This is a genomic window from Pantoea phytostimulans (assembly GCF_046118715.1).
In the GTDB taxonomy this organism is placed as follows: domain Bacteria; phylum Pseudomonadota; class Gammaproteobacteria; order Enterobacterales; family Enterobacteriaceae; genus Pantoea; species Pantoea phytostimulans.
This window is the reverse complement of sequence record NZ_CP173698.1, coordinates 2,704,785-2,762,455: the sequence shown is the minus strand read 5'-3', so window position 1 is coordinate 2,762,455 and position 57,671 is coordinate 2,704,785. Positions and strand designations below refer to the sequence as shown.

Here is a 57,671-nt window from a genome sequence, read left to right as displayed (position 1 = left end):
AAAAAGCCCCGGTGTTTGCCGTCATCAGCCGCCTGACGCGGCAGAAAGGGCTGGATTTAGTGCTCGAAGCGTTGCCCGGCCTGCTGGCGCAGGGTGGACAGCTGGTGCTGCTTGGTCAGGGCGATGCGGAATTGCAGCAGGGCTTTTTAGCGGCGGCAGCGGAGCATCCTGGCAGCGTAGGGGTACAAATTGGTTATCACGAAGCCTTCTCCCACCGCATTGTTGGCGGTGCAGACGTCATCATGGTGCCAAGCCGTTTCGAACCCTGCGGACTTACGCAACTTTATGGATTGAAATATGGCACCTTGCCGCTGGTAAGAAGAACCGGTGGTTTGGCGGATACGGTTAACGACAGTTCTCTGGAAAATCTGGCAGACGGCATCGCCAGCGGTTTTAGTTTTGAAGACAGTAACGCCTGGTCACTTTTACGGGCGATTAGACGCGCTTTTGTACTGTGGTCCCGTCCCTCGCTCTGGCGTTATGTCCAGCGTCAGGCGATGGGAATGGATTTTAGCTGGCAGGTGGCAGCGCAAGCCTACCGCGACCTTTACCAACGTTTGTTGTAACGGATGGGATACTGGATATGAATGCACCTTTCACTTACGCCTCACCGACGTTGACGGTTGATGCTTTAAAGCACTCGATTGCCTATAAGCTGATGTTCACCATTGGTAAAGATCCTTCCATTGCCAATAAGCATGAGTGGCTCAACGCCGCGCTGCTGGCGGTACGCGATCGCATGGTTGAACGCTGGCTGCGTTCCAGCCGTGCTCAGCTATCGCAGGATGTACGCCAGGTTTATTACCTGTCGATGGAGTTTCTGATGGGCCGCACGTTGGGGAATGCGCTGTTGTCGATGGGCATTTATGACGATCTTAGCCAGGCATTAGACGAAATGGGTCTCGATCTGGCTGAACTCATGGAAGAGGAGAACGATCCGGGCTTAGGTAATGGCGGGTTAGGCCGTTTGGCTGCTTGCTTCCTCGATTCTCTCGCCACTTTGGGCATGCCAGGCCGCGGTTATGGCATTCGCTACGATTACGGCATGTTCAAACAGAACATTGTGGATGGCGAGCAGAAAGAGTCGCCCGATTACTGGCTGGAATATGGTAATCCGTGGGAATTTCAACGTTTCAACACCCGATACAAAGTGCGTTTCGGTGGACGTATTCAGCATGAGGGCACCAAGGTGCGTTGGCTGGAAACGGAAGAGATCCTGGCGATGGCTTACGATCAAATCATTCCTGGTTTTGACACCGACGCGACCAACACGCTGCGATTGTGGGGAGCGCAGGCCAGTAATGAAATCAACCTGGGCAAGTTCAATCAGGGTGATTACTTTGCGGCAGTTGAAGATAAGAACCATTCAGAAAACGTCTCGCGCGTGCTCTATCCCGATGATTCAACCTATTCTGGGCGTGAGCTGCGTTTACGTCAGGAGTATTTCCTGGTGTCGGCAACGGTGCAGGATATTCTTAATCGTCACTGGCGCATGCATCAAACGTGGGACAATCTCGCGGATAAAATCGCCATTCACCTCAATGACACGCATCCCGTGTTAGCGATTCCTGAACTGATGCGCCTGTTAATTGATGAGCACAAGTTCACGTGGGACAACGCGTTTGAAGTGATTTGTCAGGTCTTCTCCTACACCAACCATACGTTGATGACGGAAGCGCTGGAAACCTGGCCAGTGGACATGATCGGCAAAATTCTGCCGCGCCATCTTGGCATCATCTTTGAGATCAACGATTACTTCCTGAAAACCATTCAGGACTATTACCCAGATGACTGGGAATTGCTGTCGCGCATCTCCATTATCGATGAAAAAGATGGCCGACGAATTCGCATGGCGTGGCTGGCGGTGGTGGTGAGCCATAAAGTTAACGGCGTCTCGGAATTGCACTCTAATCTGATGGTGCAGTCGCTGTTTGCTGATTTCTCGCGTCTATTCCCTGGGCGTTTCTGCAATAAAACCAATGGTGTAACGCCGCGTCGCTGGCTGGCGTTGGCTAACCCAGCGCTGTCTGACGTGTTAGATGACGAGATTGGTCGTAACTGGCGTACCGAACTGAGCCAGTTAAATGAGTTGAAAGCGCAGATTGATTACCCGGCCTTTATCAAAAAAGTGGCTGATGCCAAATACCAGAACAAGCGTCGCTTAGCGGATTGGGTTGCCAAAAATCTTGATGTGGTGCTCGATCCTAATGCGCTGTTTGATGTGCAGATCAAGCGTATTCACGAATACAAACGTCAGTTGCTCAACGTGTTGCACGTGATTACCCGTTACAACCGAATTAAAGCTGAGCCGGATGGAGATTGGGTGCCGCGCGTCAATATCTTCGCCGGTAAAGCCGCGTCGGCCTATTACGTCGCGAAGCACATTATCCATTTGATCAACGATGTCGCGAAGGTGATCAACAACGATCCGCAGGTAAAGAACAAGCTGAAAGTGGTGTTTATTCCCAACTACAGCGTGAGTCTGGCGCAGATCATTATTCCCGCCGCCGATCTCTCTGAGCAGATCTCTACCGCAGGAACAGAAGCCTCGGGCACCAGTAACATGAAGTTCGCACTCAACGGCGCGCTGACCATTGGGACGCTGGATGGCGCCAATGTTGAAATGCTCGACCATGTTGGTGAAGAGAATATCTTTATTTTCGGTAACACTACGCCGCAGGTCGAAGCGTTGCGCCGGGGAGGTTATAACCCGCGTAAATATTATGAAGAGGATGCGGAGCTGCATCAGGTGCTGACCCAAATTGCCTCGGGCGTATTTAGCCCTTCCGATCCGGGTCGTTATCGTAATCTGTTCGACTCGTTGGTGAATTTCGGCGACCACTATCAACTCCTGGCCGATTATCGTAGCTATGTGGATACGCAGGACAAAGTGGATGCGCTGTATCGTCAGCCGGATGAATGGCAACGTCGCGCCGCGTTAAATATTGCTGGGATGGGTTACTTCTCGTCGGACAGAACGATTCAGGAATATGCGGATGAGATTTGGCACATTGCGCCGGTAAGGTTGTAATCTTGCCGCGTGGATGAGAATCCAGAAGCGTAAAATGCAAAACGCAGAGGACAAAAAGCGTCCTCTGCGTTTTTTTATCGTCTGAATACTCTTCGGCTAACCGAAGAGTGGACGACTCACATTATCATGAAGCCAGCGACAACGCCGGTTTAGCCGCCAGCCACTCAGCCACACGCGCCTGCTGCTCTTTGGTCAGCCACATGCCTTGCTTGGTGCGGCGCCAGATTGCATCATCCAGTTCGCGAACCCATTCGTTCTGCACTAAATAACGCAGCTCTGCTTCATAGAACTCATGACCAAAGTTCTCACCTAAATCTTCCCGGCTTTTCGCGCCTTCTAACAAAACTTCAGTATTGCTGCCATAGGTACGTGAATAATGACGCGCCATGTTTTCACTGATAAACGGATAACGACGACGCAGGCTAGCTGCATAATCTTCACGCGTTCCCGCGATGTTACCGCCTGGCAATACGCAGGTTTTGGTCCAGGCTGGACCCGCATTCGGGAAATACTTGGTCAGTTTTTCCAGCGCATGCTCCGCCAGTTTGCGATAGGTGGTCAGCTTGCCACCAAACACTGACAGCAACGGCGCCTGGCCATTTTCATCACGCACGTCCAGCGTATAGTCGCGAGTGATGGCCTGCGGTGAATCAGATTCATCATCACATAACGGACGCACACCGGAATAAGTCCAAACGATATCGTCAGCAACCAGCTGTTTTTTGAAGTGACCGTTGTACACCTTCAACAGATAATCGATCTCGTTATCATCGATCTTGACGCTTTTCGGATCGCCTTTGTATTCGACGTCGGTGGTGCCGACAATCGAGAACTCATCCATCCACGGAATGACAAATACAATGCGGTTATCTTCGTTCTGCAGGATATAAGCCTGTTTCTCAGTATGAACGCGCGGCACCACAATGTGGCTGCCTTTGATTAAGCGAATACCGTAAGGCGATTTTAGCTTCAGGCCGTCGTCAAAGAACTGTTTCACCCACGGACCCGCCGCGTTCACTAATCCTTTAGCGCGCCAGGTGAAGGTTTTTCCGCTGTCGACATCTTCAGCTTCTACCATCCACAAACCGCCTTCACGCCAGGCACGCGTCACACGAGTACGCGTTTTAACTTCACCGCCGTGCTTCACCACTTCCTGCGCATTTAAGACAACCATGCGCGCATCATCAACCCAGCAGTCGGAATATTCGAATCCGCGCGTGATCTCAGGCTTCAGGGCGGAATCCGCGCCAAAACGCAGGCTTTTGCTGCTGGGTAAGCTGGTGCGCTTACCGAGGTGATCGTACATAAACAGGCCGGTACGAATCATCCATGCTGGACGCAGGTGCGGGCGATGCGGCAGACGAAAGCGCATTGGAAACGCAATGTGTGGCGCCATTTTTAACAGCACTTCACGCTCAGCCAGCGCTTCGCTCACTAAGCGAAACTCGTAGTGCTCAAGGTAGCGCAGGCCACCGTGAATCAGTTTTGAACTGGCAGAAGAGGTCGCGCAAGCCAGATCCCGCGCCTCCAGCATCAGCACCGACAGTCCGCGTCCTGCAGCATCCGCTGCAATGCCGGCACCGTTGATGCCGCCGCCGATCACGATCAGGTCTTTGGTTTCCACGTCATCTCCTCCGATGTTCGGAATAGTTCATTAATGTTCGTTTTCGAGCATAATAATAATCGTAAACCAACATTGATGCCAGCTTTTAACCCGGTAAAAACATTTTTGCGTGATATAGCTAACATTCTGAACGTGAAAAAAATACAAGTCCGCAGTGTTTGTCAGGTTATTGGCGCTAATTCTCGGGTTACACTAAGCGCTAATTGTGACGCAGTAATGAGAGACACCATGGAAACCTTCGAATGTATTGATGTTCAGCAGGCACAGGCGCAGCTGGAGCAGGGCGCGCTGCTGGTGGATATACGCGATCCACAAAGTTTCGCGCTTGGCCACGCTGCGGGAGCCTTGCACCTGTCAAACAGCAACCTCAACGCCTTTATTGCGGATGCCGATCAAACATTACCGGTGTTGGTGATGTGTTATCACGGCAACAGCAGCAAAAGCGCAGCACAATATTTGTTGAGTCAGGGATTTGCGGCGGCTTATAGCATTGATGGCGGTTTTGATGCCTGGCGTGCTGCTTTCCCGATGCAGGTCGCTAACGGCAGCGTTTAAACAGCACATCGTCACATGGAGAGTTACGTATCATGCGCATTACCCAATTCAATCAGCCGCGCATGGCGCAGGCGTTCGTCGATTACATGGCAACGCGCGGCGTTACGCTGCGTATTGAGCACGAAAGCCATTACGTCATCATGTTGGATGATGAAAGCAAACTGTCGATGGTCGAAAACGAACTTCAACAGTTTGTGCACGATCCGAATCATCCACGGTATCGAGCAGCCAGCTGGCACAGCGGCAAAACCGACAGCGGTTTGCGCTATGAGCGCACTAACTTCTGGGCGAATATCCGCGAGCGAGCGGGGCCGCTAACGCTTACTGGAATGGTGGTCTGTATTGCGGTGTTTATTCTGATGCAGATCGTTGGCGACCGTACCGTAATGTACTGGCTCGCCTGGCCAGATGGCCCGGATCAATATCTGGAAGTGTGGCGCTGGTTCAGCCACGCCTTTTTGCATTTTTCGCTGCTGCACATTTTGTTCAACCTGATGTGGTGGTGGTATCTCGGCGGCGCCGTCGAAAAACGGCTAGGCAGCGGTAAGCTGTTTGTCATCCTGCTGATTTCCGCCCTGCTTAGTGGCTGGATGCAGGCTAAATTCAGCGGTATCTGGTTTGGTGGTTTGTCGGGTGTGGTTTACGCCTTGATGGGATATTGCTGGCTACGCGGCGAACGCGATCCCGACAGCGGTATTTACCTCGAACGAGGTTTGATTGGATTCGCCCTTGTCTGGCTAGTGATTGGCTGGTTTGGCGCATTGGGTCTGGCCATTGCCAACGCGGCGCACGTTGCCGGTTTAGTGGTGGGATTAGCCATGGCTTTTGTTGATACGCGCAAAACGAAGCGCCGTCAGGCGTAATAAAAAGAACAGCGGCCACCGGCCGAAAACAGGAGAGCAATGTGAAGCAGACGCAACGTCATGACGCCATTATCGATCTGGTTCGGCGCCAGGGTTATGTCAGTACCGAAGAGCTGGTAGATCACTTCGAAGTGAGCCCGCAAACCATTCGTCGCGATTTGAACGACCTTGCCGATCAAAACAAAATTCAACGCCATCATGGTGGCGCGGCGCTGCCCTCCAGCTCTGAAAATACCGCCTGGCAAGATCGTAAAATGATGTTGTCGGAAGAAAAAGCGCGTATTGCTCAGCGTGTTGCTAGCCAGATCCCGGACGGCGCTACGCTGTTTATCGACATCGGTACCACGCCGGAAGCGGTAGCGCATGCGCTACTCAACCATAACGATTTGCGGGTTGTGACCAACAACCTTAACGTAGCGATGCTGTTAATGGGCAAACCTGATTTCCGGGTGATTATTGCGGGTGGCGAAGTGCGCACCCGCGACGGTGCGGTCATGGGTGAAGCCACGCTGGACTTCATTTCGCAGTTCCGCCTCGATTACGGCATTCTCGGTATCAGCGGCATTGATATGGATGGCTCGCTGCTGGAGTTTGATTATCATGAAGTCCGTACCAAGCGTGCCATCATTGAGAACTCACGCTGCGTCATGCTGGTGGTGGATCACTCTAAATTCGGTCGCAACGCGATGGTTAATCTGGGCAATATGAGCCTGCTCGATTATCTCTACACTGACCAAGCGCCACCTGCCAGCGTATTAAAAGTGATTGAACAACACGAAGTTCACCTCGAACTCTGCTAATCCCCTCAGCGCCAGCATAATGCTGGCGTTTTTCTTTGATTGCTGTCGCTTTTTTTTGCACTCGCGTCTTTACTTAACTCTTCGCTGGCTCGTTGTGGTCAGCCCGTGCGCATGCCGGTTTCGCGTAACCTCCAACGGATTCAGAAGGGAGTGATATGTCGCTGCAAAATCTCGAAAAAGCACATTTTGAAGCCGCTCTAATCCATCAATGGCAACACTCAAAGCACGCTAAATGCTAAGGAGCGGCGATGAAAGAAAATGCACTTGATAAGGCAGCGCGTGCTGCTGGAATTTCGCTGGAATATATCAATGCCAAAGGTCAACCCGAAGCGATCAGCGATGAAACCAAACGCGCTTTACTGGCGGTGATGGATAACCCCGATAAAGGCAAAAAAACGCCCTTACCGCCGGTTGCGGTATTCAGTGGTAGTCGCAAACGTCAGCTGACACCGCAAGGGCGGGGCGAGTATCACTGGCAGCTGCGCAGTGAAGCAGGGAAGAAGTTTGAGGGAACACTTGTTGGCGGTGAACTTTTTACCCTGCCTTCGCCGCTCGGACAGGGTTATCACCAGCTGACACTCAGTAAGGGCAAGCAGCAATGGCAAACGCGTATTATCGTTACGCCGCGCCGTTGTTATCTGCCGCCAGCACTGCGTGACGGTGAAAAGCGTTGGGGCGCGCTGGTGCAGTTATATACCGTGCGCTCAGCTAAAAACTGGGGTATCGGCGATTTCGGTGATTTACAGCAGTTGGTGCAACAGCTTGCTGCAAACGGCGGCGACTTTGTAGGGTTGAATCCACTGCATGCGCTCTATCCCGCCAGTCCCGACTTCGCCAGCCCTTACAGTCCTTCTTCACGACGCTGGCTGAACATCATCTATATAGACGTGTCGCAAGTGGTGGATTTCCAGCAGAGCGCGGCGGCACAAAAGTGGTGGAAAAGCGCCAAAACACAGCGTGCGCTGGCTGAAGTTCGTGAAAATGATTTGGTTGATTACGAGGCGGTGATGGCGCTGAAACTGACGGCGCTGCGCCATGCGTGGACAGAATTTCAGCCACGTGATGAAGAAAATGAAGAGAAGCGCGCCTTTGCGGCTTTCGTACGTGAAGGCGGAGATAGCCTACGTTATCAGGCGGTATACGAAGGTGTGCAGGCAGAGCGTCGTGCAGGCAATGCACAGCATTGGGGCTGGCCGGCCTGGCCAGAAGGGTGGCGCAACAGCCAGCTTCCTGACGTGCAACATTGGTGTGAACAGAACGAAGATGAAATCGCTTTCTGGCAATGGCTGCAATTTTTGGCGCAGCAACAGTTTTCCCAATGCTGGCAAGTCAGTCAAACATTGGGCATGAGCGTTGGGCTGTACCGGGATTTAGCCGTTGGCGTGGCGGAAGGCAGCGCGGAAACCTGGCACGACCCGGAGCTCTATCGCCTGAAAGCTTCCATCGGCGCGCCGCCCGATCGGCTGGGGCCGCTGGGTCAATATTGGGGATTACCGCCGATGGATCCGCATGTGATGAAAGCGCGGGGTTATCAGCCGTTTATCGATATGCTGCGCGCTAATATGCGCGATTGTGGGGCGCTGCGTATTGATCACGTCATGTCGCTACTGCGGCTCTGGTGGGTGCCCGCTGGAGAAACCGCGGATAAAGGCGCTTACGTCGCCTATCCCGTAGACGATTTGCTGGGCATTTTAGCGCTGGAAAGCCAGCGCTTGCGCTGCATGGTGATTGGAGAAGACCTTGGCACCGTGCCGAAAGAGATTATCAGCCTGCTGCGCAACAGCGGTATTTTTTCCTGGAAGGTACTGTGGTTTGAACAACAGCGCGACGGGGAGTATCGCTCACCCGAGGAATATCCACGGCAGTCGATCTCCAGCGCCAGCACCCACGATCTGCCGACGTTAAGCGGTTTTTGGGATGCCGGTGATTTGCAGTTGGGCGAAAAGATAGGTTTGTATCCCGCTGACGCGGTGCAGCCGCTGCATGAACAGCGAACGGCGCAGAAACAGGCGCTGCTGAATGCGCTGCATAAAGCCGGATCACTGCCGGCACGCAGTGCAAAACAGGCAGATAAATTAGCGATGTCGCCGCAGCTTAATCAGGCGATTCATCGATTTTTGGCCGATACCCAAAGTGCATTACTGGGATTGCAGCCGGAAGATTGGTTGGGCATGACCACGCCAGTCAATGTGCCGGGCACGGTTGAGCAATATCCCAACTGGCGACGCAAATTGACGCAGCCGTTAGAGGAAATCTTTGCGGATAAAGAGGTGCAGAAATTGCTGAAAACGGTGAGTCAGCGACGTAAAGCGAACTGAAAATGAAAGCGCGACAGCTAAACTGTCGCGCTTAATGATCGTTAAATCTGATCAGTAATAAGAGTGTTCGCCACGCTGGTGTTCGGTCAGATCACGCACGCCTTTTAACTCTGGGAAAGCCGCCAGCAGCTCTTTCTCAATGCCATCTTTCAGCGTCACGTCGATCATTGAACAGCCGTTACAGCCGCCGCCAAATTGCAGAATCGCATAACCATCTTCAGTAATTTCCATCAATGAAACCTGGCCACCGTGACCGGCGAGCTGCGGGTTGATCTGCGCCTGTAGCAGGTATTCAACGCGCTCAATCATCGGCGCATCGTCAGAGACTTTACGCATTTTAGCGTTTGGCGCTTTCAGCGTTAACTGCGAACCGAGGTTATCGGTAACGAAGTCAATTTCGGCATCTTCTAAATAAGGTTTGCTCAGCTCGTCTACATAGGCAGAAAGTTTTTCGAACTTGAGTTCGGTATCAGTAGATTCAACGGCATCTGGCGGGCAGTAGGAAACACCGCACTCCGCTGTTGGCGTACCCGGGTTAATCACGAATACGCGAATCTGGGTGCCGTCTTCTTGTTTGGACAGCAGTTTTGAAAAGTGCTCTTGGGCAGAATCAGTAATTCGGATCATGTCGATTGCTCAATAGTTGACTAATTTAGTTGGTTATAATACGCCCATCACGGATGCTCTACAAGGTACGGCACAGGCACCAAACCTGCACACTGGCCGCGCCCTGCGCCAGTAAAAAACGGCTAATTTCTTCTACCGTGCTGCCTGTGGTGATCACATCGTCGATAAGGGCGATATGGCGTCCGCGTACCGCAATTTCAAGACCGAATGCACCTCGCAAATTGGTGCGGCGCTGCTTTGCGCTGAGTTGATGCTGCAATGCGCCTTGATAATGACGCCGCAAGCCTTGGCTAAATTCACATCCCAGCCAGCGCGCCAACGGTTGAGCTAACAGGGCAGTTTGATTGTAACCACGCTGCCAGCCACGTCGATGATGCAGCGGCACGCACAGCAATAAATCGGGCCGCGTGAGTAAGCGTGTGCGGTATGCATACAACCAGCTTAGCAAAAGCAGCCGCGCCAGCATCACCTTGAGTGCGGTAACGCGAGAAAATTTCAGCTGATGTATCCAGTGACTCAGCGGCGCGTGATAGCCGGTAACGCACACCAAGGCTTGCCACGCGGGCGGCTCACGCAGGCATCGGCCACAAGGCGAACGCAGGGAGGAAGCGGGTAATCCACAGCGCGGGCAAAGCATGGGCAGCTTAGGTAAACCGCGTAAGCAGCAACTGCAAATACCGTGATGGGCAAAACGCAGCGGTAATGCGCATAGCCAACAAAGGGCGGGCATTGGTAGCATAGCGACCTCCTTATCAATTTTGGGATAGTAACTGATGACGTCGCTTTACTGGCACACCTGCGGAGAAGGGGATGCAGATCTTGTGCTGCTGCACGGCTGGGGACTGAATGCGGAAGTGTGGCAAAGCATTGTTCCGCGGCTCAGTGCACAATTTCGCCTGCATCTGGTGGATCTGCCGGGATATGGCCGCAGTCAGGGTTTTTCCGCACTAACGTTGGATGAGATGGTGCAACAGCTGCTGCCGTTGCTGCCGCCACGCGCTGTGGTGCTGGGTTGGTCATTAGGCGGCTTAGTAGCGACGCAGCTAGCATTAACTGCGCCGGAGCGGCTACGTGCGTTGATTACCGTTGCCTCCTCACCTTGTTTTACCGCCAACGATGAATGGCCAGGCATCAAACCAGAAACGCTTCAGAGCTTTCAACAGCAGTTGAGTCATAATTTTCAACGCACTGTTGAACGATTTTTAGCGCTGCAGACGCTGGGAAGTGAAAGCGCACGCGCCGACGCACGTCAGCTCAAAGAGATCGTATTGTCGCAACCGATGCCCGCAGTAGAGGTGCTTGAAGGTGGATTGGAGATTCTGCATCACGTGGATCTGCGCAGCGCATTACCTGAGATTAATGTGCCGTTCCTGCGCCTTTACGGATCGCTGGATGGCCTGGTGCCGCGCCGTATTGCGCAGCCGCTAGACGACGCGCTGCCCGCGTCACCTTCTATCGTGATGGAGAAGGCGTCCCATGCTCCTTTTATTTCCCATCCCGACACTTTCGTTCAACATATCCTGTGTTTCATCAAACATTTGCCGACATAGCGTGTTACAAAACTGGCAAAATCGCAGGTAGCGGCAATACTTCATTCGTGAGCACAGCCGCTGCACTTATACCCTAAATAATTCGAATTGCAGGAAGGCGGCAAAGGAGTGAATCGCGATGCGCTGACTAAAGTCAGTGATTCGGATGAGCGAGAACAGCCAACACGCCTGCGGTTCGAAATATGAAGAGTATTTATATGTGAATAGTCATGGATTGGACTATGCCGTTCCATATTGCCTTATCGCATTTTGCGGCTGCTTACATCTCAACAATGGATAATGAATGAGGGTAAACAAATGAAGGTTATGAAATGGGTTTTGGCTTCAGTGATGATGAGTGCCGTTTCGTTTTCTGCTCTGGCGGCTAAAGAAGTAACCAAAGAAGATGTGCAGAAAATGAATCTTGAGAAAATTGCTACGGTAACCACTACGGCAGAAACCACTTCGCCGATGGATGCAAAAAAAGAACTCTCTAAAATGGCTGACGAAAAGGGTGGTCGCTATTATCTGGTGATTGCGGGTCGTGAACATGGCAAATTCAGCGCCGTTGCTGACGTCTATAAATAATTAACCTCGTAGCCACATAAACTGCCAGGCATCCAGCGTTAAAGGCTGGGTGCCTTCTATTTTTTCCCCGCTGATTACGTCCTGCAATGTACGCGCCTCTGGCAAACGCGTTTCTACTTTTCGACTGCTGAGATTGAACACGCACAGTAAACCCGCTTCGCTATCAGGCAGATGGCGTTTCAGCACCAGTAAAGCATTTTCACTGTCGAACAGCGTCATGGCGTTATCGGGATGAAAGGCGGGTTGGCGTCGGCGCAACTGAATCAGCTGGCTGAGTTGGGTATAAACCTGCTGCCGCAACCAGTCGCCACCCACCAGCGCCGATTCGATCTCGTGCAAATCATACTTTTGACGGTTGATGGCGCGGTTATGACCTGCTGCCCGCACGCCGTCGTAATCATTTCGCGACCCCAACATGCTTTGAATGTAGATCGCCGGCACGCCAGGAAATGCCAATAAAATAGCGTGTGCCAGCAGGAAGCGCTTGAGGCGAGTTTCGTCGTTATCTTCCTGACGATTCAACGCATCGAGATAGGTAACATTGATTTCATAGGGGCTGGTGGTGCCATCAGCATTGTTTTTATACGAGACCAAGGCGCCTTCCAGTGCCAGATCGCGCACCAGCGCTACAATCTCTATCTCCGTCAAAATGCCACGAGCTGGGTTCAAACCAATCCCATCATGCGAAGCCAGAAAGTTAAAAAAAGTTGTACCGCGATGACTTAAATCGAGCGTGCCAGCCCACTGACGCAGCGCACGACCTGAGCCAGAATGGATCGCATGCAGCACCAGTGGCGGGAGTGAAAATTGATACACCATCTGCGCTTCATCTTGGCCGTTACCGAGATAGCTGATGTTATCTTTATGCGGCACGTTAGTTTCAGTGATGATCACCGTGCCTGGCGCGACCACATTAGAAATTGCACGGAACAGCTTAACAAGCTGATGCGTTTTTTCCAGATGGATGCAGTTGGTGCCAGGTGTTTTCCACATATAGCCCACCGCGTCCAGCCGCACGTAATCGGCACCGCGCGCCAAATAATCGAGCAGGACATTCACCATACGGATCAATACTTCGGGATTGGCGAAATTGAGATCGATTTGATCGGCGCTGAAAGTGGTCCAGATGTAGCGTGTTTCGCCATCCGCCATCTCAAATGGTGTGAGCAATGGTGACGTTCGCGGCCGCGTTACGGCGCTGAGATCGGTGGCGGGCGGCATGCTGATAAAGAAGTTGTCCCAACCGGGATCCTGTGCCAGGAAGTGTTTAAACCACGCACTGTGCGCCGACATATGGTTGCAGACGAAATCAAACATCAACCGGGTTTCCTGATGCAGCGTGGCGACATCCGACCATTCGCCACACAGCGGGTTAACCTGGTGATAATCAATCACTGAAAAACCATCATCGGAAGAGTAAGGAAAAAATGGCAGCAGATGCACCAGCGGAAAGGTGGATTGCAGATGCTGCTGATAAAAGTGTGAGAAACTGCTGAGCGTAGGTTTATCCGGCTCGCGAAACTGATCGGCGTAGGTAATTAACACCACATCCTGTTCATCCCAATGCGCTTTTCGCGGCAACTTTACTGCGTCGCGCGCCTCGGCAATATTGGCAAGCAGGCGCTCACGCGAGGCCTGTGGAAAGGTGTCAGCATAAATCTTATCGATTAAAGCAGTGATCGTTTCCATCGCAAATTGGGTGCCACAGCAGGTGTTGTTTTTATGACAGGCGTGTTTTTAGCGTAGTGTGCTAGCGAGGATTTTCCACTTCGGCAATGAGATTTGGGTTGGATTGGGTGGTGGTATTGTCCCCACTTCGGTCCTTTATTGTGCGGGGTCGTTTGTCCCCCACCTCGGTCCTCCCCCATACATGGGGGAGGAAGACGCTGCAACATGCGAATTCGGTGTCAACATGTGGCAGCGTCGCCTTCCCCCGCAAAGCGGGGGAAGGCGGAGATGGGGGACAAACGGCGTCAATCTAAAAAGGCTTCCGATGCGACTACTTCTTACCGAAAGCCGCCGCTAATGCATCGCCCATTGCGCTATTACCCGCCGGCGAGTTGGCAGGACGTGAGCGTCCTTTTGCCGCCGCTGGTCGAGCGTTTTCACGCGGTGCGCTGCGGTTACTGCTGCGCGCATTGCTTTCACCTGGCTGCTCATCAAGACGCATGGTCAGCGCGATACGTTTGCGCTGCAAATCCACTTCCATCACTTTCACTTTAACGATATCACCGGCTTTGACTACCTTGTGAGGATCGTCCACGAACTTGTCGGAAAGCGAAGAGATATGCACTAAACCATCCTGATGGACGCCAATATCAACGAAAGCGCCAAAGTTAGTCACGTTGGTTACTGCGCCTTCCAGCACCATACCTGGCATCAAATCGTTCAGGGTTTCAACGCCCTCAGCAAACTGCGCTGTTTTAAACTCTGGACGGGGATCGCGGCCCGGTTTTTCCAACTCTTTAATGATGTCAGTGACGGTCGGCAGACCAAACCGCGCATCGGTAAAATCCACGGCTTTGATGTCGCGCAGGCCAGATGGATTTCCCATCAGGTCGTTCAGCGCTTGCTCAGTGGCGGCCAGAATGCGCTCCACCACGGGATAGGCTTCCGGATGAACCGTTGAGGCATCAAGCGGATTGTCGCCATGGTTAATGCGCAAGAATCCGGCACATTGCTCAAAGGCTTTCGGCCCTAAGCGGCTGACTTTCAACAGCTGTTGACGGTTTTGGAAACGGCCATTTTCATCACGCCAGCTGACAATGTTTTGCGCCATCATGCGTGTCAAACCCGCTACGCGAGTGAGCAGCGGCACCGAAGCCGTATTCAGGTCAACGCCTACGGCATTCACGCAATCTTCTACTACGGCGTCCAGCTTTTTCGCTAACTGGCTTTGGCTGACGTCATGTTGATACTGACCGACACCAATCGATTTCGGATCAATCTTCACCAACTCAGCCAGCGGATCTTGCAAACGGCGAGCGATGGAAACCGCACCACGAATGGAGACATCTAAATCAGGGAACTCCAACGCCGCCAGTTCTGATGCGGAATAGACGGATGCACCCGCTTCGCTGACGATCACTTTCTGTGCGGTGATGTGTGGAAATTGTTTTTGTACGTCCAGGAAGAAGCGTTCGGTCTCGCGTGAAGCGGTACCATTACCAATCGCCACCAGTTCAACCTGATGTTTCGCACAAAGCGCGGCAACAGCGGCAGCGGCTTTCGCGGTCTGGCCAGTATGGGGATAAATCGTATCAGTCGCGACCAACTTGCCGGTGGCATCAACAACCGCCACTTTCACACCCGTACGCAGGCCTGGATCAAGGCCCATGGTGGAACGCATACCTGCGGGCGCAGCCATCAACAGGTCATGCATGTTGCGGGCAAACACGTTGATGGCTTCGTCTTCTGCGCGCTCACGCACCGTGCCCATCAATTCTGTTTCAAGGTGCAGCATCACTTTGATGCGCCACGTCCAGCTCACCACCGCTTTGCGCCAGGTATCGGCTGGCGCGTTATTCAATCGCAGGTTTAGGTGATCAGCAATTAGCGTTTCGCCGTGGCTTTCACGTGGGGCTTCGTCAAACTGTGGATCGGCATTCAGCGATAGCTGTAATACGCCTTCATTACGACCACGCAGCATCGCCAGTGCCCGGTGTGAAGGTACGCTGTTTAGCGCTTCATGATGATCGAAATAGTCACGGAATTTTGCACCCGCTTCTTCTTTACCTTCGACCACGCGTGAGACCAGATGCGCATTTTTCCACAGGTAATTACGCACTTTAGCCAACAGCGTGGCGTCTTCAGCAAAGCGTTCCATCAAAATGTAGCGTGCGCCATCCAGCGCAGCACGAACATCTGCGACGCCTTTGTCGGCATCAACGTAACCTGCGGCTAACTGCTCAGGATCGTGAGAAGGATCTTGCCATAAAGTCTCAGCCAGCGGCGTCAGCCCGGCTTCAATCGCTATCTGCCCACGCGTACGGCGCTTGGGTTTATAAGGCAGGTAAAGGTCTTCAAGTTCGGTTTTGCTGAGCGTGGTATTGATGGATTTAGCGAGGTCGTCGGTGAGTTTACCCTGCTCATCAATCGATTTAAGAATCGACTGGCGGCGCTCTTCCAGTTCACGCAGATAGCTGAGGCGGGTTTCCAGCTGGCGCAGTTGGGTATCATCCAATCCGCCGGTTACCTCTTTACGATAACGTGCAATAAACGGCACGGTATTCCCTTCGTCCAACAGGCGAACGGCGGCATCAACTTGCTCTGCTCGCGCCTGCAGCTCACTTGCAATTATGTGGCTCAGCGTATCTTTCATCATCATCAACTGTCTTGCTTACAGGGTTAAGAAATAGCGGACAGTTATACGGATTGATGGTTGAAATTGCCAGCGATGCGGGCGCCTTTAGGCGATATTCTGAATCGCTATTCCAGATAATTAATTTCGTTGACGTACCACAGCGCGGGGCCGATTGGTGTCTCTACCGTTGCGGCATCGCCGACCTCTTTTTTCAGCAACGCGCGCGCCATTGGGGAGTCGATAGAGATGTAATCTTTGCGGCCAAAAATCTCGTCGTAACCGACGATACGAAAGCGTTTCGTCTCACCGGCATCATTCTCAACTTCTACCCACGCGCCAAAAAAGACTTTGCCATCCTGCTGCGGTGAATAATCTACGATGCGTAACTGCTCAATGCTTTTGGTGAGATAACGGACTCGACGATCAATTTCACGCAGGCGTTTTTTGTTGTATTGATAATCAGCGTTTTCGCTGCGATCGCCCAAGCTGGCGGCCCAGGTCACTTTCTTAGTAACTTCGGGTCGCTCTTCGCGCCAGAGATAATCGAGTTCGGCTTTCAGCTGGTTAAAGCCTTCGCGGGTAATAAGTCGGGTTTTCATACAGCAGCAGCCAAAAGTGTTTAAAGAAGCGCAGTGTAAAACAAATGCGGGCTGGCAAAAAAGAGTCGGGGAAAGGGTTTTTAAAGGTTAAAAACCCACGTTGACTTCCCCGGTGGCGAAACTGGCTAACACAGAAAGGGTATTCTAAACGTTGTTAAATTATTTTCCGGCCTGAGTCGACGTGGTGGTTGATGTGCCATTACCGTGGCCATCACCGCCGCCGCCCGCGGTTGCGAGCGCAACGCCAAACAGCGCGGCGACTGCACCCACGCCAATGGCGTTTGAGTTACCTTGTGCCGTGGTCGACGCTTGTGCACCTGCGGCTTCACCTGTTGCCGTAGCGGCATAAACCGGGTTAACACTGGTCAGCGCCAGCGCACTCAGCAGTAATACGATTTTTTTCATAGTTTTATCCCCGTAATGACATCGCAAAGCGTGATGCCAATGCAGTCTGAGTGAAATTATTCAGGGCGAAAAGATGACTTTACTGATTGATTTATTAGGCTTTAATCGATATTGGTCTTGAAAGGTAAGGCGTTGAAATTAATCCGAGAGGGGAAATGTGAATAAGCGCTAATTGGCGGGATTTTATGCTGATATTTTGCTGCAGAAGTGGCTTAAATGGAGTTCACAGGGATCGAAAGCTCGCGTTTAAGTCAAATTATCTGCTAACTCGCTGAATTTCATGCTCGAATAAAAATCGGCTTCATTATGGCGCCAGTGAATCAAAGAAAATTTGGCGAAATTTCGGAATTGTTGGAAACATCTCAACCCGCTGTTAAACGAGCTTTTTACGCTCCAGCGAAGCGGTAAATTTAAATATAAGCTCCTGTTTAATATGCTTTGTAACAATTTCGGCTAGAATATAAACCATTAATGACTGTCACTATAAGGCATGTTTTTTAACAATATCGGCTCAGGCAATAGCGCCTTTGGGAGTACAAAAATGCAAGAGAACTACAAAATTCTGGTCGTGGATGATGATATGCGTTTGCGCGCGCTGCTCGAACGCTATCTCACCGAGCAGGGCTTTCAGGTGCGCAGTGTCGCTAACGCCGAACAGATGGATCGTTTGTTAACCCGCGAATCTTTTCACCTGATGGTGCTGGATTTAATGCTGCCGGGCGAAGATGGTTTGTCGATCTGCCGCCGTTTGCGCAGCCAAAGTAATCCAATGCCGATCATTATGGTGACGGCAAAAGGGGAAGAGGTTGATCGCATCGTTGGATTAGAAATTGGCGCGGATGACTACATTCCAAAACCGTTTAATCCACGTGAACTGCTGGCGCGTATTCGTGCTGTGCTGCGTCGTCAGGCCAACGAATTGCCGGGCGCGCCTTCGCAGGAAGAAGCGGTTATCGCCTTTGGTAAATTCAAGCTGAACCTGGGTACGCGCGAAATGTTCCGTGAAGATGAGCCGATGCCATTAACCAGCGGTGAGTTTGCGGTATTGAAAGCGCTGGTTAGCCACCCGCGTGAACCGTTATCGCGTGATAAGTTGATGAACCTGGCGCGTGGCCGCGAATACAGCGCCATGGAACGTTCTATCGACGTACAGATCTCCCGCCTGCGCCGTATGGTGGAAGAAGATCCGGCGCACCCGCGCTATATCCAGACCGTTTGGGGTTTGGGCTACGTCTTTGTGCCGGACGGCAGTAAAGCATGAGGCGGCTGCGCTTCTCGCCCCGCAGTTCCTTTGCCCGCACTTTGCTGTTGATCGTTACCTTGCTGTTTGTCAGCCTGGTAACGACCTATCTGGTGGTGCTTAACTTCGCCATTCTGCCAAGTTTGCAGCAGTTCAATAAAGTCCTCGCTTACGAAGTTCGTATGTTGATGACGGACCGATTGCAGCTGGAAGATGGGACGCAGTTAGAAGTGCCACCGGCGTTTCGTCGGGAAATCTATCGCGAGCTGGGTATTTCGCTCTACACCAACGCGGCAGCAGAGGAGAGCGGATTGCGTTGGGCGCAGCACTATGAATTTCTCAGTGAACAAATGGGCCAGCAACTCGGTGGTCCAACCGATGTGCGGGTTGAAGTTAACAAAAATTCGCCGGTCGTGTGGCTGAAAACCTGGCTGTCGCCCGATATCTGGGTGCGTGTGCCGCTGACCGAGATCCATCAAGGCGACTTCTCGCCACTGTTCCGTTACACATTAGCCATCATGCTGCTGGCGATTGGCGGCGCCTGGCTGTTTATTCGTATTCAGAACCGACCCTTGGTCGATTTGGAACACGCCGCGTTGCAGGTGGGTAAAGGCATGATTCCGCCGCCGCTTCGCGAATATGGCGCTTCAGAAGTGCGTTCGGTGACGCGTGCTTTTAACCAAATGGCGGCTGGCGTGAAGCAGCTGGCTGACGATCGCACATTACTGATGGCGGGTGTCAGCCACGATCTGCGTACGCCGCTGACGCGTATTCGCCTCGCAACCGAGATGATGAGCGAGCAGGATGGTTACCTTGCCGAGTCGATTAACAAAGACATCGAAGAGTGTAATGCCATCATCGAACAGTTCATCGACTACCTTCGCACGGGTCAGGAGATGCAAACCGAGCGCGCCGATTTGAACAGCGTGTTAGGTGAAGTGGTCGCAGCAGAAAGCGGCTACGAGCGCGAGATTGAAAATGCGGTGATGCCAGAAGAGCTGATGCTCAATATCAACCCACTTTCGATTAAGCGTGCATTAGCGAATCTGGTGGTGAATGCGGCACGCTACGGCAACGGCTGGATAAAAGTGAGTAGTGGCCATGAACTGCATCGCGCGTGGTTTCAGGTTGAAGATGATGGTCCGGGCATTAAGCCCGATCAGCTTGCGCATCTGTTCCAGCCCTTTGTACGCGGTGACAGTGCACGCAGCACCAGCGGCACCGGTTTAGGCTTAGCGATTGTACAGCGCATTATTGATGCGCATCAGGGTTCACTGGAAATTGGTGAAAGCGAACGCGGAGGGTTACGCATTCGAGCCTGGTTGCCGTTAGTCGAAACACCCGCTCCGGCCGTCACCAGCCTGAGCGTACCAAGCTAAATCAGGCGCGGCAGTGATCGCCGCGCCTCTGTTTTTTAGCGTTGTGGACCCGCGTTTACCAATGCGGCGCCTGCAGCGTTATCGGTATATTTCTCGAAGTTAACAATAAAGCGCTGCGCCAGATCCTGCGCGGCTTCATGCCATTTCTCTTCGCTTTCCCAACTGCTGCGGGGATCCAGCTTCGAGGCATCCAGATCACCCAAGCTTTTCGGCATCTGCAGATTAAAAATCGGCAGTGTTTCAGTGGGTGCATCATCCAGCTCGCCGGCCAAAATCGCGTTGATGATGGCGCGGGTATCTTTCAGCGAGATGCGTTTACCGCTGCCGTTCCAGCCGGTATTGACCAGATAAGCCTGCGCGCCCGCGGCTTCCATGCGCTTCACCAGTACCTCAGCGTACTGAGTGGGATGCAACATCAGAAAGGCGGCACCAAAACAAGCAGAGAAGGTTGGTGTCGGCTGCGTGACGCCGCGTTCCGTACCCGCCAGCTTAGCGGTAAAGCCAGAAAGGAAGTGATACTGCGTTTGCTCTGGCGTTAAGCGCGAAACGGCTGGCAGAACGCCGAAGGCATCAGCCGTCAGGAAGATCACTTTCTTTGCGTGTCCCGCTTTAGATACGGGTTGAACGATGTTGTCGATGTGATTGATCGGATAGGAGACGCGGGTATTCTCCGTTTTGCTGCCGTCGGCATAGTCCACGCTGCCATCGGCGCGTACCACCACGTTTTCCAGCAAGGCATTGCGGCGAATAGCACGGTAAATTTCCGGCTCGGCCTGCTCAGAAAGGTTGATGGTTTTGGCGTAGCAACCCCCTTCGAAGTTAAACACGCCGTCATCATCCCAGCCATGTTCATCATCACCAATCAGCTGGCGATCAGGATCGGTCGACAGCGTCGTTTTACCGGTACCGGAAAGACCAAAGAACACCGCTACATCGCCCGCTTTGCCGACGTTTGCCGAACAGTGCATAGAAGCAATACCCTTGAGTGGCAGCAAATAGTTCATTACCGCAAACAGGCCTTTCTTCATCTCCCCACCGTACCAGCTTCCGCCAATCAGTTGCATGCGTTCAGTGAGATTGAAAGCAATGAAATTCTCAGAGTTCAGGCCCTGTTCTTGCCAGTTTGGATTGGTACATTTAGCGCCATTCATGACCACGAAATCGGGCTTAAAGGTCGCCAGTTCCTCTTCATTTGGCTGAATGAACATGTTCTTAACAAAGTGCGCTTGCCACGCGACTTCGGTAATAAAGCGTACGCTTAAACGTGAATCGGGGTTGGCACCACAAAAGGCATCAATTACAAATAAACGTTTCCCGGACAGCTGCTGCGTGACACAGGTTTTCAACGCTTGCCAGGTTTCCTGAGAAAGCGGCTGGTTGTCATTTTTGCCGGTTCCCTGATCGTTCCACCACAGGGTATCGCGCGTGGTGTCATCACGAACGATGTACTTATCCTTGGGCGAGCGACCGGTGAAAATACCCGTATCCACCGCAATTGCGCCGCTGTGCGTCAGGGTGCCACGTTCAAAACCTTCGAGTTCCGGGCGAGTCTCTTCCTGAAATAGCGTGTCGTAATCAGGGTTATAAACCACTTCCGTAGTATCAATGATGCCCATGTCGGCAAGGTCTTGCGAGGTCAGGCCGTTAACGCGCATTTTACTGCTCCTCAAATCAGTATCTGTTCTGCAAAGGCAGAGAAAGGTTGGAGTCATGCAGTTTTCATGCCGTCATTTTTCAGGCAACTGCACGATCGCGCGCAGTTTACTCTTCTGAAACCTCGGTAAAAGTCTTGTTCCTCAGAAATGCGACGCAGGGCGCGTTAAGGCGATATTTCGAACGTTTTGAAGTTGTTAAGAAAGTAAAAAAAGATAATTTGCTTTGAAAATTATGGGGATAGGTGGCAGGAATTGAAAAGGGCGGCAAGGCCGCCCGCAAAAAATTAGTGCAAACGGTCGCTGTTTTCGACCGTATTGGTGCGGATAGCCGCAATGTCTACTGCATCAAAAATGTAATGCGACCCGCAATAATCACAGTGCATGTCGATTTTGCCATCTTCTTCAATGATCTCATCGACTTCTTCCTGTGGTAGCGTTTTTAACACATCACCACAACGCTCGCGCGAACAGGTACATTTGTAAACGACTGGCTGCGGTTCATAAACGGTGGCTTCTTCCTGATGATATAAACGCCACAGCACGTCGTTGGCTGGCAGGTCAATCAGCTCTTCGGTTTTGATGGTTTCGGTGAGCGCCGCAAGATGATCAAAATCGTCTTTATTGGTCTCTTGTGCAGGCATGACTTGTAGCAAGATGCCTGCCGCGCCTTTTTCATTGGTACGAATAAACAGACGCGTAGGCAGCTGTTCAGAACGCATGAAATAATCTTCCAGACACTCGGCCAGCGTTTCACCTTCCAGACCCACTACGCCTTGATAACGCTCGCCTTTTTCTGGCGAAATAGTGATGACCAGATAACCGTTGCCCACCATGCTTTTCAGTGTGCTGTCATCGGGGATTTCACCTTTAAAACGTGCCACGCCGCGCAGTTCCTGGTTATTGTTGCCGTTGATCACCGCCAGCGACAGCGGGCCATCGCCCTGCAGCTGTACGGTAATTTCACCGTCAAATTTCAGCGTTGCGGTCAGCAGGCTGGTTGCAACCAGCATTTCGCCCAATAGCGTCTGCACTGGCGCAGGATAATCATGATTTTTAACGGTCTCATGCCAGGTATTGGAGACGTTCACCAGCTCGCCGCGCACGGCCGCGTTTTCAAACAGGTAACGATGCAGTTGATCTTGTACAGACATAGGTTTTCTCTCGGTGAGGGCGAGGCGTTTCAGCGCCTGAAAGGTGTAGCGCTACTCATCGCCCGATAATTTAAATTTCATCAGATCGCGACGCTCTTTTTTATCTGGTCGGCGATCGGGATGTGGCATCGTGAGTGCATTCATTTTGCGCGCCTGCGCCATTTTCTCGCGCTTCTCAATGCTGGCGTCGGTTTCACGATACAGTTGTTGTGCTTCACTGGCGGGACGACGCTGATCGCTTACGTCCATAATCACCACGGTGCGTTCGTCATTGCCCTGGCGCAGCGTCAACTCAGCATTCAGCTCAACCAGTTTGCTGGGTTTGCTGCGCTGGCCGTTGTAATGCACTTTGCCGCCTTCAATCATTTCACGCGCGATTGAGCGGGTTTTATAAAAGCGCGCGGCCCATAACCATTTGTCGAGGCGCACGCCCTCGCTAACTTTTTCTTTCATCGCTGCTCCTGAATCAAATCAGCGTGCGGTAATCGCTTACTGCGACATGACGCTGAAAGAGTTGCTCAGGTCGACCCGAATCGGGATTACTCACGCCTAAGCACCAGCCAATGCCCCAAACCTTTGCGGCATCCAGAATCGCTTCGTTGTCATCAATAAACAGCGTACGCGGATTAATAAATCCGGTTTGCTGTTGTACCGCTTGCCATAAACGTTGGTCTTCTTTCGGATACCCAAAGGTGTGGGTAGAAAGTAATAAATCAAGGTGTGGCGCTAAACCGGTTTGAGCCAGTTTGACGTCCAGATTGTAAGGATGCGCATTGGTGAGCAAAATGGTGCGCTTGCCGGCGCGACGAAGAGCCTGCAAAAAAGGCAGCGTATCTTCGCGCATCTTAGCGCGGCTGCGCTTCTCCCAGGTCATGGCACGAATATCCAGCGCCAGCTCCTGCGCCCAATAATCCAGACAATACCAGTTTAGCGTATGCGCGACGGCCTGATACTTTTCCGCAATGATCTGCTCGGCCTGCGCCAGCGTAATACCGCGTTGCAGGCTGAGTGCTTCCGGTACATGCTCCAGCCAGAAATGGCGATCAAACGCCAGATCAAGCAGCGTGCCGTCCATATCGAGCAGCACGGTATCAATTTCAGACCAGTCGAACGTCATTGGTTTAACCCCGAAGCTTTACCCGAAAAAATTGGGCAACAGGGTAGCACAGAAGGAGAGGGCTCAGAATAACGAGCGCACGCTCTGTATAGAGCCGAGGTTATGATTGAAGCACTTATCGTAATAGTGCTGGATGTCGGTCATGCGCTGTCGATTAAGGTGCATGCGGCGTAGCGCCAGCAAACCATTAATGATCCCGCAAGTCACCAGCACCAGCAGCAGCAGCGCGGTGCCGAGATAGCGCCACTGCGCCATCGCGTCAGGTTCGTTATGCAGGGCAATGTGACGCGTGCCGTTCGCATCGGTGGTGATGCTGGTAATAATACCATTGGCGCTAAAGGGAGTGTGCAGCAACATAGCGGACAAACGCTGCAGCTCATTCCACTGCGAAGGTGCATCCAGATCAAACAGTGACACACCCGGCTGCGGTTGATTCACTAACTGACGACCTTCATCGCTGACAATCAAGAAACCACCCGGCGGCGGGCTATTCAGATTTTCAGACGCACGACGCGTTTCACGGAAGAAGAAAGTCGATGTGGCGGTATTGACCAGGTTTTCCAGCGCTTCAGCGCTGACCGGACGCAGCAGCACGTTCATCCCATTCAACTGACCCGAGTCCGCGCGACGTACCAGCGCTTCCCAGTCTTTTGCATTGCCCAGGTTAACCAGCGCATTTTTCAGACGTACGCAATCTTGCTGCTGACTACAGAGATCTTGTGTTTTCAGGACTAAATCTGAGAAATCGTCTAACAAAATCATGCCCGATTTTTGAATGGCTGAAGCCAGTTGCGGGTTGAGTTTGGGATCGGTATTGGTTTCCGGGTGCAACTGTCGGGTAGTGGTATCCAGCAGCGCAGCCGCTTTATCAATAATATCTGATTGCGGCTGGGGTAACGGCGTGGCGTTGTTCCAGTAAACGGCTGAGCAATCGAATGGCATGTAAGCGTAGCTGCGATTGCTTTGATAATTATCAGGCACTGAACACATGCCTGTACCGCTGACCTTCAGGCTGTCACCAATATTGAGAGCAACGCCATTAAGTTTATCTACGCTGCTGACTTGCAGGCTATCGGTGCCTTTCGCCCAGGCAAGGCTGAGCTTGATCGGCATGCTAAGTGGAACCCAGGTTACCAGTAGCGTCAGCACCAGCAGAGACCCGCATGCCAGTACCACGTTCTTACGCCAGCGTTGAATCGGAAAATTTTTGACTTCGTCCTGCAGAGAAAGAAAACGTCCCTGACGCACGACTTGTCGATTGAGGTAGATCTCGACATCAGTCACCTGGCCCAAATCGTGGGCGACGTAAGGCTGCCAGTGTGGCGGATAGGTTAAATCAATAATGCCTAGCGTGATGTTGCTCTGCTCTTGATTAGATTCGCCAAACAAGCCCCAGCGTTTAGGTGCGCCACGCAAACAGTGAATGTCACGCAGGCTACTTTCAGCGGGAAAGCGATACAACAACCACAGGCTAACGCCAATCATGGCGCATCCAGCCAGCAGCAGCCAGATCATCAAACTCGTGGGAAGCAGCAGACTGACAAAAAACAGCAAAAAGGCCAACGAGATAGTCACGGCTTCGCGTGTGCCATCCGGGCGGGAGAGGCGATACTCTTCCGGCGTCTCTTTGCGCACCTGCAGTAGCTCAACGTTCTCACTTTCCGCTTTACGAATGGAGGCGTTGGTGGACATGGGCCGCATCAACGTCGGCAGGGCAGATTGATTTAAGGCGTAATCAATCAGCGAGTGGCCATTAAGCGAAATAACCAAAGGAATGGATTGGGTGCGAATCAGCTCAACGTAGTTCTCGTCGGCGATGTATTGTTCCCATAATGGCGGCAGATGAACTTCGACTTCATCCAGATAATAACGCCACTTGTGCGGATCGTCGGTCGATAAACCGTAGCGCGTAATTGCACGGGTAACGGGATAGACATTATTACTTTGCGCGGTTAGCGCGATTTTGCCATTGCTAGGGCGTTTCTCGCCGGGCAAAGCATCGCGCGGCTGCTTTTCCAGCGTCGCGACATATTTTTCAACGGCGATGCGTTCTTCATCAGAGAGTTTTCTGCAAGGCGGACTGATAAATGGCAGTGGTTTCGCCAACGGCGGGCGATGCCGCATAGCGTACCAAAATCCGATGCCTGCCAAAATTGAACAGGTTAGCACTACGGCCAATAGGGTAATTATTGTGCTCATGCTTTGCTCAATTCAGCCAAAATACTGCCTTCACGTTAAATACGCACTCCTGGATGCTCCCACAAGTTAAGACAAATTATGCGGGAATAAACAACGCTGACAAGTTAAACACCAGATGAAATACTGCTGCAAATCATTTAATTAGAAGTTTTTACAACATGCCTTGTCGGAATGGTAACTGGCAAATGCTTAATTAAATATCGGTATTATCTGAATTTTAAAGTGGAGCATTGACTAATTAAAAATAGTGTTCAGTAGTAACCTAAGAGGTTTATGGCATTGTGCTGATGCTTCCTGCTTCCCCCGATTAACTGACTGTCGCACATTTGGACGCGGTTAGGTATGCTGATCCGCTCCTGACCGCTAGTGCAGCAATGTTTGAGGCTGATATGAAAAATACGTTAAAAAAACCTGACATCCTCAAGGTGGAAACTGTGGCGCGCTCGCGGCTATTCACGATCGAAGCGGTCAATTTAACCTTCAGTAACGGTGCTCATCGTGTTTACGAACGCATGAAACCTTCGGAACGTGAAGCCGTAATGATCGTGCCCATCGTGGATGATCATCTGATTTTGATTGAGGAATATGCCGTCGGGCTGGAAAGCTACGAGCTCGGTTTTCCTAAAGGCTTAATTGATCCGGGCGAGTCGGTGAATGAAGCGGCCGATCGAGAGCTGAAAGAAGAAGTAGGCTTTGGCGCGGGTGAGCTGACGTCGCTTGGCAAACTCACCATGGCACCTTCTTACTTCTCCAGCAAAATGAATATTGTGGTGGCGGAAGGCTTGTATGAAGAGAAGCTGGAAGGGGATGAGCCGGAACCGTTAATCGTGCGCCGCTGGCCTCTGAGCGACATGCTTTCGCTGTTGCAGGAGCCCGACTTCCGCGAAGCACGCAACGTCAGCGCGCTTTTTATGGTGCGTGAATGGCTGGTGAAGCAGGGCCGTATTAAATACGAAACTTCAAAAAGCTAAGGCATAAAAAAGGCTGACATCGTCAGCCTCGGCATTCGGAAGGGACGACGTTAGTCGTCCCTTTTTACATCAGAACAGCTCATGGCTTTGGCCATTATCCATGATGGTAGTACCAACATCGTGGACAGAATACTCAGTAGGCTGCGTGCCATTAATGAAGAATTCCTGACGCGTATTTCCGCCGTTAGCCAGTTTGCCGGTGTTACGGTCGATAGTGACCGTAACCACGCCATCGGGAGGTGTTAACGGTTGCACCGGTACGCCATCCAGCGCGGCTTTCATATAGTCGTCCCACGCCGGTTGCGCACTCTTCGCGCCGCCTTCATAACCAGAAATCTGATCGGGAATCGCACCAGACAAGGTGCTACGACCCAAATCGCGACGTGCATCATCAAAGCCAATCCACACCGACGTGACTACGCCCGGGCCGTACCCTGAGAACCACGCATCTTTTGAGCTGTTAGTGGTACCCGTTTTACCGCCGATATCATTACGCTTCAGATCGCGTGAGGCGCGCCAGCCCGTTCCCATCCAGCCCGGTTCGCCAAATATATTGGTGTTGAGCGCGCTCTTGATCAGGAACGACAGCGGGGTATTAACCACATGTGGCGCATATTGCTGATCGCCATTTTGCTGTGACTGAGTGGGAACCTGCTCCAGTTCCGGCTGCGGCACTGCACTGTTTTGATTCTGATCGGAAGCCGCGACGTTTTCGACGCTCTCCTCGTTTAACGCGAGGGCTTTCTTCGTATCACCATAAATCACCGGCAGATTACACTGCGGACAGGCAATTTTTGGCTTCTCTTCAAACAGGGTTTGTCCCTGTGCATCCTCAATCTTTTTGATGAAATAAGGATTGATCAGGAAGCCGCCGTTCGCCATGACTGAATATCCACGTACCACCTGCAGAGGCGTAAACGAGGCTGCACCCAACGCCAGCGATTCGGTATGAACAATGTTTTGTGCAGGGAAGCCGAAGCGCTGTAAATACTCAGCAGCATAATCAACACCCATTGCACGCATTGCTCGCACCATCACGACGTTTTTCGACTGACCTAAACCCTGACGCAGACGAATCGGGCCGTCGTAGGTTGGCGGTGAGTTTTTCGGACGCCAGTCCGCACCTGCGCCTGCATCCCAGCGCGAAATCGGTACGTCATTCAGAATTGAAGCCAGCGTTAAACCGCGATCCATCGCTGCGGTATACAAGAACGGTTTGATGTTTGAACCGACCTGACGCAGCGCCTGAGTTGCGCGGTTAAACATGCTCTGATTGAAGTCAAATCCACCCACCAGTGCGCGAACTGAACCGTCCGTCGGATCGAGTGAAACCAGCGCAGAGTTCACATCTGGTACCTGTCCCAGCCACCAGCTGTCACCGACTTTGCGTACCCAGATTTGCTGCCCGGCCTGTAACACTTGCGTCACGCTCTTCGGCGTTGGCCCTTGCAGCGTGTCTGATTTATAAGGACGCGCCCAGCGCACGCTGGCCAGCGTTAACGACACGTTGGTGCCGTCTTTCATTATGGCTGTGGCTTCATCGCTGTTCGCATTGGTGACCACCGCCGGAATCAGCGGACCGTAAACCGGCAACTTTTTCAGTGTTTTTTCGATTTCCGTCTGGTTCAGTGCGGGTTCACCCACTCGCCACAACACATTGGTTGGGCCGCGATAGCCATGACGCATATCGTAAGCCATCACGTTGTTGCGCACCGATTCCTGCGCAGCTTGCTGCAGTCGACGCGTCACGGTGGTGTAAACCTTGAATCCTTCGGTATAGGCATTTTCGCCGTACCGCTTCACCATTTCCTGACGCACCATTTCGCTGAGATAGGGTGCGGAGAAGGCGATTTCCGGTCCGTGATATTTGGCCACCAGCGGTGTGTTGTGCGCTTCATCATACTGCTGCTGGGTGATGTAATGCTGATCCAGCATACGGGCCAGCACCACGTTGCGGCGCGACAGCGCGCGGCTGTGAGAGTAGAGCGGGTTAAAGGTAGAGGGCGCTTTTGGCAGACCGGCAATCATCGCCATTTCGCTCAAGGAAAGCTGATCCACTGGCTTACCGAAATAGACCTGTGCAGCAGCACCCACGCCATACGCGCGATAGCCGAGGTAGATCTTATTCAGGTAAAGCTCAAGGATTTCATCTTTCGTCAGTAGCTGTTCAATGCGGATCGCCAGAAATGCTTCTTTGATTTTACGCATCAAGGTGCGTTCAGGGCTAAGGAAAAAGTTACGGGCGAGCTGCTGAGTAATGGTACTTGCACCTTGCGAAGCGTGGCCAGAGACCAGCGCAATGCTGACGGCACGAAATATCCCGATCGGATCGACGCCATGATGCTCATAAAAGCGGCTGTCTTCGGTCGCGATAAACGCTTTTACCATCTCAGGCGGCACCTGTTGCAAGCTCAGTGGAATACGGCGCATCTCACCATATTGAGCCATCAATTCGCCGTCTGCGCTGTAAACCTGCATTGGGGTTTGCAGGCGCACATCTTTCAGTGTGTTTACGTCGGGTAACTGCGGCTCTATGTACTTAAAAAGACCATAAACCGAGCCGACTCCCAGCAAAATGCAACACACTGCAAGGATCAATAAATACTTTACGAACTTCACCTGAGATTTCCCATCTGTTGTCAATTGGGCAGTTTATAAACAACCGCGCGGTAGTATAAAGGCAAGCCAGACGCTTTGATATGTCCATTTTCCCCTGACGATAAGGAGATCGCGCGCATGGCTTTTCACACATGGCAAATTGGACTGGATATTCAGAATAGGCAGCTTTGTGCCCTCGCCATCCAGCCTCATCGAGAAGGCTGGAAGTTGTGCCACTGGTGGCAGCAGCGGCTGCCGCAAGATACGTTAAGAAACGGCGTGCTGCAATCTTCGCCTGAATTAGTCGCGGCGTTAACCACATGGCGCAAGCGCTTACCGCAGCGCTATTCGCTACGCGTTGCACTGCCTGATCATCTGATACTGCAACGGCCTTTGCCGCTGCCAACACAATTGCTGCGAGAACCCGCAATGCGGCGTTACGTTCAGGCCGCGGCGCGAAAACTGTTTCCCATTGAGCCGGAGGCGCTGGCGCTGGATTACCGTGCCGATCCCGCGAGCGGCCAGCTCTGCGTCACGGCGGCGCGGCAAGCCGTGGTTGAACAGTGGTATGCACCGTTACACCAGGCAGGGTTACAACCCGCGGTATTTGAACTGACTTCTCAGGCATTTAATGTGACAGCTAAAGCCGCCAGGTTACCTGTAAATGGCGTACTGGTTTTACGTCATGAGACGCGCTGGCTGTGGAGCGATGGCGCCGCAAGCCACGGCACTAGCGAACTCGCCACGCTGGCAGAACTGCAACAGCAGTTACTGCCGCAAGGTATCAATATCCGATTATGTGATAACAGAGAAAATGCCCTTTCTGCTGGCGCAGAGCCGTTTTCCCCCTTCGATTTGTTTCACTATAAGCAGCCACCAATGCCGGAATACGCCAGCGATTTTACGCTCGCTGCTGGACTTGCTTTACGTGCGGAGGATCGCTGATGGTCGCAGTGAATCTTCTTCCCTGGCGTCAGTTGCACTGGCAGCGTCAGCGGCGACAAAGCTTCAGTATTGTTTCGCTGTTGCTGTCTGCCATTGTGTTACTCGTTGCGCTACAGGCGTGGCGTACGCATTCGATTTCGCAAGCCGCGCTTCAGCAACAAGAGACGCTACGCACGGCATTGGATGAGATCGCTCAACGCCTGACGCTGCAAAAACAGGCGATGCAACGGCTGGCTACGCAGCAAAAGCGGCTGGATAACCAGCAAATTCAGATTCAACAGCTTGCCCGCTGGCAACAATTTTGGCTCGATTTACCGGCCTTACTGCCTGACACGCTCTGGCTTCAACGGCTGGAAAAGCGCGAACTCCAGCTATTTTTAGAGGGGCATGCGCAGGATATGCAGGCAATTCGCGCTTTCCGTCATCAACTGGCGAATTATCCACTTTTCACTTTAGTGCAGCAGGGCAGCGTAAAGCGCCAGTCAGAAGGAGATTATCGTTTCTCATTGCGGGCGCAACTGCAGGAGATAACCGATGAATGAGTGGATACAGCGCTGGTTAAATCTGAGTACATTGCCGCGCTATATCCTGTTAATGGCGGCAGCGCTGAGTTTGCTACTCATTTGCTGGATAGCGATATTGCGTCCGCTAAAAGTAGCCCAGAGCGCATTGCTGCTTTCTCTGGAACAGCAGCAACATAGCTTGCAACGGCGTCAACACCAGCTTGCGCAAAATCCCTCACTGGAAACATTGCAACAACAGTGGGTGCAAGCATCGGCGCAGTTGCGTTCCGCTTCTTCAGTCCCCGCGTTAGAAGCCCTTTTAGCGGCGCGGGGTCAGCAACTGGAACAATGGCAGCCGGATGCTCAACCGCGAGCGTTAACATTGCATCTTCAGTGGGCGCAATTTCAGCCGCTGTTCGCCGAAATGGCTAAATTTTCTGCACCTTTTCCTCAGCATTTTCAGTTGGCTATGCAGCAGACGCACTTAGTGGCTGAACTTTGGCTGGAGCATGAAGATGCACCGTAGCCTGCTCCTTTTACTGCTGTGTTGTTGCAGCGTGTTGGCACGCGATCCGTTTCAACCTGTTCTGGGTGCGGCCTGTGTTCAGCCAATTGAACCGCTAGCGGGCTGGCGCTTGCAGGGCATCATTGGCCGTGACAACCATTTCCAGGCATGGCTGCTCGCCCCACAGGGAAAAGCCGTCAAAGTACATACAGGTGATCCTTTTCCGCTTGTGCCGTGGAGAGTGAAGACATTAACGCGGCATAGCGTCTCGCTGAGCGTTGAAAACAGCTGCTCAATGCAAACAATCTCATTCCAATTAAAAGGACGCGCACGTGATAAGGACGATCATTTTAACGTTGGCCTTGTGTTGTCTGACGCCAGCCTTCGCCAATGATGAAAAACTCAGCCTTGCCTTTGATGATGCGCCGGTGGAGCGCATTTTACAGGCGCTGGCTGATTATCAAGGTATCAATCTGCTGATCGCACCCGACGTACAAGGTGCTCTCACGCTGCGGCTGGATGATATGCCTTGGTCCCAGGCGTTGGATCTGGTTTCACGTATGGCGCGCCTGACGCTGATTGAAGAGGAGAACGTCCTACTGGTTTATCCCGAAAGCTGGCAGCAGCAACAGCAGAAAGAGGAAAAAGCGCAGCAGGAAGAGAAGCAACATCAGCTACCCTTGAAACAGCGTCGTGTCGTGCTGCATTACGCTAATGCCAGCGATGTGCATCGCAGCCTGCAGGGAGAACGCCAGACATTGATGACGCCGCGCGGCAGCGCCACCGTCGATAGTCGTACTAACACGTTGCTGTTACGCGATACCGAGGCGGCGTTGAAAGAAACTGAGCGCTGGCTGCAAGCGCTGGATGTGCCGCTGGAGCAGGTGGAGCTGGCCGCGCATATTGTGACCATCAGTGAGGAGCATTTGCATGAGTTGGGTGTGAACTGGGGTTTGCACACTGCCGAAGGTGCTGTGATTAATGCCTTACGCAATCCTCAACTGAATATACCCCTTGCTATCAATGCGGCTGGCGTAAGCGTCGGCGTTACGCTGGCACGAATCGGTGGACAATTGCTTGACCTGGAGCTAAGCGCGCTGGAACAAGAGAATCAAATCGAAATCATTGCCAGTCCACGTTTGTTTACGTCTCATCAGCAAACCGCTTCTATTAAGCAGGGCACTGAAATTCCTTATGAAGTATCAGCGGGAAACAGCGGTGCGACCAGCATTGAGTTCAAAGAAGCGGTGCTGGGCATGGAAGTCACGCCGACGGTGTTGGGCAATGGGCGCATTCAGCTGAAAATTCGCATCAGTCAGAATGTGCCGGGCCGCAGCATTAAAACGGGTGAAACCGAGGTGCTTTCCATTGATAAACAAGAGATTGAAACGCAAGTGACGTTGAAAGATGGTCAGACGCTAGCGCTCGGTGGTATTTTTCAGCAGCAGCGAAGCCGGGGGCAAAATCAGCTGCCACTACTCGGTGATATACCGCTATTAGGCGCGCTGTTTCGTCAACAAACGGAAGAGCGTAAAAAAAAGGAGCTGGTTATCTTTATTACACCGCGATTGGTCAGGGAAGCAGCGCTTACCGCCGGATAAACCGGAAAATAGCGCCCTAAATGCCATCTACGTTGACGCAGCGCAGGAATTAGCATACAAGGTTTAGCGATTTTCAATACGTTGTAACCGTCCATGTTGGTTAAAATCCAGCAAAGGAATCAGTAATCTCCTCTGAAAGCCGCGTTGTAAAAACGCAGTGCTGACGCGTTACAGTTTCGCGAACGACAGGCCAATTCAGAAATGGATGTGCTGCAAGCAATATAATCGGTTGCCAAACAGCCTTGAGTGTTGAGATAATTTTCCATCTGACTCTTGCTAATGCTCATGAGGTCTCAGTTCCTGTCCCGCCAGCGAGAAGCTGAACGCGGGGTATCATTAACGAATTCTTAGTAATACCGACAAAATGGCAGAGAAACGCAATATCTTTCTGGTTGGGCCGATGGGTGCCGGCAAAAGCACTATTGGCCGTCAGTTGGCTCAGCAACTCAATATGGAGTTTTTCGATTCCGATCAGGAAATTGAGCGACGCACCGGAGCGGATGTGGGCTGGGTTTTTGATGTCGAAGGCGAAGATGGCTTTCGCGATCGCGAAGAAAAAATCATTAATGAACTGACCGAGAAGCAAGGCATTGTCCTGGCGACGGGCGGTGGTTCCGTTAAATCCCGAGAAACCCGTAATCGTCTCTCCGCCCGCGGTGTCGTGGTGTATTTAGAAACCACTATCGAGAAGCAACTGGCGCGCACGCAGCGTGACAAAAAACGTCCGCTGTTGCAGGTGGATTCACCGCCACGCGAAGTGCTTGAAGCACTGGCTGGCGAACGTAATCCGCTGTATGAAGAGATCGCTGATGTCACCATCCGTACTGATGATCAGAGTGCGAAAGTGGTGGCGAATCAGATTATCCACATGTTGGAAAAAAGTTGATCCAACACCCAAAAGCTCTGTAACAGGTATTGAGCATCATGGAGAAGATCACTGTTTCATTGGGGGAACGTAGTTACCCCATCACTATCGCCGCCGGACTGTTTAACGATCCGGCTTCTTTTTGGCCGTTAAAGGCAGGCGATAATGTCATGCTGGTAACTAACCAGACATTGGCACCGCTCTACCTTGAGAAACTGTCGACGCTGTTGACAGCGGCGGGCGTGAAAGTGGATCAGGTGATTTTACCCGACGGCGAGCAATACAAAACGCTCGCCGTGATGGATCAAGTCTTTACAGCATTGCTGCAAAAACCGCATGGTCGCGACACCACGCTCATCGCCTTAGGCGGCGGCGTGATTGGCGATCTAACCGGTTTCGCCGCCGCCAGCTATCAACGTGGCGTGCGCTTTATTCAGGTGCCGACCACCTTGCTGTCGCAGGTTGACTCCTCGGTAGGCGGCAAAACCGCTGTTAATCATCCGCTCGGCAAAAACATGATCGGGGCATTTTATCAGCCCGCTTCGGTGGTGATTGATACCGACTGTTTGCACTCACTGCCGCCTCGTGAACTGGCGTCGGGTCTTGCGGAAGTCATTAAGTACGGCATCATTCTTGATGGCGAATTTTTCACGTGGCTGGAGCGTAATCTTGACTTGCTGTTGACGCTGGATACGCAAGCTATGGCTTACTGTATTCGCCGCTGCTGTGAGTTAAAAGCAGAAGTCGTTGCGGCTGATGAACGTGAAAATGGTCAGCGTGCGCTGTTGAATCTGGGCCATACCTATGGCCACGCGATTGAAGCGCACATGGGTTACGGCAACTGGCTACACGGCGAAGCGATTGCGGCAGGCATGGTGATGGCCGCACGTACTGCTGAAGGTTTAGGTCAGTTCAAAACAGACGATGTCGATCGTGTTATCGCTTTACTGCAGCGCGCTGGTTTACCCGTGCACGGCCCAGAAGAGATGAAAGCGGAAGATTATTTGCCCCATATGATGCGCGACAAGAAAGTGCTCGCTGGCGAATTGCGCCTGGTGTTGCCTTTGTCGATCGGCCGCTCTGAAGTGCGTAGTGGCGTGACTCATGATAGGGTGCTGGCTGCAATTAACGATTGCCAGAAATCTTGATATTTAGCAGTTAAGCGGTAAAGCGGCGCGTAAAAGCGTAACGCGATAACCGCTTTACGGAGGAGGCAAAATGGATGAGTTCAAACCGGAAGATGAGTTAAAACCTGACGCCAGTGACCGCCGTCCCTCGCGTCCACGCAAGTCGTCTTCTGCACCTAAAGTGCCGGTTTCCCGTCAACACATGATGATGGGTATCGGCATTTTGGTTTTGCTGCTGTTAGTGTTGGGCATTGGCTCGGCGTTAAACGGTTCAGACGAGAGCAAACCGGCGTCGACTGGAAACAATCCTGCATCTTCTGGCGGCTCTAACGCTACGGGTGACAGGAATATCGATCTTACCGAATCGACCTCCATGGCGGGCGGACAAAACAGGCCTGCGACCGAGGCACCCGCGGAAAACAGCGCGCCTGTGGCGGATAATGCCAGCAGCGCGCCACGTGATGTCTCCATGCCAGCGGTCTCTTCTACACCCACGCAAGCCGCACCGGTAGAAGCGCCTGCGAACCAGCAGCGTGTTACTTTGCCAGGCGATCTCAACAGCGCGCTGAGCAATCAGCAGCAGCAAGTTGATAATGCTACCCAGAGCGCTACCAGCTCTTTGCCAACGGCACCTGCGACGGTAAGCGGTAACGCAAATAGTGGAACAGCAGCGCCTGCTATCCGTCCAGCACCGGTAAAAAACAGCACGCCAGCGCGTGCTCAGCAGCAGCCGCACAGAACTGCTTCGAAATCTGCGACCAGCGAAAGCAAAACACACACCACGCCAGCGCGTCCAGTAACCAGCGGTTCGGGCACTAGCAGCACGGCAAATAGCGCGAGCAGCACATCGCTGCCGGGCGGCAATTACACCTTGCAGTTGAGCGGGGCATCGCGAGCTGACAGCCTGAATGCCTGGGCGAAAAAGCAGAATTTAAGCAGTTATCACGTATACAAAACTACCCGTAACGGTCAGTCGTGGTTCGTACTGGTGAGTGGATCGTATGCGACACCAGCCGATGCCAAACGTGCCGTTGCCTCGCTGCCAGCCGGTGTGCGTGCGCAGAATCCATGGGTCAAACCGCTGAGCCAGGTTAAGAAAGAAGCCCAATAATAGATGTGGGGCCAGCGATGTTGGCCCCGTTTTAAGCGCAGATCTGCTGTCGGTCCAGCCACAGCCTTACCATAAGATGTATTACCACGACAGCATGAAGAAAAATCGCGCTTTCCTGAAATGGGCGGGAGGAAAATTTCCCTTAGTAGAAGAGATTCATCGCTACTTGCCGCAAGGCGACTGCCTGATTGAACCCTTTGTTGGTGCCGGATCGGTGTTTCTTAACACTGAATTTGATCGCTACATCCTTGCTGATATCAACAACGACTTAATCAATCTCTACAACATTGTCAAAAACCGCACGGCAGAATTTATTCGTGATGCACAACTGTTATTCACCCCAGAAGGGAACAGCGAACTCTGTTATTACCTGCGCCGTACCGAATTTAATCTCAGCACTGACAGCTATCAGCGTGCGCTGCTGTTCCTCTATCTGAATCGCCACTGCTACAACGGTTTGTGCCGTTATAACCTGCGCGGCGAATTCAACGTGCCCTTTGGTCGTTATCGCAAACCCTACTTTCCTGAAGCGGAACTGTTATGGTTTGCCGAACGCTCACAGAAAGCGACATTTGTCTGTGAGTCATACGATGTTACCCTGACCAATGCCCTTAAAGGCTCCGTGGTGTATTGTGATCCACCGTATGCACCGCTCTCGACAACGGCTAATTTTACGGCGTATCACACCAACAGTTTTAGCCTGCGTGAACAGCAGCATCTGGCGGAGTTGGCGGGCAAATTGGCGACTGAAAGCCAAATTCCTGTATTGATTTCCAATCACGATACTGCGCTAACGCGTTTGTGGTATCAGGATGCAGTGTTACATGTGGTTAAAGCCCGGCGTTCTATTAGCCGAAGCATAAGCGGTCGCACGAAGGTCGACGAACTGCTGGCGCTCTATAGCTAGTCTGTTTCGTCCGCGACCAACGCATTACGCCAACCGTATGGTTGGCCACAACAGTGGGAGAATCGGATGAAACAATATTTGCTGGCCCCTTCAATCCTTTCGGCGGATTTTGCCCGTCTGGGTGAAGATACCGCAAAAGCCCTGGCGGCTGGCGGCGACGTGGTTCACTTCGACGTCATGGATAACCATTACGTTCCCAATCTGACCATGGGGCCGATGGTGCTAAAAGCGCTGCGCGACTATGGCATCACCGCACCTATCGATGTGCATCTGATGGTGAAACCGGTCGATTCTCTGATCCCTGACTTTGCCAAAGCCGGCGCTACCTACATCACATTTCATCCGGAAGCCAGCGAGCACGTTGACCGTACGCTACAGATAATCAAAGAACATGGCTGCAAAGCGGGTCTGGTGTTTAATCCGGCAACGCCACTTAGCTATCTCGATTATGTAATGGATAAGCTAGACATCATTCTGTTGATGTCAGTGAATCCAGGCTTTGGTGGACAATCCTTTATTCCTGGTACGCTAGACAAGCTGCGCGAAGCACGTAAACGCATCGACCAGAGCGGCTACAACATCCGCCTGGAAGTTGATGGTGGCGTAAAGATTGATAACATTGGACAAATCGCTGCGGCGGGTGCCGACATGTTTGTCGCGGGTTCTGCCATTTTTGGTCATCCCGATTACAAAAAAGTGATTGATGACATGCGCAATGAACTGGAGAAAGCCAATGGCTCATTTCACTGATATTCGTGCGCTGGCCTTTGATCTTGATGGCACTCTGGTGCACAGCGCGCCTGGTCTGGCGGATGCCATCGATCTTGCGCTGGCCGATTTAAAATTGCCTGCCGCAGGTATTGAGCGCGTTTCTACCTGGATTGGTAATGGGGCCGACGTGATGATGTCGCGCGCGCTGACCTATGCGTTGGGCCGCGAGCCGCAACCCGATGAACAACGTGATGCGCGTGCGCTGTTTGACAAGCATTATGCTGACACGGTGGAAGCGGGCAGTACGCTGTTTCCACAAGTAAAAGCGACCCTGGAAGCGCTGCAAGCCAAAGGGATTCCGATGGCAATCGTGACTAACAAGCCAACGCCTTTTGTTGCGCCTTTGCTGGCATCCCTGGGTATTGCCGATGCGTTTCCGCTGGTGATCGGCGGTGATGATGTGATTGTGAAAAAACCGCATCCCGCAGCCATTTTCCTGGTGCTGGGCAAATTCGGTGTACTTCCCGGACAATTGCTGTTTGTCGGCGATTCTCGCAATGATATTCTCGCTGCCCAGGCGGCTGGCGTACCGAATATCGGCATGACGTTTGGCTACAACTATGGTGAACCCATTGCCACTAGCCAGCCCGATTTAACACTCGACTCTTTCGAAGAACTTTTGCCCGCTATCGGGCTGTAATTATCAGGACATAAGCATGAGCAAACCCATTGTTTTCAGCGGCGCACAGCCGTCCGGCGAACTGACCATTGGCAACTATATGGGTGCGCTGCGTCAGTGGGTGCAGATGCAGGATGATTTCCACTGCATTTACTGCATCGTCGATCTGCACGCCATCACCGTTCGTCAGGATCCTGCAGCGCTGCGTAAAGCCACGCTGGATACGCTGGCGCTTTATCTCGCCTGCGGTATTGATCCTGAGAAAAGCACCATTTTTGTTCAGTCGCATGTGCCAGAACACACTCAGCTGAGCTGGATCCTGAACTGCTATGCCTACTTCGGCGAACTCAGCCGTATGACGCAGTTCAAAGATAAATCGGCGCGCTACGAAGAAAACATCAATGCGGGCTTGTTCGATTATCCGGTGTTGATGGCAGCAGACATTCTGCTTTATCAAACTAATCAGGTGCCAGTAGGCGAAGATCAGAAACAGCATCTTGAGCTGAGCCGCGACATCGCGAGCCGCTTTAACGCGCTGTATGGTGATATCTTCAAAGTGCCTGAGCCGTTTATTCCAAAATCGGGCGCGCGCGTCATGTCGCTGCTTGAGCCGACCAAGAAAATGTCCAAGTCTGACGAAAACCGTAACAACGTTATCGGTCTGCTGGAAGATCCTAAGTCGGTGGTGAAAAAGATCAAACGTGCAATGACCGACTCAGCAGAACCGCCAGTGGTGCGTTATGACATTAAAGAGAAAGCGGGCGTTTCTAACCTGCTGGATATCTTGTCCGGCGTCACCGGCAAAACCATCGCCGAGCTGGAACAAGAGTTCCAAGGCAAAATGTATGGCCATCTGAAAGGCGCGGTTGCTGATGCGGTTTCTGGCATGCTTACAGAGTTGCAGGAGCGTTATAACCATTTCCGTAATGATGAAGCGCTGCTTGAACAGATCATGCGTGATGGCGCGAGCAAAGCGCGCGCGCAGGCACAAGAGACATTGAAGAAGGTGTATCAGGCTGTGGGGTTTGTTGCGCAGCCATAAGCGTTCATCGGTAAAAACAGAAACGGCGGGCTGAAATAGCCCGCCGTTTTTATTTATTCCGATTTTATTCGATGCAGCGAATACTCAGCACCCTCCCAAAACAGGCGCGCATTACGTTTTTTCTGTACAGCATTTTGTCGTGCTTAAAACCAACGCAATGTTTCGCGTAAACTCACTACGCTGCCCACAATAATCAGGCTCGGGCTGATCACCTGCTGCGACAGTTCACCCAACTGTGCCAGCGTGCCGGTCACAACGCGTTGGCGAGCACTGGTGCCGTTTTCCACCAAGGCAACAGGCATATCGGCGCGCATTCCGTGCGTTAACAATTGCCGCTGAATTTCCGTGGCTTGCGCCAGCCCCATGTAAAACACCAGCGTCTGTTGCTCGGCAGCCAGTTTTTGCCAGCCGAGTTTGCCCTCTTTTTGTAGATGTCCAGTGACCAGCCGTACGCTTTGCGCATGATCGCGATGGGTAAGTGGAATGCCGCTATACGCTGCGCAGCCTGACGCAGCCGTTATACCAGGCACCACGCTAAACGGGATCTTATGTTGCGCCAGTACTTCCAGCTCTTCACCGCCTCGACCAAAGATAAACGGATCGCCGCCTTTTAATCGCACCACGCGTTTACCGCGCTGCGCCTGCTCCAACAGCAGCTGATTGATCTGATCCTGTGGAACGCAGTGATATCCGGCGCGCTTACCCACGAATACCCGCTCAGCGTCACGGCGTACCAGATTGAGAATGTCGTCTGATACCAGCCGATCATAAACAATGACATCGGCCTGCTGAATCTGTTGCAAACCTTTCAGCGTTAACAATCCCGCATCGCCCGGTCCGGCACCGACCAACGCGACTTCACCTGGCGCTTCGGGCGCGGCATTGAATAACGTTTCCGTTATTTGTTGAGCGCGCGGGTTGTCGCCATTCGCCAGGGTTTGCGCCAGACGATCGCTTTTGAAAAAGCGTTCCCAAAAATGGCGGCGCTGACCCATTGAATGAAATTCTGTTTTTACCCGAGCGCGTAGTTTACCGGCGAACTGCGCAAGTTGACCAAGGTGCTGTGGCAGCATCGCTTCGAGTTTTTCGCGCAACAAGCGAGCCAACACCGGGGCAGATCCCCCCGACGACACCGCAACCATCAGCGGTGAGCGATCAATAATTGATGGCATGATGGCGCTGGCCTGTTCGGGGGCATCGACCAGATTGCAGAAAATTTGTTGGGCTTCAGCGGTATCTGCCACCTGCTGATTGATGTTGTTGTCATTAGTCGCTGCGACAACCAGCCAGCAATTTTTTAACCAGCGGGGATCAAAATGGCCATCCAGTAAAGTCAGCTCTCCCTGTTGCGCCCAATGTTGGAAAGCCGGAGAGAAATCCAGCGCGCCGACATACAGGTCTGCACCCGCTGCCAGCAGCAAACGCGCTTTGCGTTCTGCGACATCACCGCCGCCCACCAGTAAACAACGTTTACCTTGTAGACGACAAAACAGGGGGAAATACTCCATGAAAACTCCTGAAAAAAGCCCGCGTTAAGCGGGCTGAAATAGGGGGATTAAGCTGTTTTAACCGATCCGACTGAAAGATCAGGTTGTGGGCGCTGTGCACGCGGTGTGGCATACCAGTAACCGAGCCCCATAAACACCATGCCGGAAAGCATGTTACCCAACGTCACCCAAAGCAGATTGTGACCGATGCCGCCCAATGTCAGGCTCTCATTATGCTGACCGAACCAGGAGAGTGCAAAAACCGTCATGTTAGCCACGGAGTGCTCGAAACCGGAAGCAATAAACGCCAGCAGGCACCACCAAATCGCAATCATTTTCGCTGCGCCTTCAGTACGCAATGCCATCCAAATCGCCAGGCAAACTAACCAGTTACAGAGTGCGCCTTTGAAGAACAGGGCCATGGCGGGTTGGGCAGTTTTCGCCAGTGCAACCGCGTGGATAAGCGAATTAGCATTAGGCAGCAGCGGGCCAGCGGCAAAGTAGTAAATCAGGGCAACCGCAACGGAGCCGACTAAATTACCCAACCAGGTTTGCGGCAAAACACACCACAACTGGCCTTGCGAAATACTGCCTGCTTTAACACCGATCGTCAGGAACATCGTATGGCCGGTGAAAAGTTCCGAACCCGCAACGATCACCAGCGTCAGCGCGATGCCAAAAGTGGCACCCATCACCAAGGGTCGCAGGGCAGGATCGACAAGATTACCCAGCGTGAAGATCAAAATGATCGCCAAACCGACGTAAGCACCCGCCATCGCCGAGCTAATCCAGAAAGCCAGCGGGCTCTCCTGCGCGGTACGGACAATACGCGCCGCGTTGGCCGCGCTTTTATTCAGTGTGTCAGTAAACATGGTGTTGTCTCATAAAGTGAAATTCAGGCGCAAACTTCGACCTGGCCCGCGCTAACGCGCACCGGATACGCAGCGACCGAGCGTGCTTCATCTTCCATACAGTGGCCATCATAGAGGCGAAATCGCTGCTTTTTTAGCGGACTCGCCACCCACAATGCATCCTGATGCTCGGCGATAATGCCGCGCGACAGCACGCTGGCGTCGGCAAAAGGATCGATATTGCTGATGGCAAACAGCTGCTCATCATCACGTGGACGGAAAATGGCAATCTGCTGACCATTGACCAACGCACAGACGCCGGTCGCGGGTAAGATTTGTGTCAACTGACACACGACAGTCCACCGGCTCATGCTTCACTCTCCTCAATTAGCGTGACGGCAATACGTTCAGATGGGCGCGCCGGGCGATGTTGATCGCGTTCAGTCACGATTTGTACATTGGGATCGCGTTGCGGCGAATTGATAAAGTGGGCGAAGCGCGCCTGGCTTTGTTGATCCTGTAGCGTGGCGGTCCATTCACAACTCACGCTGCCGCGCAGGCGGTTCAATTCACTTTCCAGCTGCGCATTGATGCCTAATTTGTCGTCAACGATCACGCTGCGCAGATACTCAACGCCGCCTTCCAGACTCTCCAGCCACAACGACGTGCGTTGGAGGCGATCGCCGGTACGGATGTAAAACATCATGAAACGATCGAGGTAGGTCACTAAGGTGGCTTGATCGAGATCGGCTGCCAGCAGATCTGCATGGCGGGGTTTCATGCCGCCATTGCCGCAGATATAAAGATTCCAGCCTTTCTCAGTCGCAATCACGCCGACATCTTTGCCTTGAGCTTCAGCACATTCACGGGTACAACCCGACACGCCAAATTTCATTTTGTGAGGCGTACGAATACCTTTGTAACGATTTTCCAGCATCACGCCAAAGCCCAAGCTGTCGCCGACGCCAAAGCGGCACCAGGTGCTGCCAACGCAGGTTTTCGCCATGCGCAATGCTTTCGCATAGGCGTGACCGGTTTCAAAACCCGCAGCAACCAGCTGGGACCAAATCGCCGGAAGATCATCTTTCTGGGCACCAAACAGGCCAATACGTTGTGAACCGGTGATTTTGGTGTAGAGGTTATACTGCTGTGCGACTTCGCCAATCACTTGCAGACCTTGCGGGGTGATTTCACCGCCCGGTGAACGCGGGATCACTGAATAAGTGCCGTCTTTCTGGATATTGCCGAGGAAAACATCATTGCTGTCCTGCAGCGGCGTATGTTGCGGTTTCAGGACATAATCATTCCAGCAAGAAGCCAGCAGCGATCCCACCGTGGGTTTACACACTTCGCAGCCGTAACCCTGACCATATTTAGCCAACAGCGCATCAAAGCTTTTAATTTCGTCTACCCGAATCAGGTGATACAACTCCTGGCGCGAATAAGGGAAGTGGGCGCAAAGATGATTATTCACTTCAATGCCCTGACGGCTAAGCTCGCTGTTAAGCACCTGCGTAATCAGCGGTATGCAGCCGCCACATCCGGTGCCGGCACGGGTTTCCCCTTTTAACGCCGCCACGGTGTGACATCCGCCTTTTACTGCTGTGATGATGTCGCCTTTAGTGACGTCAAAACAGGAACAAATCTGCGCGTTGTCAGGCAGCGCATCCACGCCAATTGACGGCTTTTCGCCGCTGCCGGTCGGAAGAATCAACGCTTCAGGATTGCCAGGTAAAGGAATCGCATTCAGGACCAGTTGCAGTAGATTGCCATAATCGCTGGTATCACCGACCAGCACTGCGCCAAGCAGCGTTTTCTGATCTTCGCTGAGGATCAGGCGTTTGTAGATAGATTTGCTTTCATCCAGCCAGACAACACTTTTCGCGCCCGGCGTGTTGCCACGAGCATCGCCAATGCCGCCGACATCTACGCCCAGCAGTTTTAATTTGGCGCTCATGTCCGCGCCAGAAAAAGCGTTATCACGGCCCAATAGCGTATCGCAGGCGACCTGCGCCATTTTATAGCCCGGCGCAACCAGGCCAAATACACGATCTTGCCAGGCGGCGCATTCACCGATGGCGTAAATGGTGGGATCGCTGGTTTGGCAGCGGTTATTAATGGCAATGCCACCGCGCGTACCGATTGAAAGTCCGCACTGCTTCGCCAGTTTGTCCTGCGGACGAATACCGGTTGAGAAGACAATAAAATCGACCTGCAACTCGCTGCCATCCGCAAACTGCAGCGTTTTGCCGCCTTTGTCATGATGAAGAATCTGTTGGGTATTTTTGCCGGTATGTACCTGCACGCCCATCTCTTCAATCTTGCGACGCAGCTGTTCGCCGCCCTGTTTGTCGAGCTGTTCCGCCATTAAGACGGGCGCAAACTCAATAACGTGCGTCTCGACACCCAGATTTTTCAGCGCACCTGCGGCTTCTAAACCCAGTAATCCACCGCCAATCACCGCGCCACGTTTGCTGCGACGTGAACAGGCTTCGATAGCGTTGAGATCTTCAATCGTGCGATAAACAAAGCAGTTGCTGCCCTCGGCCCCTTTGATGGGCGGAATCCAGGGATAAGAACCGGTGGCAAAAATCAGCGTATCGTAATGAACGGCGCGACCGGTGTTAGAGTGAATCAGCTTCTCTTCCCGGTTGAGGGTAATGGCGCGTTCACCAAGCAGCAGCTTGACCTGATGTTTTTCGTAAAAGCCTTCGCGAACCAGGGAAAGTTCTTCGGCGGTGTGGTGGGAGAAGTATGCAGAAAGGTGAACGCGATCATAGGCGACGCGGGGTTCTTCACAAAAAACGGTCAACGAAAACTGGCCAGGATCAGCTTTGTCGATCAGCTCTTCTATGAAGCGGTGGCCGACCATGCCGTTACCAATAATGACGACATTGTGCTTGCTCATTGTTGCCTCAAATTTGCGATATCTGCGGCTACAATAGCGCGACGTTTTTAGCCCTTATTGATGTATATCAATAAGGGCTTTATATACCTATTTAGAGTTATATGGCTGATTTTGAAAGATTTTATCTAACTCGCTTATATTGCTGAAAAAAGCGTTATCTGGCTCGCTCTCATCATGAAGCTGAATCGTGCTAGCTTTAAGCGAATACGTCTGAATGGAGAACGCATCGCTATGACCAAACCGTCCCTGAAGTCGATTATCAATTTGCGCCTGCCCGGGCGTGATGGAGAGTGGCAGATCGATATTGCTGAAGGCAAGATCGCCGCTATTCATCAGCAGTCGCAGCACGCCGAGCAGATGAATGCGGTGCTGGATGCAGAAGGCGGATTAGCCAGTGCGCCATTTATTGAGCCGCATATTCACCTCGATACCACGCAAACGGCGGGCGAACCGACGTGGAATCAATCCGGCACGCTGTTTGAAGGCATTGAGCGCTGGGCTGAGCGCAAAGCGTTGCTCAGCCATGAAGATGTAAAGCAGCGCGCGATGCAAACGCTGAAGTGGCAAATCGCGAATGGCATTCAGTTTGTGCGTACCCACGTAGATGTTTCTGATCCCACCTTGACCGCGCTGAAAGCCATGCTGGCGTTGAAAGCGGACATGGCGCCGTGGATTGATATCCAGATTGTGGCGTTTCCGCAGGAGGGGATTCTCTCTTATCCCAATGGTGAAGCGTTGCTGGAAGAGGCGATGCGCATGGGCGCGGATGTGGTCGGCGCGATCCCCCATTATGAATTTACCCGCGAATATGGCGTGGAGTCGTTGCATAAGGCATTTGCCCTTGCTAATCGTTACGACAAGCTGGTGGATGTGCACTGCGATGAGATTGATGATGAGCAGTCACGCTTTGTTGAAACCGTGGCGGCGCTGGCACATCGAGATAGCATGCGCGCGCGCGTAACCGCCAGTCATACCACGGCAATGCACTCTTATAACGGCGCTTATGCTTCACGCTTGTTTCGTTTGCTCAGCCTTTCAGGCATTAACTTTGTGGCAAATCCGCTGGTGAATATTCATCTGCAAGGACGCTTCGACACCTATCCCAAAAGACGCGGTATTACGCGGGTAAAAGAGCTGCTGGAAGCGGATATTAATGTCTGCTTTGGTCATGATGATGTGTTTGATCCCTGGTACCCGCTTGGCACCGCCAACATGCTGCAGGTGCTGCACATGGGGCTGCATGTTTGTCAGCTAATGGGATATGAGCAGATTGATGCAGGACTGAAGCTGATTACTCACAACAGCGCGAAGACCATGAATCTCAGCGGTTACGGTCTTGAGGTCGGTAATGATGCCAACCTGATTATTCTACCGGCAGAGAACGGTTTTGATGCAGTAAGGCGACAGGTTCCCGTACGCTATTCGATTCGTGGTGGCGCATTGATTGCGGCGACCCAACCGGCGCAGAGCGAGATTTATTTACGGGAAGCAGAGCGGGTGGATTTTAAACGCTGAACGAGGCAGGGCGGCGCCGTAACGCCGCCCTCGGGGATTAATGCGTAACGTGACCATGCTGGCGATGCTTGGTAACAAAACCCAGCAGCACACACATGACGAACACCACAGCATACAAGCCATTCGCGGTAGAGAGCGCAGTGTGTACGCCACTCTTTTCAACAATCGGACCGGTAACCACAAAGGTCAACATGGTGCCAACGGTGCCGCAGGTCAGGATAAAGTTCACCAGCTTCGGTGAAGCGACTTTGGTTTGCAGCGAACCCAGCGTGATGATGGTGGTGTAAATTGCGCTGGAGCTGAAGCCCAGAATCATGATGATCCAACTCAACATGCTGGCGTCGTTGCTGCTGACAAACCAGTACATCAATACCGTGGCGAGGCCCGCTAACACCATTAGAATGCGTTGCAGGTCGAAGAAACGCAGCAGGAAGCTGAACACCCACATGCCAACCATGTAGGCTGTCCAGAAGTTACCGACCAACTGACCTGCGCTGGCGATATCCATGCCCATGGTTTTGGTCGCGTATTCTGGCACCCAAGAGATAAAGCCAAGCTGGCCGAGGATGTAGCACAGCGCGGCAACGGAAAGCAGCAGCACGCCCACGCCCCATTTCTCTTTTTCGACGGTTGGGCTGTTTTCTGGTTTGCGCAGCACGGGGAATTCAATAAACATCGCCAGAACAAAAATAGCCACATAGATAACGCCGATGCAGACATAAACCCAGTACCACGGCAACTGACGCGCCAGCAGAATCCCTGCCAGCACCGGAAACAGCGTGCCTGCCATGCTGAAAAAGGAGTCGGTAAACAGCAGGCGTGAACCGCGTTGACGACCTTCGTACATATGGGTAATCAGGAAAGTACCAATCGACATAGTAATGCCGCTGACCACACCCAGCACGAACATACATAGCGAGAAGATGCTGAGATCGCGGCTGGTCATCAGGCCAATGATGGCAAATACCATTAATATGAAGCCGAAAATCAACTGGCGCTTCAGCGGGATAATAACCATCAACCAGGCGTTAAGAAAAACTGCCGCCAGAATGCCGGTATTAAGGAAGGTAAAGGTATTACTCATGCTAGAAATAGGGATCTGGAAATCTTTCGCAATATCACCCATTACCATGCCGGTGACAATCACCAGCGCGCCGGTAAGCGCATACGAAAAGAAGCTGATCCAGGTAAGGCCTAGTCGATTTCGGTTTGTCATGTTCTGAACCTGTTAAGAACCGGAAGGTCGGCAAAAGTGTCAGAAAGTGTAAACGCAACTGTGATCTTAATAAACAACCAGTGAAAATCAGGATCCATATTTCATTGAATGTGTGATTTTAGTCACGTAAGACGTTGGGTTTAACGTTTGCGCTGTTTCGTTGAGCTCAGCGTAAATTAAGGTAAAACGCTGGCTCTTGTATTACATGCTCTTTACAATCAATCACGTTTTGAGCTCGCTCTCCAAGGTAAGGAATCTTTCATGTTTAAACGTACTTTGACAGCGGCAGTTGCCCTGTTAGCGCTCTCCTCAGTTTCCGCCTCGGCATTAGCCGCTAAAGGCGATACACACGTTCTGCTTACTACTTCTGCCGGCAATATCGAACTCGAACTGAACGACCAAAAAGCGCCGGTTTCAGTGAAAAATTTTGTCGATTATGTGAACAGCGGTTTTTATAACAATACTATTTTTCACCGTGTGATCCCGAGCTTTATGGTTCAGGGGGGCGGCTTCACCACGGATATGCAGCAGAAACAGACCAATGCGCCAATTAAAAATGAAGCGGACAATGGCTTGCGTAACCTGCGTGGCACTATTTCAATGGCGCGTACGGCTGATAAAGACAGCGCCACCAGCCAGTTCTTCCTGAACGTGGCAGATAACGCCTTCCTCGATCACGGCCAGCGTGATTTTGGTTATGCGGTATTTGGTAAAATTGTGAAAGGCATTGAAGTGGCCGATAAAATTTCTCAGGTGCCAACGAAAGATGTAGGCCCATACCAGAATGTACCGTCAAAACCGGTAGTTATCATTTCCGCGAAAGTCCTGCCTTAACGCACTTATATCGCCATCTCCCGATGGCGAACCCTATCCGCCTCCGGCAAAGGAAAATTTTGCTCTTATACTTAGGGCAAATCCCAGCAGGAGGCGACATGGCACATAAACTCACAGACAAACAAAAATCTGCGCTCTGGCAACAGCGGCGTGCTGCCAGCTATCAGGCGAGCTGTCGGCTTGAAGGCTTCACGTTAAATGAGCTGGCTTTGAAAGGTGAAGATGCTCAGGCGCGACTGGAATCGTTGAGGAGGCAATATGGCCAATAATATTGCTGCCGCCCGCGATCCTTATCTGTGGCATAACGATGATGTGCTGAAAAATCGCCTTGATATTCACGATGCCGCTCAGCTACGCAAAGCGGAGTTAAGCTTCAGCGCAGCGCGGCTTGCTACGTTAGAGCTCAGCACCTATACGCTGGGTTTGCCCTATCTTTGTCATATTCACCGCACCCTTTTCCAGGATGTTTACAGCTGGGCAGGCGAGCTACGTACTATCGATATCTGGCGCGGCGATACGCCATTTTGCCATTTCGAATATATCGAAAAAGAGGGGAATACCCTCATGAGCGCATTGGAGGAGGAGAAGGGTTTAGCCGATCTTTCCCCAGAAGCGTTTGTGCAGCGTATGGCGCATTATTATTGCGAGATCAACGTGCTGCATCCTTTCCGTGAGGGAAATGGCCGCGCGCAACGCATCTTCTTCGAACAGTTAGCGCTGCATGCAGGTTATTTGCTGGAGTGGGAAAAAATCGAGTCTGAAGCATGGAACGCTGCAAATCAGGCGGGTGCTTCCGGCGACCTCAAGCCGCTTGAGAAGGTCTTTACGAAAGTGGTGAGTGAGATAGCGTAACAGCTGTAGAATGGCGGCGCTTTTAACCACTCAGGATTGGTCATGCTGCTGCTCATCGACAACTACGACTCTTTCACCTGGAATCTCTACCAATACTTTTGCGAACTCGGCGCAGAAGTCAGCGTGGTGCGCAATGACGCCATCACGCTGGAAGAGATAGAGGCGCTGCCTTTGACGCATCTGGTGATTTCGCCCGGCCCTTGTACACCGGATGAATCGGGGATTTCGCTGGCGGCGATTCGCCATTTTGCCGGACGTATACCGATACTGGGCGTCTGTCTGGGTCATCAGGCTATCGCGCAAGCATATGGAGCCAAAGTGGTGCGCGCGCGTCAGGTGATGCACGGGAAAACCTCTGCCATTCAACACACCAGCTGCGGCGTGTTCCGCCATCTGAATAATCCCCTTACCGTAACGCGTTATCACTCTTTGATCGTCCAGCGTGATACGTTGCCAGACGAATTTGAGATTACCGCCTGGAGCCTGCGCGACGGGCAACCCGATGAAATTATGGGGTTCCGCCACAAAACCCTGGCGCTGGAAGGCGTACAGTTCCATCCAGAAAGCATTCTTAGCGAACAAGGGCATCAACTGCTGCGCAATTTCCTTGATCAGTAAAACACTGTTTGCCTTTGAATGATTTTTTATGCATATTTTGTGATTATTATTTCACATTGGCTCAACAAACAATCAAATGAGGTCGTCAATGGCAGCGGAAAAAATTGCGGTAACGCGGGAAACGTTCGATAACGTTATTTTGCCTGTTTATGCACCAGCGCAGTTTGTGCCGGTGAAAGGCAAAGGCAGTCGCGTATGGGACCAGCAAGGCAAAGAGTATATCGACTTTTCAGGCGGCATCGCGGTGACTGCGTTGGGCCACTGCCATCCGGCGCTGGTAGAAACGCTGAAAAGCCAGGGTGAAACGCTGTGGCATACCAGCAATGTTTTTACTAACGAACCGGCGCTGCGTCTTGCCAGCAAGTTAATCAACGCCACCTTTGCTGACCGCGTTTTTTTCGCCAACTCTGGCGCAGAAGCTAACGAAGCCGCCTTCAAGCTGGCGCGTTATTATGCCTATAAGCGTCATAGTCCTTTCAAAAGCAAAATCATCGCTTTCCACAATGCTTTTCATGGCCGCACGCTGTTTACCGTATCGGTTGGCGGGCAGCCGAAGTATTCCGATGGCTTTGGTCCAAAACCGGCGGATATTGTGCATGTGCCTTTCAACGATCTGGACGCTGTCAAAGCGGTGATTGACGATCACACCTGTGCCATCGTGGTTGAGCCGATCCAGGGTGAGGGCGGCGTGATGCCCGCCACGCCGGAATTTATGCAAGGCCTACGCGCATTGTGCGATCAACATCAGGCGCTGCTGGTGTTGGATGAAGTACAAAGCGGTATGGGTCGCAGCGGCAAGCTATTTGCCTATGAACATTATGGCGTGACGCCAGATATTCTGACCTCGGCCAAAGCGTTGGGCGGCGGTTTTCCGGTAAGCGCGATGCTGACCACCAATGAAATCGCGTCGACCATGGCGCCGGGCGTGCATGGCACCACTTACGGCGGTAATCCGCTGGCGTGCGCCATTGCCGAAACTGCGTTGGACATCATCAACACACCGGAAGTCCTGGACGGGGTTGAAACGCGTCGTCAGCAATATGTTGAAGCGCTGAAGGCTATTGATGCGAAGCACGATCTGTTCTCAGATATTCGCGGTAAAGGTTTGCTGATTGGCGCGGCGCTGAAACCGCAGCACGCAGGCAAAGCGCGAGACATCCTGAATGCTGCCGCAACAGAAGGTTTAATGATTTTGGTGGCTGGCACCGACGTGATTCGTTTTGCGCCATCGCTGGTGATCGAGCCCGCCGATATTGAAGAAGGCATGATGCGTTTCGCCAAAGCGGTAGAAAAGGTGCTTAACGCGTAACGCCTTTTCTCCGTGAATTAGCTTTTCCGCAAATGCCTCACCAGCCAGCGACCGTGTTGCGGGCGCTGGCTCCAGGCCAAAGACGAGATGGTATGCATCACGCTCAGATGGGCCTGAATGCGTTTAACATGCTGCTCTAACACCGTAATCGGGCCTTCGTTGATGTTCTCTGCGGCTTCCAACACGTTGGTCTGAGAACTGTTCCCGTCATACTCCAGCCGCTGCTGACAACGCTGCAAGGCAATTTCACACGACTGCAAATAGCTCTCCGCCAGTGAAGGGGGCAACATGGTATGTTCACGCGCCAGAATGGTCATGGCGTTAATGTGTTCAACGATGAACTGACTGTGTGTCACCCACATGCGCATATCTTTTAAATATTGCGAATTAAAACCCGGCTCCTGCATCGCCTGATTGAGCGAGTTGAACAAGGCGTTATGTGCCTGATTAACCAGCACCCGCTGATAAGCCAGTTTTTCAGCCGATTGTTCAGGCCCCAGCAACATGCGCAGCGCATCCTGGTAAGTTTCCAGCGCATCATGCGCATTTTGACGCAATAAACCGCTCTGCCATTGTGGCCACAGCCACACCATACCGCCAAAGGCGATCAGGCAGCCCATTATGGTATCCATCAGGCGCGGCAGCAGAAATTGCGCGCCATTCAGTGACAGCAACTGCAACGAATAAACCGCTGTGACGGTAAAACCAATCGTTGCCCAACCATAAAACTGGCGAGTGAAGACATAACTGATAAAAGTAATGGCCAGCATGATCAACAGCACCAGCGATTCCGGGACGGCGAAGCGCAGCGTGGCGGCCGCAATCACCAATCCAGCAAAAGTACCCAGCGCACGGTGCTGAATACGAACCCGCGTGGCGCTGTAACTGTTCTGGCTGACGAACATAATGGTCATCAAAATCCAGTAGGGTTTGGGGATATTGAAAAACATCGCCAACGCGCTGCCAAACATTAGCATCACAGAAAACCGTCCGGCGGTGCGCAGTGCGGCGGATCTGAATCTTAGGTAGCTACGCAACGCAGACAGAAGCGGGAGGCGACGTTGGCGATCGGCCATTAAGTCACGTTGATAGAGCGGCTTTTGCGTACGTAACACGCGGGCGATGCGGTTGAAATGGTAAAGACAAAAATTGCCGACCGGGTTATCGGGATGCTGGCGCGTAATTTTTTCCAGTGCGCCCAGCTGCTTATCCATTGAGAAACGATCGGGAAGCTGGTGATAAAGGATATTGTCAGCTAAGACGCGCAGCCGTGCAGAAATGGTTTTAGCGTTCCAGCGGATCACCGCTTCGGCATGGCTTTGCTCAACCAGCTTTTGCACTTCTTCCGGCTGATGCAGACTGACCGAAATATGCTCCTGTAAATCCAACGCAACTTGAAAAGCCCGCTTCAGGCGTTTATGGGTTTCATCACCGTTGGCAGACAGCATATGCATCTGCTGATAGCAGATATTAATCAAATCCACTGCTTTTTGCTGACGCGCCAGCAGAGGTGGCAGCGCCTTTTCAGGATCGGTGAGTTGTGTCAGCAAGGTGTATTTCGCGTCGCAATAATTTGCCAGCTCGCGATAGACCAGACTCAGGCTTTCACGCATTGGTTGCTCTTTCCACAACCAAAACCAGAACCAGTTAAACAGGCCATACCACAGCGTACCGCCAATGTAGAGCAGCGGCGGAACCCAGACAGGCATGTGCCCCATCAGGCTTAAGGTGAAGATAGAGGCGATCAGCGCGCCGGGCAGTAAACGCCCGTGAAGTGGACTGATCTCACCCGTTACACCCAGCAAAAGCGGCACGACAAACAGAATCGCGGGCAGGGGAATGCCTTTCAGCGTGAGCCACTGAATAAGAAAGCTGCCAAGTGCAAACAGGCCGCCGCCAACGATCAGGCGTTTGAAGAAGCGCTTGTGGGGCGTATCAAGGCCAGCAATATTGCAGCAAGCGGGAACCAATGAGAACAGCAGACCTTTTTGCAGATCGCCAAACAGCCAGCCGAGCGCAACGGGCACGCAAAGGACCAGCGTTTGCCGCAGGGCATAATTGATCTCAGGATGATAAATGATTCGACGCCACATCAGCTCAGCGCAAATAATAACGGCGTGATGTTGCCATCACGCCGGGAGTGACAGGAATTAGCGGGTGCCGTAAACGACGATGGTTTTGCCGTGTGCTGAGATCAGGTTCTGATCCTCCAGCATCTTCAAAATACGGCCCACGGTTTCACGTGAACAACCAACAATTTGGCCAATTTCCTGACGAGTAATTTTAATTTGCATGCCGTCGGGATGCGTCATGGCGTCTGGCTGTTTGGCCAGATTAAGCAGTGTTTGTGCAATGCGTCCAGTCACGTCGAGGAAAGCGAGGTTACCCACTTTTTCTGACGTTACCTGTAAGCGACGCGCCATCTGCGACGACAGTCGCATCAAAATATCCGGGTTTACCTGAATCAACTGACGGAATTTCTTGTAAGAAATTTCCGCCACTTCGCACGCGGTTTTCGCACGTACCCAAGCGCTGCGTTCCTGACCTTCTTCAAACAGGCCAAGCTCGCCGATAAAATCGCCTTGATTCAGATAGGAGAGAATCATCTCTTTGCCTTCTTCATCTTTGATCAGAACCGCAACGGAACCTTTCACGATGTAGTAAAGCGTTTCAGCTTTTTCACCTTGGTGAATCAGCGTACTTTTGGATGGATATTTGTGAATATGGCAATGGGACAGGAACCATTCGAGTGTAGGGTCTGTTTGCGGTTTGCCGAGAACCATTCGCTATTATCCTCTGTTGTAATCGTGCCCAAAATACAGGGGACAGTTTCCCTGTCAGGCGATGAAAGCGTAAAGCATTTTCCATTTTGGAAATTATTCGGGCTGCATTTGGCGCAGTGCGCTTAATTCTTCCCGGCTCCGTCATCGAGTGACGAAAAATATTTTCAGCTCTGTTTGTAGCACAGCTTTTGCCGACTGTCTTGTGTTGTCTCGCTTCAGCAAAGTGCGGATTTCTCTGGATTGCTGTTTACCAGGTGAAAGCGTACTCTGGCGGCAAATCAGCATATTCTGGGAGCTAAATCATGCAGGCAAGAGTGAAATGGGTTGAAGGTCTAACGTTTCTTGGTGAATCCTCTTCTGGTCATCAGGTTTTGATGGACGGCAACGCCGGCGATAAAGCCCCTAGCCCAATGGAAATGGTGTTGATGGCAGCGGGCGGTTGCAGCGCGATTGATGTGGTCACCATTTTGCAGAAAGGCCGCAATGATGTAGTGGATTGCGAGGTGAAGCTGACGTCCGAACGTCGCGAAGAAGCGCCGCGTATTTTTACGCATATTAATTTGCACTTTATTGTCAGCGGCAAAGCGCTGGCTGACAAAGCGGTTGCACGTGCTGTCGATCTTTCGGCTGAGAAGTATTGCTCAGTCGCGATCATGTTGGGTAAAGGGGTAGAAATGACCCACAGCTATGAAGTGAAAGAACGGTAATTGCTGGAGGCCGACTCTCGGCCTCTCTATCCATCATTTTTCAAATTGCTGGTGCGTTGACTGCCCGCATTCACCGGTAACATCTACTTTAATCAGCTCATCAGGATTCATTCGTTGCCATCTTCCTGCGATTCGAATTATTTAGGGTAGATATTTATTCAATCCGCTTACCTTCCATTAATCGTTTTACCAATGGCCCCATAATCAACTCCATCGCTAATCCCATCTTGCCGCCCGGCACCACCAGCGTATTAATGTGCGAAATGAACGATCCCTGTAGCATCGCCAGCAGATAAGGAAAATCGATATCTTCCAACGCCTGAAAATGGATCACCACAAAGCTCTCATCCAGCGACGGAATGGTGCGTGCGGCAAACGGGTTTGACGTGTCTACGGTAGGAACGCGCTGGAAGTTAATATGCGTGCGGGAAAACTGTGGGGTAATGAAATTGATGTAATCCTCCATTGAACGCACCACTGAATCCATCACCGCTTCACGTGAATGCCCGCGCTCGCTGGTATCACGCACCAGCTTCTGAATCCATTCCAGATTCACAATCGGCACTACGCCAACCAGTAAATCGACGTTTTCAGCCACATTGTGTTGCGCTGTCATAACGCCGCCGTGCAGGCCTTCGTAAAATAAAATATCCGTATTCGACGGCAGCGGCTGCCAGGGTGTAAACGTGCCGGGCACTTGATTCCACGGCACCGCTTCATCATAGGTATGCAGATATTTGCGCGACTCACCCTGACCACTTTTACCGTATTCGATAAAAGAGTGTTCTAGCAGGCCGAAGTCATTGGCTTCGGGACCGAAATAGCTGACATGACGTCCAAGATCGCGCGCTTTGCGGATCGCCATGTCCATTTCCGGGCGGGTAAAGCGGTGAAAACTGTCGCCTTCAAGCTCTGCCGCGTGCAGATCCAGCTGCTGAAAAATCTTACGAAAGGCGAGGCTGGTGGTGGTGGTTCCGGCTCCGCTGGAGCCGGTCACCGCGATAATTGGATGCCGAGCAGACATAAAAAAACTCCCTGTGAGGTCGGGCGAAGAGCATTGTTAGCATGAATTTCTCGTTAGCGCATTAGCTGCGAAATTCATTGCGCGGCATGATATTTACCGTTTCATGCAGTTCAGACCACACCAGCACAACATCGCCACGCTCAAGCTGGCGGCGTACATCAGCAACTTTGTCTTCCAGACTGCGCTCATGCTCGCCGTAGTCGGTACCTTCTCGCAGGACAAAGGTTTCAATCAGATTTTCGAGTGTTTCGGGCGAAACATCTTGCCAGGGAATAATCACGGGTTAGCAATCCAAAAAAGGGGAAATCCATTGCGGCACGCGCTGTTCCAGCCACAGTTGCGGTTGACGCAGCGTACCACCGACAAAACCAACATGGCCGCCATGTGACGTCAGCTGATAAGTAATAGTGGCAGATAATTGTTCTTTGCGCGGTATCACTTCATCGCTCATAAACGGATCGTCTTTGGCATGAATGATCAGCAGCGGTTTACGCACCGCCTTTAATAAAGGCAAAGCACTGGCACGACGATAATAGTCGCTGGCATCCGTAAAGCCGTGGGCACGTGCGGTGATCGCATCATCAAAATCACGTAAACGGCGCAACGCCTTCAATTGAGTTAAATCCACCGGCAGCGTTTCCGGCCAGGCAAGCAGCTTGCGTTCAGCGTTTTTCTTGAGTTGAGCGAGCAGGTAATATTGATAGAAGCGTGAGAAACCTCGCTCCAGCCGGAGGCTACAGGGCTCAAGCATCAGTGGGGCCGAAACGATTACGCCTGCATCCAGTGCGGCCTCGTTGCCTTGTTGACCCAGCAGACAGCCCAGCATATTACCGCCAAGCGAGAAACCAACCGCCACGGTGGGAACATGGCCCCAGCGCGCGCGTAACCAGTGCAGGAAAAAGCTGGCGTCGCCGGTTTCACCGGAGTGATAAATACGGTTCAGGCGATTTGGCTCGCCACTGCAACCGCGAAAATGCATGACCACCGCCAGCCAACCGCGCGCCTGACACATCTGCATCAAACCATGTACATAAGGGCTGGTAAAACTCCCCTCAAGGCCATGAAACAGAACCACGCGCGGCTTGTGCTGCGCTTGCTGCGGATCTTCACTCCACGCCAGATCAACAAAATCGCCATCCGGCAGATCGAGCCGCTGCCAGTGTGGCTGCAACGTTACATGGCGTCTGAGCAGGCGCGGCAGCACGGTTTGCAGATGCGGGTTGCGTAAGCCCGCGGGTGCGTTAAAACGTTCATCTGCACTGCCAGTAAATTTCATGTCGTAAAGGCTTGTCTGTTCCATATCACACTGTTAGCTTCGATAGGTTTTTTGCTTGATGGGGTGAGGAGCACCCGATTTTCATGGAACTGAGCCTTTTTTTATCGATGTTGGGTTTTCTCTGGGTCGCCGCGATCACGCCAGGCCCTAATAATATGTTACTCACCGCCTCGGGCGCCAATTTTGGCTTTATGCGCACCATTCCGCTGATGATTGGCATCATGATCGGCATGCAGGTCATGTTACTGATGGTGGCGTTCGGTGTGGGCGGCCTGATCGTGCTTTATCCTTCACTGCATTTATTCCTTAAGATTGCCGGTAGCCTCTATCTATTGTGGCTGGCATGGAAGATTGCGACCGCAGCTTATGAAAAACTGGAAACCGATGATGCACCCGCAGCACCCATGCCATTTTGGCAGGGCGGATTATTACAGTTAATCAATCCCAAAGCCTGGTTAATGGCGTTGGGCGCGGTAGCCAGCTTTAGTCTGGCGGGCGAGGCGTACCGCCATTCCGTGATGGCAATTAGCCTTGGCATGTTCATTGTGAATTTGCTGTCAGGGGTAATCTGGATGGGGTTTGGCGCGATGATTGGCCGCATCCTTCGCAGCCGCCGGGCTTGGACAATTTTCAACGTGGCAATGGGCGCATTAACCGCAGCCTGCGTGCTGTTGATCTGGCATTGAGTTAACTGGAAGCGCGTTCAACGCGCTTCCAGGGCAACACTTCCCGAATAATCGGCG

The 57,671-nt window shown here is 52.3% G+C and carries 55 protein-coding genes (2 of these 55 cut by a window edge); 31 read left to right on the top strand and 24 right to left on the bottom strand.

The genetic code is table 11. The features are described from left to right. Nucleotides 1-566, top strand: the 3' end of a protein-coding gene (glgA, locus tag ACF2G4_RS12965) for a glycogen synthase GlgA (RefSeq protein ID WP_215845372.1). 868 nt of this gene lie to the left of the window's left edge; only the last 566 of its 1,434 coding nucleotides appear in the window; its start codon lies off the left edge, out of view; the stop codon is at nt 564-566. 17 nt (nt 567-583) lie between these two features. Further along, nucleotides 584-3,031, top strand: a complete 2,448-nt coding sequence (gene glgP, locus ACF2G4_RS12960; RefSeq protein WP_243079869.1) for a glycogen phosphorylase — start codon at nt 584-586, stop codon at nt 3,029-3,031. 124 nt (nt 3,032-3,155) lie between these two features. Here the strand turns inward: glgP and glpD are convergent, their stop codons facing one another. Then, nucleotides 3,156-4,655, bottom strand: a complete 1,500-nt coding sequence (gene glpD / locus ACF2G4_RS12955) for a glycerol-3-phosphate dehydrogenase (protein WP_243079868.1) — start codon at nt 4,653-4,655, stop codon at nt 3,156-3,158. Between the two features lie 228 nt (nt 4,656-4,883). On the opposite strand from glpD, the gene glpE reads away from it, so the two are divergent. The 4 genes from glpE to malQ all read left to right on the top strand — a co-directional run bounded on the left by glpE (nt 4,884) and on the right by malQ (nt 9,191). Next, nucleotides 4,884-5,210 (top strand): thiosulfate sulfurtransferase GlpE, encoded by a 327-nt coding sequence (gene glpE, locus ACF2G4_RS12950; protein ID WP_215845374.1) that lies wholly within the window; start codon nt 4,884-4,886, stop codon nt 5,208-5,210. Between the two features lie 32 nt (nt 5,211-5,242). Next, nucleotides 5,243-6,073: a rhomboid family intramembrane serine protease GlpG gene (gene glpG, locus ACF2G4_RS12945; protein ID WP_215845375.1), complete on the top strand. Its 831-nt coding sequence runs from the start codon at nt 5,243-5,245 to the stop codon at nt 6,071-6,073. 41 nt (nt 6,074-6,114) lie between these two features. After that, nucleotides 6,115-6,873 (top strand): DeoR/GlpR family transcriptional regulator, encoded by a 759-nt coding sequence (locus tag ACF2G4_RS12940; protein ID WP_215845376.1) that lies wholly within the window; start codon nt 6,115-6,117, stop codon nt 6,871-6,873. Nucleotides 6,874-7,121: 248 nt separating this feature from the next. Next, nucleotides 7,122-9,191 (top strand): 4-alpha-glucanotransferase, encoded by a 2,070-nt coding sequence (gene malQ / locus ACF2G4_RS12935; RefSeq protein WP_409074932.1) that lies wholly within the window; start codon nt 7,122-7,124, stop codon nt 9,189-9,191. A 51-nt stretch (nt 9,192-9,242) separates the two neighbouring features. Here malQ and nfuA read toward each other — a convergent pair whose 3' ends face one another. Both nfuA and gntX read right to left on the bottom strand, forming a co-directional pair. Continuing rightward, nucleotides 9,243-9,818 (bottom strand): Fe-S biogenesis protein NfuA, encoded by a 576-nt coding sequence (gene nfuA / locus ACF2G4_RS12930; RefSeq protein WP_215845378.1) that lies wholly within the window; start codon nt 9,816-9,818, stop codon nt 9,243-9,245. 58 nt (nt 9,819-9,876) lie between these two features. Further along, nucleotides 9,877-10,557, bottom strand: a complete 681-nt coding sequence (gntX, locus tag ACF2G4_RS12925) for a DNA utilization protein GntX (protein WP_215845379.1) — start codon at nt 10,555-10,557, stop codon at nt 9,877-9,879. A 34-nt stretch (nt 10,558-10,591) separates the two neighbouring features. On the opposite strand from gntX, the gene bioH reads away from it, so the two are divergent. Together bioH and ACF2G4_RS12915 are read left to right on the top strand one after the other, a co-directional pair. Beyond that, the gene (gene bioH, locus ACF2G4_RS12920; protein ID WP_409074931.1) at nt 10,592-11,368 is read left to right on the top strand and encodes a pimeloyl-ACP methyl ester esterase BioH; all 777 of its coding nucleotides are present in this window, start codon (nt 10,592-10,594) and stop codon (nt 11,366-11,368) included. Nucleotides 11,369-11,665: 297 nt separating this feature from the next. Then, nucleotides 11,666-11,935 carry a DUF1471 domain-containing protein gene (locus ACF2G4_RS12915; RefSeq protein WP_243079864.1) on the top strand — a complete coding sequence of 90 codons (270 nt, stop codon included), beginning with the start codon at nt 11,666-11,668 and terminating at the stop codon, nt 11,933-11,935. Here the strand turns inward: ACF2G4_RS12915 and ACF2G4_RS12910 are convergent, their stop codons facing one another. The 4 genes from ACF2G4_RS12910 to yjbE all read right to left on the bottom strand — a co-directional run bounded on the left by ACF2G4_RS12910 (nt 11,936) and on the right by yjbE (nt 17,242). Further along, nucleotides 11,936-13,624, bottom strand: coding sequence for an alpha-amylase family glycosyl hydrolase (locus ACF2G4_RS12910; RefSeq protein ID WP_243079863.1), 1,689 nt, complete (start codon nt 13,622-13,624; stop codon nt 11,936-11,938). Between the two features lie 310 nt (nt 13,625-13,934). Then, nucleotides 13,935-16,256: a Tex family protein gene (locus ACF2G4_RS12905; RefSeq protein WP_409075974.1), complete on the bottom strand. Its 2,322-nt coding sequence runs from the start codon at nt 16,254-16,256 to the stop codon at nt 13,935-13,937. A gap of 107 nt (nt 16,257-16,363) precedes the next feature. Then, nucleotides 16,364-16,837: a transcription elongation factor GreB gene (gene greB / locus ACF2G4_RS12900; protein ID WP_243079862.1), complete on the bottom strand. Its 474-nt coding sequence runs from the start codon at nt 16,835-16,837 to the stop codon at nt 16,364-16,366. Nucleotides 16,838-16,996: 159 nt separating this feature from the next. Then, nucleotides 16,997-17,242 carry an exopolysaccharide production protein YjbE gene (yjbE, locus tag ACF2G4_RS12895; protein ID WP_243079861.1) on the bottom strand — a complete coding sequence of 82 codons (246 nt, stop codon included), beginning with the start codon at nt 17,240-17,242 and terminating at the stop codon, nt 16,997-16,999. 541 nt (nt 17,243-17,783) lie between these two features. On the opposite strand from yjbE, the gene ompR reads away from it, so the two are divergent. Next, a complete protein-coding gene (ompR, locus tag ACF2G4_RS12890) occupies nt 17,784-18,503 on the top strand; it encodes a two-component system response regulator OmpR (protein ID WP_001157751.1) in 720 nt (239 codons plus the stop codon). Then, nucleotides 18,500-19,861 carry a two-component system sensor histidine kinase EnvZ gene (gene envZ / locus ACF2G4_RS12885; RefSeq protein WP_215845382.1) on the top strand — a complete coding sequence of 454 codons (1,362 nt, stop codon included), beginning with the start codon at nt 18,500-18,502 and terminating at the stop codon, nt 19,859-19,861. The genes ompR and envZ overlap by 4 nt, the downstream gene beginning before the upstream one ends. Before the next feature lie 35 nt (nt 19,862-19,896). Here envZ and pckA read toward each other — a convergent pair whose 3' ends face one another. The 5 genes from pckA to ACF2G4_RS12860 all read right to left on the bottom strand — a co-directional run bounded on the left by pckA (nt 19,897) and on the right by ACF2G4_RS12860 (nt 25,983). Beyond that, the gene (gene pckA / locus ACF2G4_RS12880) at nt 19,897-21,516 is read right to left on the bottom strand and encodes a phosphoenolpyruvate carboxykinase (ATP) (protein WP_243079859.1); all 1,620 of its coding nucleotides are present in this window, start codon (nt 21,514-21,516) and stop codon (nt 19,897-19,899) included. A 284-nt stretch (nt 21,517-21,800) separates the two neighbouring features. Then, the gene (gene hslO, locus ACF2G4_RS12875) at nt 21,801-22,667 is read right to left on the bottom strand and encodes an Hsp33 family molecular chaperone HslO (protein WP_215845383.1); all 867 of its coding nucleotides are present in this window, start codon (nt 22,665-22,667) and stop codon (nt 21,801-21,803) included. 51 nt (nt 22,668-22,718) lie between these two features. Continuing rightward, on the bottom strand, nt 22,719-23,120 hold the full coding sequence (gene hslR / locus ACF2G4_RS12870; protein WP_215845384.1) for a ribosome-associated heat shock protein Hsp15: 402 nt from the start codon (nt 23,118-23,120) through the stop codon (nt 22,719-22,721). A gap of 13 nt (nt 23,121-23,133) precedes the next feature. Then, a complete protein-coding gene (gene yrfG, locus ACF2G4_RS12865; protein WP_215845385.1) occupies nt 23,134-23,784 on the bottom strand; it encodes a GMP/IMP nucleotidase in 651 nt (216 codons plus the stop codon). A gap of 63 nt (nt 23,785-23,847) precedes the next feature. Beyond that, nucleotides 23,848-25,983: an intracellular growth attenuator family protein gene (locus ACF2G4_RS12860; protein WP_409074930.1), complete on the bottom strand. Its 2,136-nt coding sequence runs from the start codon at nt 25,981-25,983 to the stop codon at nt 23,848-23,850. Nucleotides 25,984-26,372: 389 nt separating this feature from the next. Here ACF2G4_RS12860 and nudE point away from each other — a divergent pair, with 389 nt between their 5' ends. Further along, entirely contained in the window at nt 26,373-26,954 is a 582-nt protein-coding gene (gene nudE, locus ACF2G4_RS12855) for an ADP compounds hydrolase NudE (protein WP_409074929.1), read from the top strand. Nucleotides 26,955-27,023: 69 nt separating this feature from the next. On the opposite strand, the gene mrcA is transcribed toward nudE, so the two are convergent. Next, entirely contained in the window at nt 27,024-29,573 is a 2,550-nt protein-coding gene (gene mrcA / locus ACF2G4_RS12850; RefSeq protein ID WP_409074928.1) for a peptidoglycan glycosyltransferase/peptidoglycan DD-transpeptidase MrcA, read from the bottom strand. A 117-nt stretch (nt 29,574-29,690) separates the two neighbouring features. On the opposite strand from mrcA, the gene pilM reads away from it, so the two are divergent. From pilM to trpS, 12 genes are all read left to right on the top strand, one after another. Continuing rightward, the gene (gene pilM, locus ACF2G4_RS12845) at nt 29,691-30,497 is read left to right on the top strand and encodes a type IV pilus biogenesis protein PilM (RefSeq protein ID WP_409074927.1); all 807 of its coding nucleotides are present in this window, start codon (nt 29,691-29,693) and stop codon (nt 30,495-30,497) included. Continuing rightward, nucleotides 30,497-31,039 (top strand): PilN domain-containing protein, encoded by a 543-nt coding sequence (locus tag ACF2G4_RS12840; protein ID WP_409074926.1) that lies wholly within the window; start codon nt 30,497-30,499, stop codon nt 31,037-31,039. Before pilM ends, ACF2G4_RS12840 begins: the two co-directional genes overlap by 1 nt. Then, the gene (locus tag ACF2G4_RS12835) at nt 31,032-31,526 is read left to right on the top strand and encodes a hypothetical protein (RefSeq protein WP_409074925.1); all 495 of its coding nucleotides are present in this window, start codon (nt 31,032-31,034) and stop codon (nt 31,524-31,526) included. The genes ACF2G4_RS12840 and ACF2G4_RS12835 overlap by 8 nt, the downstream gene beginning before the upstream one ends. Next, nucleotides 31,516-31,899: a HofP DNA utilization family protein gene (locus ACF2G4_RS12830; RefSeq protein WP_409074924.1), complete on the top strand. Its 384-nt coding sequence runs from the start codon at nt 31,516-31,518 to the stop codon at nt 31,897-31,899. The genes ACF2G4_RS12835 and ACF2G4_RS12830 overlap by 11 nt, the downstream gene beginning before the upstream one ends. Next, nucleotides 31,838-33,106, top strand: coding sequence for a DNA uptake porin HofQ (gene hofQ, locus ACF2G4_RS12825; RefSeq protein WP_409074923.1), 1,269 nt, complete (start codon nt 31,838-31,840; stop codon nt 33,104-33,106). Before ACF2G4_RS12830 ends, hofQ begins: the two co-directional genes overlap by 62 nt. A 364-nt stretch (nt 33,107-33,470) precedes the next feature. Next, nucleotides 33,471-33,992 (top strand): shikimate kinase AroK, encoded by a 522-nt coding sequence (aroK, locus tag ACF2G4_RS12820; protein ID WP_243079850.1) that lies wholly within the window; start codon nt 33,471-33,473, stop codon nt 33,990-33,992. A 38-nt stretch (nt 33,993-34,030) separates the two neighbouring features. Next, entirely contained in the window at nt 34,031-35,119 is a 1,089-nt protein-coding gene (aroB, locus tag ACF2G4_RS12815) for a 3-dehydroquinate synthase (protein WP_409074922.1), read from the top strand. 70 nt (nt 35,120-35,189) lie between these two features. Next, on the top strand, nt 35,190-36,209 hold the full coding sequence (locus ACF2G4_RS12810) for an SPOR domain-containing protein (RefSeq protein ID WP_409074921.1): 1,020 nt from the start codon (nt 35,190-35,192) through the stop codon (nt 36,207-36,209). A 94-nt stretch (nt 36,210-36,303) separates the two neighbouring features. Further along, on the top strand, nt 36,304-37,116 hold the full coding sequence (gene dam / locus ACF2G4_RS12805; protein ID WP_409074920.1) for an adenine-specific DNA-methyltransferase: 813 nt from the start codon (nt 36,304-36,306) through the stop codon (nt 37,114-37,116). Between the two features lie 66 nt (nt 37,117-37,182). After that, nucleotides 37,183-37,866, top strand: a complete 684-nt coding sequence (gene rpe / locus ACF2G4_RS12800) for a ribulose-phosphate 3-epimerase (protein ID WP_243079847.1) — start codon at nt 37,183-37,185, stop codon at nt 37,864-37,866. Further along, nucleotides 37,850-38,527, top strand: coding sequence for a phosphoglycolate phosphatase (locus ACF2G4_RS12795; RefSeq protein WP_215845393.1), 678 nt, complete (start codon nt 37,850-37,852; stop codon nt 38,525-38,527). Before rpe ends, ACF2G4_RS12795 begins: the two co-directional genes overlap by 17 nt. A 16-nt stretch (nt 38,528-38,543) precedes the next feature. Continuing rightward, nucleotides 38,544-39,548: a tryptophan--tRNA ligase gene (trpS, locus tag ACF2G4_RS12790; protein ID WP_409074919.1), complete on the top strand. Its 1,005-nt coding sequence runs from the start codon at nt 38,544-38,546 to the stop codon at nt 39,546-39,548. A 143-nt stretch (nt 39,549-39,691) separates the two neighbouring features. Here trpS and cysG read toward each other — a convergent pair whose 3' ends face one another. Genes cysG through nirB form a run of 4 tightly spaced genes read right to left on the bottom strand, consistent with a single transcriptional unit; the run spans nt 39,692 to nt 44,794 of the window. Then, nucleotides 39,692-41,056, bottom strand: coding sequence for a siroheme synthase CysG (gene cysG, locus ACF2G4_RS12785; RefSeq protein WP_409074918.1), 1,365 nt, complete (start codon nt 41,054-41,056; stop codon nt 39,692-39,694). Nucleotides 41,057-41,103: 47 nt separating this feature from the next. Further along, nucleotides 41,104-41,907 carry a nitrite transporter NirC gene (gene nirC, locus ACF2G4_RS12780; RefSeq protein WP_409074917.1) on the bottom strand — a complete coding sequence of 268 codons (804 nt, stop codon included), beginning with the start codon at nt 41,905-41,907 and terminating at the stop codon, nt 41,104-41,106. Between the two features lie 23 nt (nt 41,908-41,930). Next, nucleotides 41,931-42,257: a nitrite reductase small subunit NirD gene (gene nirD, locus ACF2G4_RS12775; protein WP_409074916.1), complete on the bottom strand. Its 327-nt coding sequence runs from the start codon at nt 42,255-42,257 to the stop codon at nt 41,931-41,933. Further along, entirely contained in the window at nt 42,254-44,794 is a 2,541-nt protein-coding gene (gene nirB / locus ACF2G4_RS12770; RefSeq protein WP_332625972.1) for a nitrite reductase large subunit NirB, read from the bottom strand. Before nirB ends, nirD begins: the two co-directional genes overlap by 4 nt. A gap of 231 nt (nt 44,795-45,025) precedes the next feature. Here nirB and ACF2G4_RS12765 point away from each other — a divergent pair, with 231 nt between their 5' ends. Continuing rightward, complete coding sequence (locus ACF2G4_RS12765; RefSeq protein ID WP_409074915.1) at nt 45,026-46,309, top strand: cytosine deaminase; 1,284 nt, start codon at nt 45,026-45,028, stop codon at nt 46,307-46,309. 37 nt (nt 46,310-46,346) lie between these two features. Here ACF2G4_RS12765 and tsgA read toward each other — a convergent pair whose 3' ends face one another. Continuing rightward, nucleotides 46,347-47,525 carry an MFS transporter TsgA gene (gene tsgA, locus ACF2G4_RS12760; protein WP_215845398.1) on the bottom strand — a complete coding sequence of 393 codons (1,179 nt, stop codon included), beginning with the start codon at nt 47,523-47,525 and terminating at the stop codon, nt 46,347-46,349. Between the two features lie 261 nt (nt 47,526-47,786). Between tsgA and ppiA the strand changes: the two genes are divergently transcribed. The 5 genes from ppiA to ACF2G4_RS12735 all read left to right on the top strand — a co-directional run bounded on the left by ppiA (nt 47,787) and on the right by ACF2G4_RS12735 (nt 51,138). Continuing rightward, the gene (gene ppiA, locus ACF2G4_RS12755; protein ID WP_409074914.1) at nt 47,787-48,359 is read left to right on the top strand and encodes a peptidylprolyl isomerase A; all 573 of its coding nucleotides are present in this window, start codon (nt 47,787-47,789) and stop codon (nt 48,357-48,359) included. Between the two features lie 98 nt (nt 48,360-48,457). Then, nucleotides 48,458-48,628, top strand: coding sequence for a YhfG family protein (locus ACF2G4_RS12750; protein ID WP_215845400.1), 171 nt, complete (start codon nt 48,458-48,460; stop codon nt 48,626-48,628). Next, nucleotides 48,618-49,211, top strand: a complete 594-nt coding sequence (locus ACF2G4_RS12745; protein ID WP_409074913.1) for a putative adenosine monophosphate-protein transferase Fic — start codon at nt 48,618-48,620, stop codon at nt 49,209-49,211. The genes ACF2G4_RS12750 and ACF2G4_RS12745 overlap by 11 nt, the downstream gene beginning before the upstream one ends. A 42-nt stretch (nt 49,212-49,253) precedes the next feature. Beyond that, complete coding sequence (locus tag ACF2G4_RS12740; RefSeq protein WP_215845402.1) at nt 49,254-49,829, top strand: aminodeoxychorismate synthase component II; 576 nt, start codon at nt 49,254-49,256, stop codon at nt 49,827-49,829. Nucleotides 49,830-49,917: 88 nt separating this feature from the next. Further along, nucleotides 49,918-51,138: an aspartate aminotransferase family protein gene (locus ACF2G4_RS12735; RefSeq protein WP_409074912.1), complete on the top strand. Its 1,221-nt coding sequence runs from the start codon at nt 49,918-49,920 to the stop codon at nt 51,136-51,138. 17 nt (nt 51,139-51,155) lie between these two features. Here the strand turns inward: ACF2G4_RS12735 and ACF2G4_RS12730 are convergent, their stop codons facing one another. Further along, entirely contained in the window at nt 51,156-53,231 is a 2,076-nt protein-coding gene (locus ACF2G4_RS12730; RefSeq protein WP_409074911.1) for a YccS/YhfK family putative transporter, read from the bottom strand. A gap of 57 nt (nt 53,232-53,288) precedes the next feature. Further along, nucleotides 53,289-53,921, bottom strand: coding sequence for a cAMP-activated global transcriptional regulator CRP (gene crp / locus ACF2G4_RS12725; RefSeq protein WP_000242758.1), 633 nt, complete (start codon nt 53,919-53,921; stop codon nt 53,289-53,291). A 302-nt stretch (nt 53,922-54,223) separates the two neighbouring features. On the opposite strand from crp, the gene ACF2G4_RS12720 reads away from it, so the two are divergent. Then, nucleotides 54,224-54,628 (top strand): OsmC family protein, encoded by a 405-nt coding sequence (locus tag ACF2G4_RS12720; RefSeq protein ID WP_215845404.1) that lies wholly within the window; start codon nt 54,224-54,226, stop codon nt 54,626-54,628. Nucleotides 54,629-54,782: 154 nt separating this feature from the next. On the opposite strand, the gene ACF2G4_RS12715 is transcribed toward ACF2G4_RS12720, so the two are convergent. The 3 genes from ACF2G4_RS12715 to ACF2G4_RS12705 form a co-directional block, all read right to left on the bottom strand. Then, a complete protein-coding gene (locus ACF2G4_RS12715; RefSeq protein WP_215845405.1) occupies nt 54,783-55,652 on the bottom strand; it encodes a phosphoribulokinase in 870 nt (289 codons plus the stop codon). Between the two features lie 61 nt (nt 55,653-55,713). After that, complete coding sequence (locus ACF2G4_RS12710) at nt 55,714-55,932, bottom strand: YheU family protein (protein ID WP_215845406.1); 219 nt, start codon at nt 55,930-55,932, stop codon at nt 55,714-55,716. Between the two features lie 3 nt (nt 55,933-55,935). Continuing rightward, on the bottom strand, nt 55,936-56,952 hold the full coding sequence (locus ACF2G4_RS12705) for a hydrolase (protein WP_409074910.1): 1,017 nt from the start codon (nt 56,950-56,952) through the stop codon (nt 55,936-55,938). Between the two features lie 59 nt (nt 56,953-57,011). Between ACF2G4_RS12705 and ACF2G4_RS12700 the strand changes: the two genes are divergently transcribed. Further along, nucleotides 57,012-57,614, top strand: coding sequence for a LysE family translocator (locus tag ACF2G4_RS12700; RefSeq protein WP_243079838.1), 603 nt, complete (start codon nt 57,012-57,014; stop codon nt 57,612-57,614). 1 nt (nt 57,615) lies between these two features. On the opposite strand, the gene ACF2G4_RS12695 is transcribed toward ACF2G4_RS12700, so the two are convergent. After that, a protein-coding gene (locus ACF2G4_RS12695; protein ID WP_215845409.1) for a LacI family DNA-binding transcriptional regulator crosses the window boundary here: on the bottom strand, nt 57,616-57,671 show its final stretch. 925 nt of this gene lie beyond the right edge of the window; 56 of the gene's 981 nt are visible here — the last part of the coding sequence; the start codon falls outside the window, past its right edge — the gene reads right to left on this strand; it ends in the stop codon at nt 57,616-57,618.

Coding starts and splice junctions, on each gene's coding strand:
- glgP (WP_243079869.1), top strand. CDS start 584: ATGAATGCACCTTTCACTTACGCCTCACCGACGTTGACGGTTGATGCT.
- glpE (WP_215845374.1), top strand. CDS start 4,884: ATGGAAACCTTCGAATGTATTGATGTTCAGCAGGCACAGGCGCAGCTG.
- glpG (WP_215845375.1), top strand. CDS start 5,243: ATGCGCATTACCCAATTCAATCAGCCGCGCATGGCGCAGGCGTTCGTC.
- malQ (WP_409074932.1), top strand. CDS start 7,122: ATGAAAGAAAATGCACTTGATAAGGCAGCGCGTGCTGCTGGAATTTCG.
- nfuA (WP_215845378.1), bottom strand. CDS start 9,818: ATGATCCGAATTACTGATTCTGCCCAAGAGCACTTTTCAAAACTGCTG.
- gntX (WP_215845379.1), bottom strand. CDS start 10,557: ATGCTACCAATGCCCGCCCTTTGTTGGCTATGCGCATTACCGCTGCGT.
- bioH (WP_409074931.1), top strand. CDS start 10,592: ATGACGTCGCTTTACTGGCACACCTGCGGAGAAGGGGATGCAGATCTT.
- ACF2G4_RS12915 (WP_243079864.1), top strand. CDS start 11,666: ATGAAGGTTATGAAATGGGTTTTGGCTTCAGTGATGATGAGTGCCGTT.
- ACF2G4_RS12910 (WP_243079863.1), bottom strand. CDS start 13,624: ATGGAAACGATCACTGCTTTAATCGATAAGATTTATGCTGACACCTTT.
- ACF2G4_RS12905 (WP_409075974.1), bottom strand. CDS start 16,256: ATGAAAGATACGCTGAGCCACATAATTGCAAGTGAGCTGCAGGCGCGA.
- greB (WP_243079862.1), bottom strand. CDS start 16,837: ATGAAAACCCGACTTATTACCCGCGAAGGCTTTAACCAGCTGAAAGCC.
- yjbE (WP_243079861.1), bottom strand. CDS start 17,242: ATGAAAAAAATCGTATTACTGCTGAGTGCGCTGGCGCTGACCAGTGTT.
- ompR (WP_001157751.1), top strand. CDS start 17,784: ATGCAAGAGAACTACAAAATTCTGGTCGTGGATGATGATATGCGTTTG.
- envZ (WP_215845382.1), top strand. CDS start 18,500: ATGAGGCGGCTGCGCTTCTCGCCCCGCAGTTCCTTTGCCCGCACTTTG.
- pckA (WP_243079859.1), bottom strand. CDS start 21,516: ATGCGCGTTAACGGCCTGACCTCGCAAGACCTTGCCGACATGGGCATC.
- hslO (WP_215845383.1), bottom strand. CDS start 22,667: ATGTCTGTACAAGATCAACTGCATCGTTACCTGTTTGAAAACGCGGCC.
- hslR (WP_215845384.1), bottom strand. CDS start 23,120: ATGAAAGAAAAAGTTAGCGAGGGCGTGCGCCTCGACAAATGGTTATGG.
- yrfG (WP_215845385.1), bottom strand. CDS start 23,784: ATGACGTTCGACTGGTCTGAAATTGATACCGTGCTGCTCGATATGGAC.
- ACF2G4_RS12860 (WP_409074930.1), bottom strand. CDS start 25,983: ATGAGCACAATAATTACCCTATTGGCCGTAGTGCTAACCTGTTCAATT.
- nudE (WP_409074929.1), top strand. CDS start 26,373: ATGAAAAATACGTTAAAAAAACCTGACATCCTCAAGGTGGAAACTGTG.
- pilM (WP_409074927.1), top strand. CDS start 29,691: ATGGCTTTTCACACATGGCAAATTGGACTGGATATTCAGAATAGGCAG.
- ACF2G4_RS12840 (WP_409074926.1), top strand. CDS start 30,497: ATGGTCGCAGTGAATCTTCTTCCCTGGCGTCAGTTGCACTGGCAGCGT.
- ACF2G4_RS12835 (WP_409074925.1), top strand. CDS start 31,032: ATGAATGAGTGGATACAGCGCTGGTTAAATCTGAGTACATTGCCGCGC.
- ACF2G4_RS12830 (WP_409074924.1), top strand. CDS start 31,516: ATGCACCGTAGCCTGCTCCTTTTACTGCTGTGTTGTTGCAGCGTGTTG.
- aroK (WP_243079850.1), top strand. CDS start 33,471: ATGGCAGAGAAACGCAATATCTTTCTGGTTGGGCCGATGGGTGCCGGC.
- aroB (WP_409074922.1), top strand. CDS start 34,031: ATGGAGAAGATCACTGTTTCATTGGGGGAACGTAGTTACCCCATCACT.
- ACF2G4_RS12810 (WP_409074921.1), top strand. CDS start 35,190: ATGGATGAGTTCAAACCGGAAGATGAGTTAAAACCTGACGCCAGTGAC.
- dam (WP_409074920.1), top strand. CDS start 36,304: ATGAAGAAAAATCGCGCTTTCCTGAAATGGGCGGGAGGAAAATTTCCC.
- rpe (WP_243079847.1), top strand. CDS start 37,183: ATGAAACAATATTTGCTGGCCCCTTCAATCCTTTCGGCGGATTTTGCC.
- ACF2G4_RS12795 (WP_215845393.1), top strand. CDS start 37,850: ATGGCTCATTTCACTGATATTCGTGCGCTGGCCTTTGATCTTGATGGC.
- trpS (WP_409074919.1), top strand. CDS start 38,544: ATGAGCAAACCCATTGTTTTCAGCGGCGCACAGCCGTCCGGCGAACTG.
- cysG (WP_409074918.1), bottom strand. CDS start 41,056: ATGGAGTATTTCCCCCTGTTTTGTCGTCTACAAGGTAAACGTTGTTTA.
- nirC (WP_409074917.1), bottom strand. CDS start 41,907: ATGTTTACTGACACACTGAATAAAAGCGCGGCCAACGCGGCGCGTATT.
- nirD (WP_409074916.1), bottom strand. CDS start 42,257: ATGAGCCGGTGGACTGTCGTGTGTCAGTTGACACAAATCTTACCCGCG.
- nirB (WP_332625972.1), bottom strand. CDS start 44,794: ATGAGCAAGCACAATGTCGTCATTATTGGTAACGGCATGGTCGGCCAC.
- ACF2G4_RS12765 (WP_409074915.1), top strand. CDS start 45,026: ATGACCAAACCGTCCCTGAAGTCGATTATCAATTTGCGCCTGCCCGGG.
- tsgA (WP_215845398.1), bottom strand. CDS start 47,525: ATGACAAACCGAAATCGACTAGGCCTTACCTGGATCAGCTTCTTTTCG.
- ppiA (WP_409074914.1), top strand. CDS start 47,787: ATGTTTAAACGTACTTTGACAGCGGCAGTTGCCCTGTTAGCGCTCTCC.
- ACF2G4_RS12750 (WP_215845400.1), top strand. CDS start 48,458: ATGGCACATAAACTCACAGACAAACAAAAATCTGCGCTCTGGCAACAG.
- ACF2G4_RS12745 (WP_409074913.1), top strand. CDS start 48,618: ATGGCCAATAATATTGCTGCCGCCCGCGATCCTTATCTGTGGCATAAC.
- ACF2G4_RS12740 (WP_215845402.1), top strand. CDS start 49,254: ATGCTGCTGCTCATCGACAACTACGACTCTTTCACCTGGAATCTCTAC.
- ACF2G4_RS12735 (WP_409074912.1), top strand. CDS start 49,918: ATGGCAGCGGAAAAAATTGCGGTAACGCGGGAAACGTTCGATAACGTT.
- ACF2G4_RS12730 (WP_409074911.1), bottom strand. CDS start 53,231: ATGTGGCGTCGAATCATTTATCATCCTGAGATCAATTATGCCCTGCGG.
- crp (WP_000242758.1), bottom strand. CDS start 53,921: ATGGTTCTCGGCAAACCGCAAACAGACCCTACACTCGAATGGTTCCTG.
- ACF2G4_RS12720 (WP_215845404.1), top strand. CDS start 54,224: ATGCAGGCAAGAGTGAAATGGGTTGAAGGTCTAACGTTTCTTGGTGAA.
- ACF2G4_RS12715 (WP_215845405.1), bottom strand. CDS start 55,652: ATGTCTGCTCGGCATCCAATTATCGCGGTGACCGGCTCCAGCGGAGCC.
- ACF2G4_RS12705 (WP_409074910.1), bottom strand. CDS start 56,952: ATGGAACAGACAAGCCTTTACGACATGAAATTTACTGGCAGTGCAGAT.
- ACF2G4_RS12700 (WP_243079838.1), top strand. CDS start 57,012: ATGGAACTGAGCCTTTTTTTATCGATGTTGGGTTTTCTCTGGGTCGCC.